The 57298-nt window shown below is 42.7% G+C and carries 59 protein-coding genes and 2 riboswitches (2 of these 61 cut by a window edge); of the genes, 21 read left to right on the top strand and 38 right to left on the bottom strand.

Features of this window, described 5'->3' with window-relative positions:
• Positions 1-63 carry the 3' end of a type I methionyl aminopeptidase gene (gene map, locus ACXAEA_RS05585; RefSeq protein ID WP_475094950.1) on the top strand. The gene continues 681 nt to the left of window position 1, outside the view, so 63 of the gene's 744 nt are visible here — the last part of the coding sequence; the start codon falls outside the window, past its left edge; the stop codon is at positions 61-63.
• Positions 64-173: 110 nt separating this feature from the next.
• Here the strand turns inward: map and ACXAEA_RS05580 are convergent, their stop codons facing one another.
• The 3 genes from ACXAEA_RS05580 to ACXAEA_RS05570 all read right to left on the bottom strand — a co-directional run bounded on the left by ACXAEA_RS05580 (position 174) and on the right by ACXAEA_RS05570 (position 1174).
• Positions 174-302, bottom strand: coding sequence for a hypothetical protein (locus tag ACXAEA_RS05580; RefSeq protein WP_475094949.1), 129 nt, complete (start codon positions 300-302; stop codon positions 174-176).
• Between the two features lie 191 nt (positions 303-493).
• Positions 494-736: a hypothetical protein gene (locus tag ACXAEA_RS05575; RefSeq protein ID WP_475094948.1), complete on the bottom strand. Its 243-nt coding sequence runs from the start codon at positions 734-736 to the stop codon at positions 494-496.
• Positions 737-1045: 309 nt separating this feature from the next.
• Positions 1046-1174, bottom strand: coding sequence for a hypothetical protein (locus tag ACXAEA_RS05570; RefSeq protein WP_475094947.1), 129 nt, complete (start codon positions 1172-1174; stop codon positions 1046-1048).
• Between the two features lie 148 nt (positions 1175-1322).
• Between ACXAEA_RS05570 and ACXAEA_RS05565 the strand changes: the two genes are divergently transcribed.
• Positions 1323-1646 (top strand): BC1872 family protein, encoded by a 324-nt coding sequence (locus ACXAEA_RS05565; RefSeq protein WP_475094946.1) that lies wholly within the window; start codon positions 1323-1325, stop codon positions 1644-1646.
• A 501-nt stretch (positions 1647-2147) separates the two neighbouring features.
• Here the strand turns inward: ACXAEA_RS05565 and cydS are convergent.
• The 4 genes from cydS to ACXAEA_RS05545 form a co-directional block, all read right to left on the bottom strand.
• Entirely contained in the window at positions 2148-2246 is a 99-nt protein-coding gene (cydS, locus tag ACXAEA_RS05560; protein ID WP_475094945.1) for a cytochrome bd oxidase small subunit CydS family protein, read from the bottom strand.
• 11 nt (positions 2247-2257) lie between these two features.
• A complete protein-coding gene (locus ACXAEA_RS05555; protein WP_475094944.1) occupies positions 2258-3283 on the bottom strand; it encodes a cytochrome d ubiquinol oxidase subunit II in 1026 nt (341 codons plus the stop codon).
• Positions 3280-4626 (bottom strand): cytochrome ubiquinol oxidase subunit I, encoded by a 1347-nt coding sequence (locus tag ACXAEA_RS05550; protein WP_475094943.1) that lies wholly within the window; start codon positions 4624-4626, stop codon positions 3280-3282. The genes ACXAEA_RS05555 and ACXAEA_RS05550 overlap by 4 nt, the downstream gene beginning before the upstream one ends.
• A 337-nt stretch (positions 4627-4963) precedes the next feature.
• A complete protein-coding gene (locus ACXAEA_RS05545) occupies positions 4964-5644 on the bottom strand; it encodes a phosphatase PAP2 family protein (protein WP_475094942.1) in 681 nt (226 codons plus the stop codon).
• A gap of 554 nt (positions 5645-6198) precedes the next feature.
• Here ACXAEA_RS05545 and ACXAEA_RS05540 point away from each other — a divergent pair.
• Complete coding sequence (locus ACXAEA_RS05540) at positions 6199-6999, top strand: hypothetical protein (RefSeq protein WP_475094941.1); 801 nt, start codon at positions 6199-6201, stop codon at positions 6997-6999.
• A gap of 144 nt (positions 7000-7143) precedes the next feature.
• A complete protein-coding gene (locus ACXAEA_RS05535; protein WP_475094940.1) occupies positions 7144-7524 on the top strand; it encodes an SET domain-containing protein in 381 nt (126 codons plus the stop codon).
• 35 nt (positions 7525-7559) lie between these two features.
• Here ACXAEA_RS05535 and ACXAEA_RS05530 read toward each other — a convergent pair whose 3' ends face one another.
• Together ACXAEA_RS05530 and hemY are read right to left on the bottom strand one after the other, a co-directional pair.
• Complete coding sequence (locus ACXAEA_RS05530; RefSeq protein ID WP_475094939.1) at positions 7560-9038, bottom strand: PAS domain-containing sensor histidine kinase; 1479 nt, start codon at positions 9036-9038, stop codon at positions 7560-7562.
• Between the two features lie 137 nt (positions 9039-9175).
• Complete coding sequence (hemY, locus tag ACXAEA_RS05525; protein ID WP_475094938.1) at positions 9176-10582, bottom strand: protoporphyrinogen oxidase; 1407 nt, start codon at positions 10580-10582, stop codon at positions 9176-9178.
• Positions 10583-10774: 192 nt separating this feature from the next.
• Here hemY and ACXAEA_RS05520 point away from each other — a divergent pair, with 192 nt between their 5' ends.
• From ACXAEA_RS05520 to ACXAEA_RS05510, 3 genes are all read left to right on the top strand, one after another.
• Positions 10775-12253 (top strand): spore germination protein, encoded by a 1479-nt coding sequence (locus ACXAEA_RS05520; RefSeq protein WP_475094937.1) that lies wholly within the window; start codon positions 10775-10777, stop codon positions 12251-12253.
• A 10-nt stretch (positions 12254-12263) separates the two neighbouring features.
• Positions 12264-13451: a Ger(x)C family spore germination protein gene (locus ACXAEA_RS05515; RefSeq protein ID WP_475094936.1), complete on the top strand. Its 1188-nt coding sequence runs from the start codon at positions 12264-12266 to the stop codon at positions 13449-13451.
• Positions 13452-13694: 243 nt separating this feature from the next.
• Positions 13695-14789, top strand: coding sequence for a GerAB/ArcD/ProY family transporter (locus ACXAEA_RS05510; RefSeq protein ID WP_475094935.1), 1095 nt, complete (start codon positions 13695-13697; stop codon positions 14787-14789).
• A gap of 111 nt (positions 14790-14900) precedes the next feature.
• Here the strand turns inward: ACXAEA_RS05510 and ACXAEA_RS05505 are convergent, their stop codons facing one another.
• The 8 genes from ACXAEA_RS05505 to ACXAEA_RS05470 all read right to left on the bottom strand — a co-directional run bounded on the left by ACXAEA_RS05505 (position 14901) and on the right by ACXAEA_RS05470 (position 22853).
• Complete coding sequence (locus tag ACXAEA_RS05505; RefSeq protein ID WP_475094934.1) at positions 14901-15698, bottom strand: ABC transporter permease subunit; 798 nt, start codon at positions 15696-15698, stop codon at positions 14901-14903.
• 15 nt (positions 15699-15713) lie between these two features.
• Positions 15714-16511 carry an ABC transporter permease subunit gene (locus ACXAEA_RS05500; RefSeq protein ID WP_475094933.1) on the bottom strand — a complete coding sequence of 266 codons (798 nt, stop codon included), beginning with the start codon at positions 16509-16511 and terminating at the stop codon, positions 15714-15716.
• A 3-nt stretch (positions 16512-16514) separates the two neighbouring features.
• The gene (locus ACXAEA_RS05495) at positions 16515-17399 is read right to left on the bottom strand and encodes an ABC transporter ATP-binding protein (RefSeq protein ID WP_475094932.1); all 885 of its coding nucleotides are present in this window, start codon (positions 17397-17399) and stop codon (positions 16515-16517) included.
• A gap of 342 nt (positions 17400-17741) precedes the next feature.
• Positions 17742-18371, bottom strand: coding sequence for a TetR/AcrR family transcriptional regulator (locus ACXAEA_RS05490; protein WP_475094931.1), 630 nt, complete (start codon positions 18369-18371; stop codon positions 17742-17744).
• Positions 18372-18512: 141 nt separating this feature from the next.
• On the bottom strand, positions 18513-19136 hold the full coding sequence (gene kynB, locus ACXAEA_RS05485; RefSeq protein ID WP_475094930.1) for an arylformamidase: 624 nt from the start codon (positions 19134-19136) through the stop codon (positions 18513-18515).
• Positions 19137-19155: 19 nt separating this feature from the next.
• Positions 19156-19989, bottom strand: a complete 834-nt coding sequence (gene kynA, locus ACXAEA_RS05480) for a tryptophan 2,3-dioxygenase (protein WP_475094929.1) — start codon at positions 19987-19989, stop codon at positions 19156-19158.
• Between the two features lie 16 nt (positions 19990-20005).
• A complete protein-coding gene (gene kynU, locus ACXAEA_RS05475; RefSeq protein WP_475094928.1) occupies positions 20006-21292 on the bottom strand; it encodes a kynureninase in 1287 nt (428 codons plus the stop codon).
• A 565-nt stretch (positions 21293-21857) separates the two neighbouring features.
• Complete coding sequence (locus tag ACXAEA_RS05470; protein ID WP_475094927.1) at positions 21858-22853, bottom strand: hypothetical protein; 996 nt, start codon at positions 22851-22853, stop codon at positions 21858-21860.
• Positions 22854-23074: 221 nt separating this feature from the next.
• Here ACXAEA_RS05470 and ACXAEA_RS05465 point away from each other — a divergent pair, with 221 nt between their 5' ends.
• Positions 23075-24211, top strand: a complete 1137-nt coding sequence (locus ACXAEA_RS05465; protein WP_475094926.1) for a CAP domain-containing protein — start codon at positions 23075-23077, stop codon at positions 24209-24211.
• A 106-nt stretch (positions 24212-24317) separates the two neighbouring features.
• On the opposite strand, the gene ACXAEA_RS05460 is transcribed toward ACXAEA_RS05465, so the two are convergent.
• The 10 genes from ACXAEA_RS05460 to ACXAEA_RS05415 form a co-directional block, all read right to left on the bottom strand.
• Positions 24318-25559: a S8 family peptidase gene (locus ACXAEA_RS05460; protein WP_475094925.1), complete on the bottom strand. Its 1242-nt coding sequence runs from the start codon at positions 25557-25559 to the stop codon at positions 24318-24320.
• A gap of 285 nt (positions 25560-25844) precedes the next feature.
• On the bottom strand, positions 25845-26654 hold the full coding sequence (gene zupT, locus ACXAEA_RS05455) for a zinc transporter ZupT (protein ID WP_475094924.1): 810 nt from the start codon (positions 26652-26654) through the stop codon (positions 25845-25847).
• Positions 26655-26990: 336 nt separating this feature from the next.
• Positions 26991-27869 carry a peptidylprolyl isomerase gene (locus tag ACXAEA_RS05450; RefSeq protein WP_475094923.1) on the bottom strand — a complete coding sequence of 293 codons (879 nt, stop codon included), beginning with the start codon at positions 27867-27869 and terminating at the stop codon, positions 26991-26993.
• Between the two features lie 12 nt (positions 27870-27881).
• Positions 27882-29087 (bottom strand): S1C family serine protease, encoded by a 1206-nt coding sequence (locus ACXAEA_RS05445; protein ID WP_475094922.1) that lies wholly within the window; start codon positions 29085-29087, stop codon positions 27882-27884.
• A 355-nt stretch (positions 29088-29442) separates the two neighbouring features.
• On the bottom strand, positions 29443-29913 hold the full coding sequence (ribH, locus tag ACXAEA_RS05440) for a 6,7-dimethyl-8-ribityllumazine synthase (RefSeq protein ID WP_475094921.1): 471 nt from the start codon (positions 29911-29913) through the stop codon (positions 29443-29445).
• A 16-nt stretch (positions 29914-29929) separates the two neighbouring features.
• Positions 29930-31123 carry a bifunctional 3,4-dihydroxy-2-butanone-4-phosphate synthase/GTP cyclohydrolase II gene (locus ACXAEA_RS05435; protein WP_475094920.1) on the bottom strand — a complete coding sequence of 398 codons (1194 nt, stop codon included), beginning with the start codon at positions 31121-31123 and terminating at the stop codon, positions 29930-29932.
• Between the two features lie 11 nt (positions 31124-31134).
• On the bottom strand, positions 31135-31791 hold the full coding sequence (gene ribE / locus ACXAEA_RS05430) for a riboflavin synthase (RefSeq protein ID WP_475094919.1): 657 nt from the start codon (positions 31789-31791) through the stop codon (positions 31135-31137).
• 12 nt (positions 31792-31803) lie between these two features.
• Positions 31804-32886, bottom strand: coding sequence for a bifunctional diaminohydroxyphosphoribosylaminopyrimidine deaminase/5-amino-6-(5-phosphoribosylamino)uracil reductase RibD (gene ribD, locus ACXAEA_RS05425; protein ID WP_475094918.1), 1083 nt, complete (start codon positions 32884-32886; stop codon positions 31804-31806).
• Positions 32887-33014: 128 nt separating this feature from the next.
• A riboswitch (FMN riboswitch) is annotated at positions 33015-33158 on the bottom strand.
• A 57-nt stretch (positions 33159-33215) separates the two neighbouring features.
• Positions 33216-33551, bottom strand: coding sequence for a metal-sensitive transcriptional regulator (locus tag ACXAEA_RS05420; RefSeq protein ID WP_475098060.1), 336 nt, complete (start codon positions 33549-33551; stop codon positions 33216-33218).
• 122 nt (positions 33552-33673) lie between these two features.
• Entirely contained in the window at positions 33674-33874 is a 201-nt protein-coding gene (locus ACXAEA_RS05415; RefSeq protein WP_475094917.1) for a hypothetical protein, read from the bottom strand.
• A 114-nt stretch (positions 33875-33988) separates the two neighbouring features.
• On the opposite strand from ACXAEA_RS05415, the gene dacB reads away from it, so the two are divergent.
• Positions 33989-35473 carry a D-alanyl-D-alanine carboxypeptidase/D-alanyl-D-alanine endopeptidase gene (dacB, locus tag ACXAEA_RS05410; protein WP_475094916.1) on the top strand — a complete coding sequence of 495 codons (1485 nt, stop codon included), beginning with the start codon at positions 33989-33991 and terminating at the stop codon, positions 35471-35473.
• A gap of 537 nt (positions 35474-36010) precedes the next feature.
• Positions 36011-36559 carry an MEDS domain-containing protein gene (locus ACXAEA_RS05405; RefSeq protein ID WP_475098059.1) on the top strand — a complete coding sequence of 183 codons (549 nt, stop codon included), beginning with the start codon at positions 36011-36013 and terminating at the stop codon, positions 36557-36559.
• 293 nt (positions 36560-36852) lie between these two features.
• Here ACXAEA_RS05405 and ACXAEA_RS05400 read toward each other — a convergent pair whose 3' ends face one another.
• Both ACXAEA_RS05400 and ACXAEA_RS05395 read right to left on the bottom strand, forming a co-directional pair.
• Positions 36853-38295: a spore germination protein gene (locus ACXAEA_RS05400; protein ID WP_475094915.1), complete on the bottom strand. Its 1443-nt coding sequence runs from the start codon at positions 38293-38295 to the stop codon at positions 36853-36855.
• A 197-nt stretch (positions 38296-38492) separates the two neighbouring features.
• Entirely contained in the window at positions 38493-39080 is a 588-nt protein-coding gene (locus ACXAEA_RS05395; protein ID WP_475098058.1) for a cell wall hydrolase, read from the bottom strand.
• A gap of 565 nt (positions 39081-39645) precedes the next feature.
• Between ACXAEA_RS05395 and katA the strand changes: the two genes are divergently transcribed.
• Positions 39646-41106: a catalase KatA gene (gene katA, locus ACXAEA_RS05390; RefSeq protein ID WP_475094913.1), complete on the top strand. Its 1461-nt coding sequence runs from the start codon at positions 39646-39648 to the stop codon at positions 41104-41106.
• Here katA and ACXAEA_RS05385 read toward each other — a convergent pair.
• The 4 genes from ACXAEA_RS05385 to ACXAEA_RS05370 form a co-directional block, all read right to left on the bottom strand.
• Entirely contained in the window at positions 41094-41420 is a 327-nt protein-coding gene (locus tag ACXAEA_RS05385) for a hypothetical protein (RefSeq protein ID WP_475094912.1), read from the bottom strand. The two genes, katA and ACXAEA_RS05385, sit on opposite strands and share 13 nt — an antisense overlap.
• A gap of 363 nt (positions 41421-41783) precedes the next feature.
• A complete protein-coding gene (locus ACXAEA_RS05380) occupies positions 41784-42419 on the bottom strand; it encodes an FMN-dependent NADH-azoreductase (RefSeq protein WP_475094911.1) in 636 nt (211 codons plus the stop codon).
• A gap of 177 nt (positions 42420-42596) precedes the next feature.
• Positions 42597-43466 (bottom strand): VOC family protein, encoded by an 870-nt coding sequence (locus ACXAEA_RS05375; RefSeq protein WP_475094910.1) that lies wholly within the window; start codon positions 43464-43466, stop codon positions 42597-42599.
• Between the two features lie 25 nt (positions 43467-43491).
• The gene (locus tag ACXAEA_RS05370) at positions 43492-43899 is read right to left on the bottom strand and encodes a DoxX family protein (RefSeq protein WP_475094909.1); all 408 of its coding nucleotides are present in this window, start codon (positions 43897-43899) and stop codon (positions 43492-43494) included.
• A gap of 184 nt (positions 43900-44083) precedes the next feature.
• On the opposite strand from ACXAEA_RS05370, the gene ACXAEA_RS05365 reads away from it, so the two are divergent.
• A complete protein-coding gene (locus ACXAEA_RS05365; protein WP_475094908.1) occupies positions 44084-44392 on the top strand; it encodes a winged helix-turn-helix transcriptional regulator in 309 nt (102 codons plus the stop codon).
• 307 nt (positions 44393-44699) lie between these two features.
• Positions 44700-44912: a methionine aminopeptidase gene (locus tag ACXAEA_RS05360; protein ID WP_475094907.1), complete on the top strand. Its 213-nt coding sequence runs from the start codon at positions 44700-44702 to the stop codon at positions 44910-44912.
• 90 nt (positions 44913-45002) lie between these two features.
• Here the strand turns inward: ACXAEA_RS05360 and ACXAEA_RS05355 are convergent, their stop codons facing one another.
• Together ACXAEA_RS05355 and ACXAEA_RS05350 are read right to left on the bottom strand one after the other, a co-directional pair.
• A complete protein-coding gene (locus ACXAEA_RS05355; RefSeq protein WP_475094906.1) occupies positions 45003-45398 on the bottom strand; it encodes an HIT family protein in 396 nt (131 codons plus the stop codon).
• 333 nt (positions 45399-45731) lie between these two features.
• A complete protein-coding gene (locus ACXAEA_RS05350; protein ID WP_475094905.1) occupies positions 45732-46184 on the bottom strand; it encodes a DinB family protein in 453 nt (150 codons plus the stop codon).
• 260 nt (positions 46185-46444) lie between these two features.
• Here ACXAEA_RS05350 and ACXAEA_RS05345 point away from each other — a divergent pair, with 260 nt between their 5' ends.
• Positions 46445-46960 carry a DoxX family protein gene (locus ACXAEA_RS05345; RefSeq protein WP_475094904.1) on the top strand — a complete coding sequence of 172 codons (516 nt, stop codon included), beginning with the start codon at positions 46445-46447 and terminating at the stop codon, positions 46958-46960.
• Between the two features lie 105 nt (positions 46961-47065).
• Here the strand turns inward: ACXAEA_RS05345 and ACXAEA_RS05340 are convergent, their stop codons facing one another.
• Complete coding sequence (locus ACXAEA_RS05340) at positions 47066-47395, bottom strand: phosphoribosyl-ATP pyrophosphohydrolase (protein WP_475094903.1); 330 nt, start codon at positions 47393-47395, stop codon at positions 47066-47068.
• Between the two features lie 206 nt (positions 47396-47601).
• Here ACXAEA_RS05340 and ACXAEA_RS05335 point away from each other — a divergent pair, with 206 nt between their 5' ends.
• The 5 genes from ACXAEA_RS05335 to ACXAEA_RS05315 all read left to right on the top strand — a co-directional run bounded on the left by ACXAEA_RS05335 (position 47602) and on the right by ACXAEA_RS05315 (position 53744).
• The gene (locus tag ACXAEA_RS05335) at positions 47602-48483 is read left to right on the top strand and encodes a LysR substrate-binding domain-containing protein (protein WP_475094902.1); all 882 of its coding nucleotides are present in this window, start codon (positions 47602-47604) and stop codon (positions 48481-48483) included.
• A 162-nt stretch (positions 48484-48645) separates the two neighbouring features.
• Positions 48646-49371, top strand: a complete 726-nt coding sequence (locus tag ACXAEA_RS05330) for a beta-ketoacyl-ACP reductase (protein WP_475094901.1) — start codon at positions 48646-48648, stop codon at positions 49369-49371.
• 45 nt (positions 49372-49416) lie between these two features.
• Positions 49417-51012, top strand: a complete 1596-nt coding sequence (locus ACXAEA_RS05325) for an acyl CoA:acetate/3-ketoacid CoA transferase (protein ID WP_475094900.1) — start codon at positions 49417-49419, stop codon at positions 51010-51012.
• A gap of 38 nt (positions 51013-51050) precedes the next feature.
• Positions 51051-52493, top strand: a complete 1443-nt coding sequence (locus tag ACXAEA_RS05320; RefSeq protein WP_475094899.1) for a GntP family permease — start codon at positions 51051-51053, stop codon at positions 52491-52493.
• A gap of 66 nt (positions 52494-52559) precedes the next feature.
• A complete protein-coding gene (locus ACXAEA_RS05315; RefSeq protein WP_475094898.1) occupies positions 52560-53744 on the top strand; it encodes an acetyl-CoA C-acetyltransferase in 1185 nt (394 codons plus the stop codon).
• Between the two features lie 53 nt (positions 53745-53797).
• Here the strand turns inward: ACXAEA_RS05315 and ACXAEA_RS05310 are convergent, their stop codons facing one another.
• Positions 53798-54022, bottom strand: coding sequence for a hypothetical protein (locus ACXAEA_RS05310; protein WP_475094897.1), 225 nt, complete (start codon positions 54020-54022; stop codon positions 53798-53800).
• Positions 54023-54304: 282 nt separating this feature from the next.
• Positions 54305-54388, bottom strand: a riboswitch (cyclic di-GMP riboswitch).
• A gap of 238 nt (positions 54389-54626) precedes the next feature.
• On the opposite strand from ACXAEA_RS05310, the gene ACXAEA_RS05305 reads away from it, so the two are divergent.
• On the top strand, positions 54627-54971 hold the full coding sequence (locus ACXAEA_RS05305; protein WP_475094896.1) for a hypothetical protein: 345 nt from the start codon (positions 54627-54629) through the stop codon (positions 54969-54971).
• 67 nt (positions 54972-55038) lie between these two features.
• Here ACXAEA_RS05305 and nadE read toward each other — a convergent pair whose 3' ends face one another.
• The gene (nadE, locus tag ACXAEA_RS05300; RefSeq protein WP_475094894.1) at positions 55039-55860 is read right to left on the bottom strand and encodes an ammonia-dependent NAD(+) synthetase; all 822 of its coding nucleotides are present in this window, start codon (positions 55858-55860) and stop codon (positions 55039-55041) included.
• A 422-nt stretch (positions 55861-56282) separates the two neighbouring features.
• Here nadE and ACXAEA_RS05295 point away from each other — a divergent pair, with 422 nt between their 5' ends.
• Positions 56283-57298, top strand: the 5' portion of a protein-coding gene (locus ACXAEA_RS05295) for a lactonase family protein (RefSeq protein WP_475094893.1). It continues 46 nt past the right edge of the window; the window shows 1016 of its 1062 coding nt (coding positions 1-1016); the start codon lies at positions 56283-56285; the stop codon falls past the right edge of the window.

The raw sequence follows: 57298 nt of genomic DNA, 5'->3' as shown, positions 1-57298 counted from the left end.
GTAGCTCAATGTGAGCATACCATCATCCTTACGAAAAACGGACCGATTGTGATTACTATATAAATTGAACATCCTTGAAAGCTGCCAGCCTTGGCAGCTTTTGTTGTCGCCAACCTTGAAAGTTCATTGCCTAAAATAGCGTTTCTGCAATATGACAGAAACGCCTTTTGACATTATTTATTCTGCTTTTTCTGGGCTTTTAATGCTACTTTTTCCAACCCATTTCCTCTTTCTTCCGCAAATTCCACATCTGCTTTTGGCAGCGCATTATTATGCTTTGCCTGGTTCTTATTCTTCGCCACAATTTCACCCCCATCTCTGATTGAATTTTCTCCAGGAGGCTAAACGATGACATCAACCAACTTACATCCCGGAGTTTTTAGTTTGCTTTTCTTTTTAATGGCCTATTCGATGGGTGTCTTATTATTTCCTGGCCATTTCGCCGCTAAAAAACCTTAGATCCAATAATGGTCTAAGGTTTTCCCGTAATTTGTTAATCTTCCACAGACTCCTCAACTTCCTGCTTTTCTTTCTCGGTTAAATTATCGTCATCCTCGGTTGTGCCCTCGGTTGGTTCGCCAGGGTCTTCAGTCGTGCCATCAGGTGCTGGAGGTGCTTGTTCATCTTGTTCCATCATTGGGTCTTCTTCCGGCGGCGGCTCTTCTGTGTTACCGCATCCAGCAAGTAATATTCCAGTCCCCAAAGTGAGTGAAAGCATTAAGTTTCGTTTCTTCATGTTGCCACTCCTTTCTGGTTAGAATCTACTTTATATATTTCCTATGTATCTTCTTGTAAACTTTTTCCCTTTAAAATATAGCATTTCAATAAAATGGAGCCCTTAAGTAGAAAAGCTGCAAAACTCAGGTTTTGCAGCTTTCAGATGACTATCTGAGCCTCAGATTCATCCCTTTATTTCTTCCTATCCTTCTTCGTCATTTCACTTCGAATTGTACCGCCATTCATTCCAGCCTGGTCTTTATTATTCGGATATTTATTTTTGCGTTCTCGATTATCATTACGATTAGTCATAAATGATCCCTCTTTCTTATTTTTTTCGGCTCTTGCCTGTATTAATGTCCTGGTCGTTGCCCAGTTCACCGTTTATGCGGCCTTTTTCTTTTGCGATTTTTCCGCCTAATTTTACGTTTGGCTGACTTACTTCTTTCCCACTCATATTTGTCACCCCTAGTTTTAAGATGTGCAATTTCACAAATAAAATTTCATCGAGTTTTTATCATTGCGCCTTAAATCTGTTATGTAATATAATCTAATAAACAACACTGTTATATAACAATGAATTCTTGACGAGAGAGGGAGAAGAAATGTCAAAAACGGATGCAATTGCACGGAGGATTTTAGGCTGGAAGCTGAACAGATGGGATCGTTGGTATGATTATGAACGAGGTGTCTTTATTAATGATTCTGAGTTCCAGCCGGAGAAGAACCTTTTACACGCAATGCTGATTGTAGAAAGATTAGAGAAGTTTGGCTACACATTTACATCGAACGGCGTATCAGAAGCTTCATTCAACCATTTCAAAGGAACAGGTGAGCACCTGGCTGAAGCCATTACAAACGCTGCCTATTCGATCATTGAAAATGATTCAGTTGTTACCAGCACTAGCCTGTGGCGGAAGCTTTCATGAAGCCATAATAATAGAGCTGCCAAAATAGCAGCTCTTTCTTGTGGATTTGCACAAGCTTTTTTTATGGCTACTGGAAAAAATCACGGTTTTTTTCCAGTTCGCGGAATTAATGCGGGTTTCCGCGGGGGGAGTTTCGCGGAATTCCGGTTTAGTATCGCGGAATCCAATACCATTTTTTCAATTTCCAGTCCATTTCCTCATCATCCCACTCCAACTTTGCAGAATCCAATCACATATTCACTTAATCCTCTAAACATGAAAAAACCAGCTGGCATCCTGCCTTCCGGTTTTCCCATTTTTATATCCTTTTGTGCCAAATTAGTGCTTGGTTGCAGAATAAATCCTCGCTAAAAAAGCATATGCAAACTATTACGATGTTCGGCAATGTGACACGGGTACACTGCAGGACAATAATGAATAATTCCCCGAAACTGACAGGGATTTTCGAACCTAACTGCAATCCGCCTACTTCAGACATACCAATCAGTTCTATTCCTTTACTTATTCTATCCTTCCATCCTTTCCAGCCAGCCAGAATGCCGCAAAAATTGATCCGATGATCACAATGAAAGGTGCGTAAAACATCATAAACTCACTCATTTGATAACCTCCTAGGCATGATCGTTCCTTTTTCCCTGTACATAATCTTTGTTGAATAAGAACAATCTGAGCAGCAGATACAGAGATGGCAGCAGCAGCCCCAAACCGGCGATGAACGCAATGATAAGAGCAATGGCCATCGCTTCATTTGTAAAGCTGTCATAAATGGTGAGATACGGATAAAGCAGGTATGGATAATGAGAAACGCCATAGGCAAAGAAAGCAACGAGAAACTGCCCCGTTAAAAGACCGAATGCGACTCCATATGCTTTCCGCTTTCCAATCAGATATACCGTACCTGCAAACATGATAAAGGATATGGCGAACAGCCACCATAAATCCACCAACCGGCTGTAATGCTCTGGATTATGGTCCTTGAGCTCAACAATGATGCCAGTTGCCGTCACGATAGCAGGAACTGACCAGATCAAAGCGTATTTCCGAAGCAGTTCTGTAGCAGGTTCATCCTGTGCTTTATTTGCATACCATGTCAAAAATACCGCCGAAATATACAGTACAGCCGCCAGACTGAGCACGACAATGCTCCATGTCAGTGGGCTGGTAAATAGAGCCCAGTAATCCAATTCCAATCCGTTCGGCTTTTCCTCCACAAACCCGCCTTCTGAAATCGTCAGCACGATCGATAAAGAAGCTGGGATGAACAAGCCCGAAAGTCCGTACAAATAGGTGTATCTCTTGTGCTTCAATCCCCCATAAGTAGTGAAAGCGTAATAAGCTCCACGGATCGCGAGCAAAACAACTCCGATGCTGGCAGGGACAAGCAGTATTGTTCCATAATAATAAGCAGTCTTAGGGAAGAATCCGACGATCCCGACGAAGAAGAAGACAAGGAAAACATTTGTCACTTCCCAAACCGGCGACAAATATCGCTGGATAATCCGTGTCAGGATATGCTGCTTTCCCCTGAACAGGCTGTAAGCATTGAAAAAACCGGCACCGAAATCAATGGATGCGACGATGACATATCCAAAAAGGAAGAGCCATAGAACTGAAATCCCTAAAACCTCAAGCGTCATCGCATCTCACCTTCCTTCTCCAATTCCCGGTCTTCCAGTTCTTGTTCGACAGTGTTCTTGCGGAACATCCTCGTTAAAACAACTATGCTTCCGATCGCAAGGACGAGATATAATCCCGCAAACAAGAGCAGCATCAAATCTACCTGGCCGCTCGTCGTTGCTGCCTCATCTGTCCTCATGATGCCCCGCAGAATCCATGGCTGACGGCCAACCTCCGCGAACCACCAGCCAAGCTCAATCGCAATCATCGACAGCGGTCCACCCAATACAATTAACCAGCGAAACCATTTAGTTTTAATAAAGCTCAGCTTCATCCAGACCCCAAGTACATACAACAGGGATAAAAGTGTCAGCCACATTCCAATGGTCACCATACTATCGAATAAATAATGAATGTACAATGGTGGAATTTCATCTTCAGCAAATTCGTTAAGACCAATGACTTCAGATTTCGGATCGCCATGTGCCAAAATACTAAGAGCATAAGGTATTTTAATCGCATATTTCACTTCGCCGTCATCAAGCACTCCGTACAACATCAAAGGTGCTCCTTCATGTGTCTCGAAATGCCATTCAGCAGCAGCCAGCTTTTCAGGCTGATATTCTGCCAGGTATTTTCCAGAGAAATCCCCAATAACCGCAGCTGCGATCGAAAAGACCAAACCAATCTTCATTGTTAAAAATACCGCTTTTTTATGGTAAACATGGTCTGATCCTTTTAGGAGGCGATATGCCCCGATCGAAGCCAGAATAAAGGCAGAAGTCATATAAGCTGTCGCCAGAACATGGGCAACTTTCGTCGGCATAGCTGGGTTGAACATCGCCAGCACTGGATTGATATTCACCAGCTGCCCATTGACCAGGTCGAAGCCTTGCGGCGCATTCATGAAGGCATTGACGATCGTGATGAATACCGCTGAAAATGAGGCGCCGATCGCTACCGGGATCAATAAAAGCAAGTGCTTTTTCTGATTTTCAAACCGGTCCCAAGTATATAAATAAATGCCCAGAAAAATCGCTTCAAAGAAAAACGCAAAGGTCTCCATGAACAGAGGAAGAGCAATGACATTTCCTGCAAGCTCCATAAAATTTGGCCAGAGCAGAGAGAGCTGCAGCCCAATCGCTGTCCCCGTCACGACCCCGACTGCCACCGTGATCACAAAACCGCGCGTCCATCTCCTGGCCAGCAAAATATAATGTTCATCCTGCTTTTTGATCCCCAGCCACTGAGCAATCATGATCATGAGCGGGATTCCCACTCCTATCGTTGCGTAAATAATGTGGAAGGATAATGTCAGCTCCGTTAAGACACGGCTGAAAAAAACTGATTCTTCATTTCCCATTTTCATTCTCCTTTTCTATCCGGCAAATATTCGGCCGATAAAAGACAATCCCATAATGGCAGCTACGATAAAAGCCAGCCACATCAGCATTCTTTCCTGTTTTTTGTACATATGCTCCCCCTTTGAGAGTTTGTTCACCAAATCACAATATTTTATAAAAAATAGCAAGCTCATCACTTTTATAACAGATGATTGTGAGAAAAGTATGATATGTAATCCTTTCTTGTCTATTTCAGCTTTTTCCCATTCTCATGACAGTTAAACCCGAAACAGCAACTAAAGAATTACACATATAATAATTGCTGGTTTCGCATTTTACAAAAAAGCCAATTGCCAATCAGTATGATCGGCTCGGGATTCTATGTCTCTCCTTATATCTTTGAAAAAACCATATGACGGTCGCTACCCAAAAACCGCTGGCAAGAAATCCTCCGATAATGTCGCTCGGATAATGGACGCCCAAGAAAATTCTGCTCGTTCCAATCGCCAGAATCATAAAACTGCTGACGAGGATAACAGCCATTCTGCCAAGGCGGGTCGGAACATGACGCCAAAGCAAAAAAGCCAGAATGCTGTAAAAGGAGAAAGCGTTCATCGCATGTCCGCTCGGAAAACTATAGCCGCCTATCTCGATCAGGCGGTAGAAATCCGGTCGCGCCCGATGAAAGTATAATTTCAAAAGTCGATTGAGGATTGGCGTGCAGAAAACAACACTCAGGAAAATGAGTATTTCCAGCCTGTGCTTTAACCCAAAGAACAGAAAAATGAAAATCAGAATAGTTAGGATTGCTATAAAACGGATAGTCCCAATATAAGTAAAGAATTTCATGGCAGAAGTAAGCCAGTCCATTTCCAAGCCCTGAACAAAAGAGATCACGATGCGGTCGAACGCCGCCAAATGGTCAGCCTGTACCAGGAAAGACACGGCGATAAATCCGAACAATGAACCAAAAAAGGCGATTAAAAGATACAGATTAAACTTCAATGAATACAGTCCTCCCCATTTTTCATCTACCACTTACTATTCCCCTGTAAAAAAGGGATATATGTCCTTTCTTGAAAAACGGGACGATAGACCTGAGGCATATGCAGAAGTGAAGATGAGTAATTCCTGATTTGGCTCATTTTGTTTTTCAGTCTAAACCCGATGACATACAGTATTTCCTCGTTTCGCCCGGTTTGTGTCCGTCATGAACCCGATGACGGACAGTATTTCCTCCTTTCGCTCAGGTTTGTGTCCGTCATAAACCCGATGACGGACAGTATTTCCTCCTTTCGCTCGGATTGTGTCCGTCATAAACCCGATGACGGACAGTATTTCCTCGTTTCGCTCGGTTTGTGTCCGTCATAAACCCGATGACGGACAGTATTTCCTCGTTTGCCTCGGTTTGTGTCCGTCGTGAACCCGATGACAGACAGTATTTCCTCGTTTGGCTCGGTTTGTGTCCGTCATAAACCCGATGACGGACAGTATTTCATCGTTTGGCTCGGTTTGTGTCCGTCATAACCAATGGCTCAAGCTTTTTTTCTTTGTTCGGGGAAGGTAAAATAGAGATGAAAGGAAGTGGGCACATGGCAAATTCAGTTGTAGGCTCTAATCAAACTCATTTAACTCAATATATCCCACCAAAAGGCATGTTCGAATCATTTGAAGATGAAGCTCATTATCTCGAAAAGGTCAAAGAATGGGGACTGAGCACGAAAAAGGAATTTTGGTACAAAGACAGATACCAGCATTGTCTTGTTACGATAAAAGGTTATGAGGTTTTTGGTGAAACCGCAGAATATAATACTCTGGTTATTGAATTCTCGGATGGCAAGCTGACTTGCATCCATCCTGCTTACCTGAAGGAAATGCAGTCTTCCAGCTTCGGAAAGGACATCATCGTTCAGGCACCCGGCGAAGAGATCGCAGCGGTGGCGCCGATTACTGAAACAGAGACCACTGAGAACCTCCAGCCAGCCGCACCTGTGCCAACGGAAATAAAAGCAGAGAAACCTCCGAAAAAGGAAAAGGTGAAAAAAGAGAAGGCTCCAAAACTGGTACTTCCGGAGGAAAAGGTTCATTTTACTGCGACAGTGAAACAGTTTGCATTGAGCTGGAACCATTTTAATGAGGATAATGACGAAGTGGTAGTTTTCGAGAACGTGCGGATTGAGCAGGAAGAGCCAATCGAGATTGGTCTTGCTTGGGGATCGCATAGCAAAACGCTGAAAAAGCACGAACTTGAGCCAGGCCAGCTGCTTGAATTCGACGGCAAGATTGTCAAAAAGAGCCTTCCTAAAGGCAAGGATGTGGAAGATGAATCGATGCTGCTCGATGTGCCTGTCGCTTACAAAATCAATAACCCTTCTAAAATCGTCAAAAAATAGTGAAATGGACTGGCTGTAAGTAAACACATTTCAGTTACATGTTTATCCTTACAGATTTTTAAAGAAATTTGCAATTCCCTTTAAGAACAGTCATGCTAGTAAGAGAAAACTGACATCAAGCCGGAAAGGACGAGCATATAAAAAGTGATTGAAATTAAAACTTCTTTAATAAGCAATGGGGAATTTAATAGAGGGGTTTTCGCGACCCGGGACATAGAAAAAGGCGAACTGATTCATGAAGCACCGGTTCTGTCCTATCCAAATGATCAGCATGTTCATATAGAGAAAACAGCATTGGCGGATTATGCCTTTGAATATGGTATCAACCATTCTGCCATCCTCCTCGGCTATGGCATGCTGTTCAACCATTCGTATGAGCCAAATGCAATTTATGAAATCAATTTCGACAACCACACCTTTGACTTTTTTGCCTACCGCGATATCAAAGCCGGTGAAGAAATCGTCATCAACTATAATGGCGAAGTTGATAATAACGACCCTCTTTGGTTCAATGAGGAGAAATAATAAAAATGCGGCTCCCTTATAAGGAAGCCGCATTTTTATTGACTATACCCGTCATTCTCCAAACATTCCAATTCGACAGTAACGGTTGTACCTTCTCCTATTTCACTTACAATCTTCATCGTGCCATTATGCTCCTGGATGATTTTATTGCTGACGGTCAAACCAAGCCCGATTCCTTTGTCCTTTGTTGTGTAAAAAGGGGTTCCGAGGTAACGAAGCCGGTCTGATTCGATTCCTGTCCCCTCGTCGGAAATGCTCACCAGAACTCTTCCAGGATTAACCACCTGTAAATCGATGATGATCTTCCCGCCATCTGGCATTGATTCGATTGCATTTTTCAGGAAGTTTAAAAATACTTGTTTCAGCTGGTGCGGATTGCACGACAGCCCGCAATCCGAGTTTGGGTAATGGGTGATGATCTGGACATTGTGCATCATTGCCTGTGGATGAATAATATTGATCGTGCTGTCCAGGATCGCCTTCAGTTCTTCTTTTACATATTGGACTGCCTGAGGCTTTGCAAGCGACATGAACTCGTTGACAATCATATCGATCCTGTCGAGCTCGTTCATGATGATCGCCAGGTAATCCTCCTGTTTCGCTTTATCCAAACACGTCTGCAATAACTTTGAAAAGCCCTTCAATGCTGTCAGCGGATTGCGGATTTCATGGGCTACCCCGGCAGCCAGCTGGCCGGTGATCGACAGCCTGTCCAGGTTCCGGATGGTTGCGTCGTTCTTTACCCGGTCCGTGATATTCCTGCCGACACTGACAAATGATTCTATCTCTTTTTTTTCGTTATAAATGGGTGAAAAATTGTATTCTGTGTAAACAGATGTTTGGTCACAGGTCGTAAATTTCTTTCGTAATAGCTTTGGTTCACCCGTCTCCGCAATTTCCAGCAATTTTTTATCAAGGATTGCATCTTCATCGGGAGACAAAAATTCGCTTAAGTTTTTCCCAACGATTTTCTCTGGTGAAAGCCCGATGACTTTTTCATGAGAGGGCGAAGCATAGACAATTGATTTATCTTTGTTAATCACTTTGATCATGTCAGTGGTGTTTTCGGTGATCAGTTCATACAATTCTCGTGTCCTATGCAGTTCATGCTCCATGTTGACAATTTTGGTAATGTCGCGATAGATTGCTATGATAGCGATGATTTCCCCTTTTTTATTACGGAAAGGAGAATAGGATACTGCAATATCCAGCACTGACCCATCTTTATGGAACCGCTTGGTTATCATATTGGTGAATGCTTTTCCATTCATGACTTCATGAATGATTCCCGGTACAAAATCGGGATTTGAGAATTCGTAAAAAGTTCTCCCGATCAGGTCTTCCTCTGTATAGCCGAAAATAGTCGTATACATATGGTTGATCCTGACAAAACGATTCTCCATATCGACAATAGCAAACCCGTCAGCCGTACAATTCAAAAATAAATCCAGCAGCTCATCAGGATTATAAATCGTTTCGTCATCTGTCCCAAACAGGGGGAAACTATTTCGCATAGAGATCTCTCCAAACTTTTCATTGTCCTTTCTTCCTATTTTACAGAAGGTTTTGATTTTTCTAAAGAAGTATTTTTGTTATCGAAGAAAGAATAATGGCCACTGTCTCTTTTCAGGGCAGTGGCCATAACTCGTATTTAATTCAAATATGCTAATACTTTGTCCACGACAGCTTCAGCCTGGTCGATGCAGCCTGGGATACCGACACCTTCGAACGAACCGCCGGCAAGGTAGACTCCTGGAAGGTCCCTGGCAAGATGCTTCTTTACCTCCGCGATTTTTTCCAGGTGGCCAACCGTATATTGTGGCATTGCATTTTTCCAGCGTGTGACGATATGGAATTCCGGCTTTGCGGTAATGTTCATCGTCTTGTTCAGGTCTCTTAAAACAAGCTCGACGATTTCTTCATCAGATAACTCGACAGCTTGCTGGTCATCAGGTTTGCCAACATAGCAGCGAAGCAATGCCTTATCCTCTGGGGATGTGCCAGGCCACTTTTTATGCGTCCATGTACAGGCAGTGATTCTGAAATCGCTGTTCCTTGATACTAGGAAGCCTGTTCCATCAATATCATTTTCAATCGCCGATTTAGGGAATGCCATCGCGACATTCGCGACAGAATTGGCCGGCATTTGTTTGAACGGTTCCATGAATGCATAATCGGACAGCATCCGCTGGGCATGGAAGTGGTCCGTTGTGATGACGACGCTGTCTGCGTGCACTGCCTCTCCAGTAGAGAGCCTGACTTTATAGCCGTTGTCCGTATTCACCACTTTTTCAACAGCCGTACACTTCATGACGGTTTCGTCCTCAAGGCGGCTTTCAACCCGGTGGATCAACTCCTCCAAACCGGTCGACAGCGAGATAAACATCCCCTTCTTGCCCGCTGGCTTCTTAACCTTATTTGACGGCTTTGGCATCGATTTATTCAGGCCGATGACGAGGCTGCGGTGCTTCTGTTCAATTTCATAGAAGTTCGGGAACAATGCCATCAGGCTCAACTCGTCAATATCTCCTGCATATATCCCTGACAGCAGCGGGTCGATCAGGTTTTCCACCACCTCATCCCCAAGCCGGCGGCGGAAGAAGGCACCCAAAGACTGGTCTTTCTTCGCTTCTCCTTTTGGTAAAATAAAATCCCCAGCCGCCCGCAATTTGCCAAGTGGTGAAAATAGACCCGATAACGCAAAAGGCGTCACCTTCGTCGGGATCCCCATAAAAGAACCTTCCGGCATCGTATGCAATTTTCCCCGCGCGTAAATATATGATTTACCAGCAGTGTTTGAAATGATTTTATTCTGAAGGCCAACCTCCTCAATCAATCTCAACGCACTCTTTTTTCTCGCAATGATAGAGTCAGGCCCCCTCTCGATGATGAAACCATCTCGCTTCTCGGTGCTGATCACACCCCCAAGCCGGTCACTTGCTTCAATCAATTTCACTTTTATCTGCAGGTTATTTTCCCTTGCTTCTTTTTGGAGATAATAAACTGTCGCCAGCCCGGTGATCCCGCCTCCGACAACAATGACTTTTTTTTCATCCATAACGCTCACCTATTCTTTAGTATAAATTTAAGTAGGTATGTGAATTGTTTAACATATTAAGAGTATAGCATTCACATCTTAAAGTCAGAAAACGAGTTTTCAAACAAAATGTGAACTTTCAATCCCTCCGCATGAATATACCGAAACATAGAAGTACAAGTTAAAACTAACAACATAAACTGCAGGTGAGGCATGAAAAAAATAATTTCAAACGATTTATCCTATTCTTTAACTGAAAACATTTCAAAGATCTTAGACAAGCTGGGTCATAGTCAGGATGTTCAAATCAGAGAAATTAAAAGCGATGATCATGAAATGGAAGCTTGTTGTGTATTTATTGATGGTATCAGCAATTCCGACACGATTGAGGAACATGTAATAAAACCGCTAAAAAAGTACCTTCATGCAGCAGCACAAAAAGGGAGCATTCATGCTTTATCAGATCAGATCAATACAAAAACTATAAAAACAACAAGTGATATGGCTGAAATCATAGATGAGTTAATAATCGGCAATACCATCACACTTGTAAATGGGTTCAAGAATTCGATCGTATCCAATACAACAAAATGGCCTGAACGCAGTTTGGAGTCACCAACTGCTCAAAGAACCCCTACCGGCCCCAATATTGGATTTAATGAATCATTATCACAAAATTTAGCTCTTATTCGAAAAATCTTAAGAAATCCGGCTTTACGAGTTGAAAACAATGTATGTAACCCAAAGGTAAAGACGGATGTATCTCTTCTGTACATAGAAGGCAAAATCCAAAATGAAATATTGAATGAAATTAAAGAGAAGTTATCAGAAGTGGATACAGAAGTGTTAATGGATTCCAGTTACATAGAAGAGATGATAACAGGCGAAATTTTCACTTCTTTTCCTCTGACGTTGTCATCTGATCGACCTGATGTTGTCTGCAGTGAATTATTAGAAGGCAAGGCTGCTATTATCGTTGAAGGCAGTCCTTCTGTTGTCACTCTTCCGACGGTTCTAACTCAATTTTTCCAATCACCGGAAGATTATTACACTTTATTCAAAGGACTTAATCTTAAAAGACTTTATCGTGTATTCTTTTTTAGCCTGGCCACCTTGTTGCCTGGGCTTTACATCGCATTCACGGTCCATCATCCAGGATTGGTACCAACAAACTTGCTTGTCAGCATGGTAGCTCAACGTGAAATTGTTCCGTTTCCTACTGTATTAGAAGTAATAATATTCTACTTTCTCATTCTTGTTATCACAGAAAGTTCACTAAGACTACCTCAGTCAGTCATTTTGACTGTATCAGTATTTGGAGCAATTATCCTTGGCCAATCATCTGTAGAAGCACAATTAGTACAGCCAATTACCTTATTTGTCATGAGTGCAAGTTACATACTGGGTAGTGTAGTTCCTGTATATACCTTACGACCAGTCGCCAACAGAATAAGTTTGAGATTTATCATCCTTGCCGGCTTCTTAGGTCTGTATGGATTGATGTTAGGTGTATTATTGACCATTCTACATTTGTGTTCACTTAGATCTTTTAGAGTACCCTATTTATCTCCAATTGCCCCATTTAATTCGAAGGATCAGAAAGATAATTTAGTTAGGGCAGATTTGGACAATATCATGGGAGGGAACAAAAAATTCACAATAGAAGATGCATCAAAAAAAGATAAAAGATAAGTGGTGTACAATGAAACATAGCAAATTGGTGTTAATCATCAGCATTTTCTCTATTATTTCATATATAATAGTCGGCAAAAATGTCGAGACTAGAGTAGTTAGCAATCTCGCTGTTGTCTCTGCGCTAGGAGTTGATTGGGAGGATGGTCAGTATGCTCTAACAGTGCAAGTTATCAACCCATCTTCAAGCCCAAAGAACCCTTCTGACCAATTAGGAGTGATTACATACAAGCATAAGGGCAAAACCATCACCCAAGCCTTACAAAATTTAAATAATACGGTATCGAGAACACTTAGCTTAGATGACATCAAGGTCATTGCAATACAGGATAAGGTTTTGGAGGATAAAGGAGTAAACGCGATATTGGATTATTTCATGGTTAATCCAACCATTTCGTCAAATATTCTTATGGTTGTTTGCAAAGATCAATCCGCTAATACTGTATTAAGAATCATGACTCCTTTACAAAGAGTACCAGCTAAAAGGATTGTAGAACTTCTTAATACCAATGAAATGAATCTTGGACACGTTTTTAAGGTCTATCCTTCATCTGTTAAGAACGATTTGTTAAATGGAATAAAAGAAATTGCCATCCCCTATCTAACCATAAGCGGAAACATCGATGAAGGAATGAAAAAGGAAAACATTGAAGAGTTTAGTCCTCAGTCTCAAATATATATCTACGGTATGGCTATTTTTAAAGAAGACAAATTAATTGATTTCCTGGATGAAAATGAAAGCAAAATCTACTCCATGACTCAAAACAAAATGAACCAATCATTTTTTATTGGAGATTGTCCTAGTAGTGATAAAGAATTCTTTACCGTTAGTATCAAGGATTCAAAAGTCAATTTCGAGCACGTAAAAAGAGGAGAAATTGTTGATTTTAACGTCAAGGTTAAAGTGAAAGGAGAACTAGTAGAAAGCCATTGTTCAACCCCATTTGATTATAAAAATTTGTATAAGTTTGAGGAAATCATCGCAAAGGAAATACAGAATAACTTTGATACATTAATTAAGACAAGCAAGGAAAACAACAGTGATTTTATTGGATTTGGAAAATCCATTTTTATTTCGGATTACCCTGCCTGGAAAAATATAAAGAAAAACTGGAAACAAACCTACAAAGAATCGAATGTTAGGGTAAAAGTGGATACACTCATTTATTTGACAGGTGATACAATGTCAAATAAGTAATAAGGAACACTGGATTAAAAGGTATGCAACTGATTTATGACTGTTTTCGCTTTGATTGTTGCTTTTCGTATTGAGCTTTAAAACCGAATATGGCTTCGGAGCTTTTTTCGAGAAATTACTGAATTATGGTGTAGTAGGAATCGTATAAATCCAGAAGCCGATTTTTACTTTTTGCTGTGAAAGCAACAAAGTTTACGAAAAGAGCTTATTAAAAAACATCCCAGTAAAAAAGGTGGCTTATCAATGAGAAAGCAGCACATTACTCCTTTTCAACTTAATGCTTTGATAACCTTATTTTTATTGGGCAGTACCACAGTAGTGGGTTTAGGACTTGAAATAGAAGAAGAAGCATGGGTGGTAACCTTATTATCTTCGTTATTTGGTTTAATGATATTTTACTTCTATATCTTCCTTATTACTAAATATGAACAAAATTTCGCAAAACTGCTTATGATAGGTTTCGGCAAAACAATTGGTACATTATTCATTGTTTTATATAGCATCTATTTTATTTATATTGCGAGCAGAGTCGTAAAAGATTTTTCTTACTTTATCTCTCAAACAATTTTTTACCATATAGATTTCTGGGTCATCACTGTTACATTTATTGGGATTTCCGTGTATGCCTGTAACCTTGGCATTGAGGCCATTTCCCGCACATCAGAAATCCTTTTCTTCCTTTCACTAGTGATGATATTAATATTAATACTGTTTGGCATCATGTCAGAACATTTTGTTACAACCAACCTGCTGCCTTTATTTTCGAATAACTGGAAGGATATTTTCAGTGCTATTTTCCCGGAAAAGATTACTTTTCCTTTTGGGGAGCTAATCGTTTTTACGCTAATTTTCCCATTGGTAAACAACAAAAAGTACCTGGTCAAAAGAGCATGGCTGGCCATTCCTGTCACTGCAATGATCATTATCCTATTGACTGAAGTTACGATTGGGATCCTTGGAGCCAAAGTAGCTGCACTATATAATTTCCCTTTAGTAAAAGCCATCGAGATGATTGATGTTTGGGATGTTGTACAGCATTTAGAAATTTTGTCGGTTTTCACGTTTTTCTTTGTTGGCTTTGTAAAAGTTACTCTTTTCATTCAAGCCGCTTTCTATAGTGTAGAAACGATCGTGAAGTGGGAAAGGCGAAAAATTTTAATCTTGCTGACTCCCATCCTTTTTTTAATGGCTATATTTAATTCTACAAGTTATCCACAGCATATTTATTACGGTTTGAAAATTGTTCCTATGTACCTGCATTTACCCTTTCAATTTGGAATCCCTATACTTTTATTGTTTCTTCTAATGGTAAAACAACGATTCTTCAAACGAAGTTAACGCTCTATATTAAAGGGACAACTTACCTTATTTTGAAGTTCAAAGTAATTAATTTATGGTGTTAAATGTTTTATCATAAATGAAAAAAAACCCAGTTACCTGGGACGAATCTTAAATATTCATATCTCTTTTTTTATAAAATACGAATGTTACGATTGCTAGCAAAAGAATCAGGGCTGCCGACAATCCAAGATACAATGGCTCAAACCCGCCTTCCTTCAAAACAAGCTTCGCATCGTAATATTTGAACGGCGTCAGATACTTCAGCCCATCAAGCTTATCATTCATATCGATTGCGACTGATAAGATGAATAGGATAAGCAATAGACCCGTTGCCAGCGAGGTTGCTTTTTTTGCATTTTTATAAAAAGAAGCGATAGCGGTTCCAATGGTAAGGAAAATCAGCTGGAGAATGAACAATCCGATCATCAGCAACGTTATATCGCCTGTTACGTCCTCACCATCAGCATATTTCTGGACCATTCCCACAGAGGAAGCAAAGGTCACAAGATTGAAAACCAGAACGTTTACCAGTGCGGCAGCAAACTTGGATGTAATGACCCTTGTTCTCGAAACTGGTTTTACGAGCAAAAACTCAACCGTCTTGTCTCTCTCTTCCTTTGAAATGATAGTTGAACCAAGCATCGAAGCATGGATTGCGGCCATGACAGCCAGATACAAAAATAAGACGCCATAATATCCAATTGGAGATGACAGATCGAGCGAGCCAGTTCCCATGATGGCCTGAAGCGATTTAGGCATATCGGCCATCAGTGCATTCATGGATTGCCCAGTCCCTTCCATACTCGAATACTTCCCCATCCCCGACGCGACCATGAAGATAACGCCGATGCTCCAAATGATCAGCGACTTCCTGTTTGCTTTCATTTCCCTCTTAAAAATATTCATGACTTCCCCTCCCTCCTAAACAGAATGGACATCCTTTTTTGCGTACAAATAATAGCTTGCAGTGACTGCAGCGATGATAAAAATCGCTCCAGTTGCCAGGAAAGAAGTTTCATAGCCAGAATGTTCGGCGATATACGTTGAGTCAAAATAATTGAACGGTGTTAAATACCGAAGTGCTTTGTCATCAGTGGTTGAACTGATCATCCCGAGCATGAAAAAGGCGAATACGGTACCAAGCGAAACGGTAATCACCGATTTAATGCCTGGAAAAATAACGGAAACGATAATCCCGAGCGCAAGGAACATAACCTGGATCCATAACAGGGAAAGGGCTATTAAGAACAACGTTTCCTTGTTAAAATCATCCCCTGCTACCGCTGCAGCCATCAAGAATGTCGCTGTGATAAAAATTAGATTGGTAATGATCAAGGATACGAGGGCAGCCATTAGTTTGGCTGTAACTACCTGCGTCCTTTTCACTGGTTTCGTCAGCAGGAAGTCGGCCGTTTTCTCCCTTGTTTCTTTCGATAGTATCGAGGTTCCAAGATTCATAGCCTGAATGGCACCGGCAAGCTTCAGGTACAGGAATGCATAAGAGAAAAAGCCAATCAATGTTGCGATGCTATCCACAGACAGGCCAATCGCTTTCCTCAGCTCGACTGGAAACCCTTCGAGAAGCTTTTTGAACTCTTCTGCATCCTTAGCAAATGACGGGAACATTGATAGAAACAGCACAACCAGCGCCACTAACGACAGACTCCAAATGAATGTCGATTTTCGGTATGCTTTCAGTTCATGGAGGAACATATTCATTGCCTATTCCTCCTTTTCGTAATAATGCATGAAGATCTCTTCCAGGTCCGGTTCTTCGACCCAGATGTTCACAATCTCAATTTCTGCGATTTTTTTCATGATCGAGTTGATATTTCCCCTGAATAAAAAGCTGATTGTGCTGCCTTCTTGCTCCAGCTGGTTCACACCGTCAATTTGGAAGAAATCTTTTCCTACACCTGAATTCGTTTCGATTTTAAATTTCTTGTACGTGTTTTCTTTTAGCGTGCTGATTTTTTCAACAGTGATAATCCGTCCTTCTTTTATGATGGCAACCCTGTCGCACAGTCTTTGCACCTCGCTCAAAATATGAGAAGAGAAAAGGATTGTCGCACCTTTCTTGTTCTCTTTTTCTAGCAGTTCAAAGAACTTCTGCTGCATAAGAGGATCGAGGCCGCTGGTCGGTTCATCAAGAATGATCAGCTTCGGTTCGTGCAGCAGCCCCTGGACGATTCCCACCTTCTTCTTGTTACCAAGCGACAGGTCATCGATTTTCCTGGAAAGGTCCAGCTCCATAATCTCAGCCAGCTCCTTGATCCGGTTCGTGCAATCCTTTTTGTAAAAGCTCGCCGAGTACTTGAGGAGGTCAATCACCTTCATATTGTCATAGTAAAAAACTTCCGACGGCAAGTATCCGATATCCTTCTTGATTTCCGGCGCTGCCGTGATGATATCCTTCCCAAAGATTGTCGCACTGCCGCTGGTCGGATAAATCAATGAAAGCAGCGTTCTGATCGTCGTCGATTTCCCCGCGCCATTCGGGCCGATGAACCCGAAAATCTCCCCTTCTTCTACATTGAAGCTGACATTTTCAATTCCCCTGGACTTGCCGTACATTTTTGTCAGATTATTAATCTCAATCACGTTCATGCCAGACCCTCCCAGATACTTTTTCATTCTATTTCTTTAATTTCAGTTCTAAAATACTTGAATTGATCCCAGTTGAATCCCTTTTATTGCAGTTGAAATCGGTTTAATACGAGTTGGATTCGATTTACAGTTTGGGTGATTTTAATCCTACTTTGGGTCATTTTAATCCTAGTTTGGGTCATTTTAATCCTAGTTTGGGTCATTTTAATCCCAGTGGGTTCGGATTTTAATTTTATTAACGGTTAGGGCGATTTAATTAACGGTAGAACTGCTTTTATTAACGGTAGTAGCATTTTTTTAACGGTTGGGCTACTTTTATTACCGGTTGAGTTTATATTTCGGTTACTGGCTCTTATAGAAGGACTTTTTCAGCATATCAATATACACTTCGGCTTCTTTAAATGCTTCATCGAAGTCGTTTAATCCCTTGTTCAGTTTTTTCGCTTTCTCTAACTCCTGGTTGCTGAAGCCTTGTAATGTCCACATGATGATATTGATAGTCCTTTGGATGTCAGTACCTTCACGGAACTTCGAAAGGTCTATATTCTCGAATAGTCTGCTGTAGCTTGTGCGCATCATTTCTGTATTCGTGCTGCCCAATATTTCTTTTACTTCTTCCGAGCTTTCCATGGAGGCTGACATCATGAAGTCGAATACCTCTGGATGCCTGACCATCAGCCTGCTTTTAAGGATCATCAGGCTTTTCAGCCGTTCGAAAATGTCGCGTTCGCTGAAATCAAGCTCGTTGAAAAACTCTTCCCTTAACACCTCGACAAAGTGGTTATATAAGAACAGGTAGAGTTCTTTTTTGTTTTTAAAATAGTGAAAAAGAAGTCCTTTTGAAATTTCTGCTGATTTTACAATTTCATTTGTGGATGCATTTTCGTAACCCTTCTGTGCAAACTCCTTCAGAGCAGCGTTCAGGATCCTTTCCTGCTTTTCGGGATTCAAACTTAAAAACTTCGAAGTCATCATGCCCTCCTTAAATCATATTGACCACTTCGGTCAACCTCAGTTTACTCTTCATTGACCACACCGGTCAACTAAATTTATATAAAAACTTTCGACAAAAAAGGCTGCCCGATCGCATCGATCAAGCAGCCTCAAATCTTACTATAATTTTCGAATCACGGCCCGTACCGGACTTCCATCAGCCTGTTCCAGCGGAAGCGGCAGGGCTGCGAGCTCGTATTCTCCTGGTTCTATTTTATCAAGCACCAGTCCTTCAAGAATATGAATTCCCTGGCGGTTCAGTTCATGATGGGCATTCAGTTCCTTGCTGTCCAGCGGATCGACTGATGGCAAGTCGAGCCCGAGTAGTTGGACCCCCTGCCCAGCAAGATAGGCAGCCAATTCTGGTTCGATATGCGGAATCGATTCCGGGAACACCGATTTATCCTGCCATCCGTCAGTACGAATCAATAGGCGCTTGACTCCCCGCAAATCAATGCCATCCAGTTCATTAAGTCCGATACTTGCTGGCTTCTCCAGATGAATCATCAATGCAGGTCCAATATAAAGATTGAAATCGAGGTCAATGACCTTTTTACCATCGCTTTCGAAATGATACGGCGCATCAATATGCGTTCCTGTATGAGTGCTCATTGTCACCTGCCCGACATTCACTGAGCCGCTCTCTTCCATTCCCCAGCTGACTTTATATTGAAACGGCGTATCGCCAGGCCAAACAGGAATTTTGTCATTCAGCACTTGCGAAATATCAATCCAAGATCCCATACAGTCCCCTTCTTTCTTTTTATAGCTTCGTCCTCAGATTCCATAGCTCAGGGAAAAATCTGTGGTCCACAACCTTCTTCAAGTAGGAAACTCCTGCAGATCCCCCTGTGCCAGGCTTGTGCCCAATGATCCGCTCGACTGTGCTCATATGATTGAAACGCCAGAGCTGCTGCTGGCTGCCGATATCGACCAGCTTTTCTGCGAGCTCATACAGGTCCCAATACTGATCGACGTTCCGGTACACCGTCAACCAGGCCTCTTCGACACTGGCATTCGGTTCATACGGCACAGACCAGTCGCGGTTAAGAGCTGCATCATCAACCGGCAGGCCGCGCATCGAAAGCGCACTGATGGCAGCATCATAGATCGAGCGTTCATGCAGAGCGCCTTCCATCTGCTTATACAGTTCAGCATCATGCTTATAAACGGACAATACATGGGCGTTCTTTTGGCCAAGCGCAAATTCAATCAAGCGGTTCTGATACGATTGAAACCCGGATGAATGCCCGAGCTTGTCGCGGAACTCCATATATTCTGCCGGAGTCAGCGTCGACAATACACTCCACGACTGGATCAGCTGCTGCTGGATTCTCGACACCCTCGACAGCATCTTGAATGATGGTTCCAGGTCATTTTTGCGGATGCATTCTATCGCCGCGCTTACTTCATGTAAGATTAGTTTCATCCACAGCTCGCTTGCTTGATGGATGATGATGAAAAGCATTTCGTCGTGGTGGTCAGACAGACGCTGCTGGCTGGACAAGATTTTATCTAATTGTAAGTAGCTCCCATAAGACAGCTCTTTTGAAAAATCGGTATGAATTTCGTGCGTTGCTTTTTGTTCTTCCTTCATGGCCAGACTCCTCCCTTTACGCTACGACTCCGCGCTCATTGCTGAATTTCTCGTATGTTTTATAGTCCATAATCTCTTTTAAGATCTGGACGGCATTCCACACATCTGTGTAAGAAGTGTATAGCGCCACAGGTGCCAGGCGGACGATATTCGGAGCGCGGAAATCAGGTATGATTCCTTTCTCCTTCAAAGCCTTGCAGATTCTCGCAGCTTCTTTGTGTTCGAGACTGACATGGCCGCCGCGTCTAAAATCTTCTGTTGGGCTGCCGATTTCAAAGCCGGCATCGGCTAGTTCATGCTCAATTAGATCGACTAAATAACGATTGATTTTCAATGATTTTCCGCGGATGTTCTCGATTCCTGCTTCTGCAAACATCTCCAATGAGCCAAGCAAAGGTGCCAAACTCAAGACATGCGGCGTGCCAATTTGATAGGCACCTGCATTTTCTGCGGGGGTAAGGACATGCTCCATATCAAACTGTTTGTCTTTTCTTGACCCGAACCAGCCGGCAAGTCCCGGCTTCGTACCGAAATGCTTCGAATTCACATAAAGTCCAGCAACAGCACCTGGCCCGCCATTGAGATGCTTATAATTGCACCAGTAGGCAAAATCGACACCCCAATCCGAGAAGGAGTGCGGAATTGCCCCAATCGAATGGCAGCCATCGAAACCAATCAATATTCCGCGGTCATGCGCGACTCTTGTCAGACGCTCCATATCAAGAATCTGACCGCTGCGGTACAGAACAGTTGGCAGCACGACAAGCGCAATTTCTTCTGTCATCGCCTCGATGATATCATCCTCATCAAGGAATCTTCCATCCCTGCTTTTCACCCTGATGAGATGCGTATCCGGATCATAGCCATGAATCCTTAGCTGGCTTTGCAAAGCATAAATATCAGAAGGGAAATTCAACTCATCAGCAAGAATCTTCGTTCTTTTTCCCTCAGGTTTATAAAAAGTAGCAACCAGCTGGTGCAGGTTTACTGTTGTGGATCCGCTTACAATTACTTCCTCTTGCAAAGCACCAACAAGCGGAGCAGATAATTCTCCTAGTTTTTCAGATAAATAGAACCACGGATGCTTCCCATCCATCCAGCCATCGATGCCAAGCTCGCGCCAGTCTGCCAATGATTCCAGCAAAGCTTTCTCCGCACGCTTTGAAAGAAGCCCAAGAGAGTTGCCGTCAAGATAGATTGAATCGGGTTTCAGGTAAAATTCATCCCGGAAGCGGGCAAGGCGGTCCTCACGGTCAAGCTGCGCCGCAAAATCTGCAGCAGGTTCAAAAGAATATGGCTTCATCATCATCTCTCCCATCCAATTTGCAACTAGAGAAATCGTAACAAAGAAATGAAGCAAGCGTCAATCAATGGTCTGATAATTCTATAAAAAGAAGCATTGTTCTTTCACCTTGAATACATTCTCTAACAAACCAACAATTTTAATCTCAGTCACTGATACTAACTCAATAGCTGGAACTCACCACAAGGTGACTATTTTGAAGATGGCTATGACGGACATTAATCCGAGCTGAATACAAAATTTTGTCCGTCATCAGGGCTATAACGGACACTTTTCCGTTCTGAGGAAATAAATTTGTCCGTCATCAAGGCCATAACGGACACTTTTCCGTTCTGAGGAAATAAATTTGTCCGTCATCAAGGCCATGACGGACTCTTTTCAGAGCTGAAGACAAAAAATTGTCCGTCATCAAGTCTATCACGGACATTTCTCGAGCTGAATACAAAATTCTGTCCGGTATCAAAGCTATGACGGACACTTTTCCGAACTGAAGAAAAAATTTTGTCCGTCATCAAAGCGATGACGGACAAATAGCCAAGCTGATTCTGATTATTTCCATCATCGCTTAAGCAAATCGATAATAAATCAACACAAAAGTGGATAGGACAAAAATGAAGTTCAAGAAAATAAAGATGAATTGATCCACTTTTGTCTTGTGCATTTTGATTGGCGGATTATAGAAGGAAACGCCTTCGATGATGAAGATAATCAGGACGATATGAATCATGAAATGGCCGATGACTTCTGTAAATCCGAATAACATTGTAGTTAGAATAAAAATCGTTGTTACCACGAATCCCAATACACGATTCAGGATTCCCACTACCAATAGATACCCTACTACGAATTCGACAAAGGCTGCCATAACAATGAAGGCTGCAGGCTCAAAGCCAAAAGTAGGCACCTGATGGTTGGCAACGATATCAAGCGACATGGATGGGTATACCCATTTTTCTACAGCAACCCAGCACAATGAGAGTCCGGTGCCTAAATATAAAAACGGGAATCCAACATTTTCAAGCTTTGTATTGCCTACGAGCAATACACCTATGATTGCTACATAAAAACCGTAGTCCAGCATATAGAAGATTCCATGATCAGCAGTAACCATGAAGAATAATATAAGTAAAACAGATGCTCCCAGCTTTGTTGCGATATGATGCGGAATAAGGAGCAGGCCAATTGTCACCCACGCTAAAATGGTCATCACTGTGCTATCAATATGGAATTCTGGTGCGAATAAGGTGCCATTTGTGACCTGGATGATCAATGCTATCGCGGTGCCGTATTTTAATAAGTACCTTGAATACTTCCTGAAGCCTGAAAGGAAGTCGTCCCACTTTTTGATCAACGGCCATTCTGCCATTTTTGGAATAATTATAGTCAAAGAAGCGAGGACAACAGCCGCCAAGAATGCAAGACCCATAAATAACGGTGACAGGATGTTTTCGATCGTTTCTTTCTTTGGTGCGACCTGGGTAAACCATTTAACATGAGCATTTGTATAAAAAGGCGTCAGAATAAGTCCTAACCCGATGATGATTTGTATTAGTTTTTTCATGTGAATTCCTCCTGGTAATATAAACACTATCGATATAGTAATAATACAATCGAATCATAAAATTTTATCATCACAGTTATGAACATTATGTGAAATAATTCACAATAACTGCATTCAGATAGTCTTCAGTTAAGTTTGTCCTTTCACCATGACACTATGCTTTTTTATTTTTCTATTAATGGGTATATTGTGGATAAGGAATAAAGGAAGGTGACTAAACCTTGAGACGCTTATTTTCATTCTTACTATTAGGGGCTTTGCTCTATTTTGCCTGGCCTTTTTTATCGCCTGAAAAAGACAATCAGAAACTAGACAACATTCAGTCTGAGATAAATTCATTAAAAGATAATCCGGAGCTTGCTGCCGCACTGGAAGCCGTCAATCAGGGAATTCACCAGCTGATTGGGAAGCTTAATGAGAAGAAAGAGGAATTGACTGAGGGTGGACAGGATGTTTTGCCTAAAGTGGCTAAACCAGAGCTGAAAACACCTTCTGAAAGAATTTTTACCGTCCATAATATCGGAATCGGCGATGCGAAAACAGATGTGGAAAAACAGCTTGGTGCGCCAAAACGCGTTTCCCTAAACGAATACGGGACAGAATGGCATGCCTATCATGAAAACTTCCAGAACTTCTTAATGGTTTCATATGGAAAAGATGAAAAAGTGAGTGGAATATACTCAAACCAGGATTTGATTGCTTCAAAAAACGGAATTAAGTATGGAATCGCAAAAGAAACTGTGCAGCAGACACTTGGAGAACCACTGGGCGAAATTAGAAAAGGACTTGTCTATTACCAGTTCCAGAAGGATCAGGACTATGACGTATATGAGCTGGATGGAAATTATGTAACGATTTTTTATGACAAACACAAAAACAATACTGTGACGGCAATCCAGATAATCAGTGAAAAATTGGAACAAAGCAAGGCGGGTTTTTACACGGAGGCGAGTGAGCCTTTGAAGGAGGGCTTCGAGTATCAGCTGTTCGATCTTACAAATGCTTCGAGGGTCGTTCACGGATTAGGGATTCTTACCTGGGACGATCAGGTAAGGGTAACTGCCCGCAAGCACAGTGCCGATATGGCGGAAAACTCGTATTTCAGCCACACGAATCCCGAGGGACAGTCACCTTTTGACAGGATGGCTGAGGACGATATTGCGTTTTCCGTCGCCGGGGAGAATCTTGCATACGGCCAATTCAGCAGCATTTTTGCACATGAAGGGCTGATGAATTCACTCGGACACCGTGAAAATATCCTGAAACCAGACTTTAGGCTGCTAGGCGTCGGCGTCGCGTTCGGTCCAAAACACGAACCTTATTTCACCGAAAATTTTTATACGAAACGAAAGTTGTAAACCGAGGCTATTGGAAAACAAATCAATGATTTTTCACGCTTGAGGACTCCATCACAGCAAAAAGCCGCTTGATTCACCAAAAAATCAAGCGGCTATTTCTATATGCTTATTTTACACGCGGAAAACCGAATCCTGATGCATAGTCATCACCTGCTGCAGCACCCGATCCTCCAAGGATGTCGTTAGCTTTTGCACGATTCTGAAGCTCTGCACGAAGCTGTGTATGGCTCATGCCTGGGTTTGCTGCCCAAATCTTCGCTGCGAGTCCTGAAACGTGAGGAGTCGCCATTGAAGTGCCGCTGATTGTATTATACGTTCCATCAAACCAGGTTGACTCGATTGCCCTTCCTGGAGCTGACACTTCAACATCGCGCTCCTGGATGACATAGTCACCATCTGTAGCCGGATTTCCGCGGGATGAGAAGTCAGCGACACGGTATGTACCGTTTTCCTGGACATCTTCCAGCGCTGCGACTGCAACTGCATTAACAAGGGCACCTGGATATCCGATTGTATTGCTGCCAGGTCCGCTGTTTCCAGCTGCGGCAACGACAAGAACGCCTTTTCCATAAGCATAGTCAACAGCATCAGCAATCAGCGAACTTTTGCTGCTTGATCCAAGTGACATAGAAATGACCACTTTTGAATTTGTACTCACCGCTTGATCTGCAGCATGCTGAATCGCTCCTGCAATATCATCTGAATAGCCTGATCCCTGGTCATTCAGTACTTTGTAAGCCCAAAGGTCAGCCTCAGGCGCAACCCCGTAAATTCCCTGGCCAGATCCCCCGTGCGCCAGGACTGTTCCGGCGACATGGGTGCCATGCCCGTTCTTATCCGTACATGAACCATTTACAAGGGGTGTTCTGCGGTTAGTGAAATCTTTACACTGTTCTGAGCTTCCAGCTAAATCGTTATGGTTAATGTTAACTCCAGTGTCCAGCACAGCCACATTGATCCCGTTCCCGCCAGATGTTGCCTGGAGGCTGCTGTCATTATAGATCGCTTCCATTCCCCATGGGGTGCGGTCAGATGGCCCTGCTTGTGCGCCAGAACCTGGTTTGGCTTCCAGCTGGACTGTGGACACTGTCTCAACTTTTAAATTTTTGTTCTTCAATAAAGCCTGGTATTGCTTTGCGTTAACTGTTGTTGTAAAACCCTTTGTTCCGAAATCCCATCTGGCTCCGTATTGATCCTTTGCCTTCGATTTTTCCGCTGCAGGCCCCTGAACCAATACCCGGTACGAATCCTGTGATTCTGGCGCCTGGCCAAATACTCCAGCTGTGAACATAGATAAACCCATTGTCATGCTTAATAGTGCGGTTCCTAGTACTTTCCTCTTTTTCATTCAACCACTCCTCTGCATTGTATGGTGTTACTGGTTTTACAAAGTCTATTATATTTTCAATATTCAGATATTAACAATATGCTAAACTGTTCATTTTTAAGTCTTTAGAATCAGGCTGATACTCCCTTTTCCGCATAAGTCACATGCCCTTGTGCCTGAATTCAAATTTTCCCAATATCCAAAGAACCAAAAAGAGCAACCTTTTTTATAGGCTGCTCTTATTTTTTATAAATTTAATAGACTTTATGTTTTACATCTTAAAATGACAGAATCCCGAGTCATGTTTTAAATAAACAGCAGCAAACTCAACGCCATAACTGCCATTCCGGCGATCAATCCATAGATGGCGAGATGTGATTCATCGTAACGTTTGGCGGCAGGAAGCAGTTCATCAAGTGAGATAAAGACCATGATCCCGGCTACTGCTGCGAAAATGACGCCAAACATGATATCGTTTAGGAATGGCATCAGGAACAGGTATGCTGCCAAAGCACCAATCGGCTCGGATAGACCTGACAGGAATGATAGTTTGAATGCTTTCTTCTTGTCACCAGTCGCAAAATAGACGGGTACCGACACGGCAATCCCTTCTGGAACGTTGTGGATTGCGATTGCAATAGCGATTGCCACACCTAATGCCGGGTCCTGGATGGCGGAAGTGAAGGTTGCGATTCCTTCCGGAAAGTTGTGTATTCCGATGGCAAGTGCCGTAAATGTCCCCATTTTTAATAATGCGGCATCGGTTGAAGGTTTCGAAGGCTGGCTCATGTCTTCGACCGTTTTGAGTTCATGAGGGTTGCTTTGTTTTGGAATGAATTTATCTATTAAAGCAATTAGAAGGATCCCCCCAAAAAAACCTCCGACTGTCGCCCAGTTCCCCAGCTTATCACCCATTGCGTCAACAAGGGCTACCTTTGCTTTGACAAATATCTCGATCATCGATACATAAATCATGACTCCTGCTGAAAAGCCAAGTGCGATGGAAAGGAACTTGGTATTTGTCCTTGAAGTGAAAAAGGCAAGAATACTGCCAATACCAGTAGCAAGACCTGCAAACAATGTTAATCCGAATGCAAATAATATTTCTTCTGTCATTTTTTATTCTCCTTTATCTTTTTTATAAGGGCTTCTTCGTAAAATTAACCTACTCGGAAAATGTTGGATTAAGCAAACTTTTGGGTATCATAATCCACAAAATATGCATCAGCAACAAAAAGTTTCCTTTCTTATCGTTTTACAATATAAGTTAGATGATTCCTAAAAAGTTGCCTTAAGTAAACTTTTAGTGTGCATTTTGCCCACTTAGTTAAACAATATATGCATGTGCATCAAAAAGTTTCCTTTGGTAAACATTTTATCGCAAAGGAAACTTGGCCTGCAACAAAAAAGTTCAAAAAAACCTCTGCAGAATTGCAGAGGCTTTAAAACGTTCTATAGATAACTCTTAATTTCATATTCTGCTTTCTTCTCGTCCAGCCAGTTTGGGTATTCTGCCTGAATTTTTTCATCAAATAACTGTTCCTTTATCTCTTCCTTATGGTCCTCGAACAGCGCTGCTTTTGCTGCTTTTTTATCGGTTACCTTGATGATATGGTAGCCAAACTCGGTTTTTACTGGCTCGCTTACAGCATTGACATCTAAAGCAAACGCCGCTTGTTCGAATTCCTCTGCCATTTCGCCTTCTCCAAAATATCCGAGATCCCCGCCGTCAGCTGCATTGCTTGTGTCTGTGGAATACTCCTTTGCCAGTTCTGCGAAGTCTTTTCCATTACCCAACTCTTCCTTAACCTTCTTGGCAGTGGCCTCATCTTCTACTAAAATATGGCTTGCCTGCACCTGCTCTTTTTGGTCAAAAGATTCTTTGTTTTCCTCGAAATACGTCTTAAGTTCTTCATCTGTAACATCGATATCAGGCTGGATCATTTTTTCAGCCATAAGATAGATTTCGATGTCTTCCCTGATCCGGTCTATAGATACATTATTTTGCTCCAGTGCTGACGCGAATGCCTCTTCGCCTCCATATGATTCCTGCAATTTAGTCAGTTCTTCATCAATCTCATTGCCGGTCACCTTCACTTTTTCTTTCTCAGCTTCCATCTCGATCACTTTATTGGTAATAAGTGACTCCAAAGTGTCAGCGCCATATAACTCAGTCAACTTTGTGTTCAACTCTTCCTTGCTGATTTTCTCCCCTCCAATGCTGGCTGCAGTATCTTTTTTGGAAAAAGCCATGGTAAAAATCAGAAGGAGTCCCAGGACAATCACGGCAAATATGATCATCAATTTATTGTTTCTCATATAATTAAGCATCATTTTCCTCCATTATTCTGCACTGGCAGCAGTAAGGGTAACCTGCAATTTTGTCTGCTTGCCGTCGCGGTAAATTGTCATTTCGGCACTGTCGCCTGTTTTAAGTTCAGTATACATATATCTTCTTAGTTCGCTCGCATTCTCCACTTCTTCACCGTTAATGCCAACGATTACATCCTGTTCCAGGAGTCCTGCTTCAGAGGCGGCGGAGTCAGGTGCAACATAGGTGACCATCGTGCCTGTTTGTACATTTTCAGGCAGGTTGTCCCGATACATTTCCGGGATCTGCGACAAATCTGCAAGGCTGACACCCAGATATGGACGCTCCACTTTCCCTTTTTCGATCAGCTGGTTAACGATCGGAAGCACATCCTTGCTCGGGATGGCAAAGCCAAGTCCTTCTACGCCGTTTTGTGAGATTTTCAGGCTGTTGATGCCGATTACTTTTCCATCATTATTGATTAATGCCCCGCCGCTGTTCCCTGGATTAATGGCCGCATCGGTCTGGATGACATTCATCTCCCATTCACCTGCAGAGGTTGATACCGCAATAGAACGATCGACAGCACTTACGATTCCCTGGGTGACTGTACGGGATAAATCAAGTCCGAGCGGGTTGCCGATTGCCAGCACCTGGTCTCCGGCTCTTAAAACAGAAGAATCACCGAATTCAATGACATCCCCCGCTTTTTCAGCATCGATTTTAATCACTGCCAAATCCGTCAATGCGTCAGCGCCGACAACTTCCGCTTCCACTTTCTCACCATTGTATAATGACACCTCGACGTTTGATGCACCTTCAATGACATGATTGTTCGTCACGATGTATGCACTGTTTCCTTCCTTCTTAAAAATCACGCCGGACCCCGTGCCGCTTTCAACACTTCCCTGGCTTCGGGAAAATGGATTGTTTTCCTGCTGCAGATTTGTGATGCCGACAATGGATTTGGAAGAAGCTTCAATGATATCCGCGATCGAACCTGAATTTTTATTTGAAGTTTGAGTAGCGACGATATTCGAGCTGCTGCTTTCTGCTGCCGTTTCTGTTTGGGGCTGGGCCTGATTTCTTGGATCAGCATCTGTATAATTCACTGCCGCAAGCGTGATCGCTGATCCAACTACTCCTGCCATGACTGTGGATAAAATGCTTTTCAATCTATTTGTCTTCTGCACCGGCTCGATTTCCTGATACCGAGTTTGCTGCTCATGTTCATTCATGGTAACTCCTCCTCATTTCTTCCTGTTAACTTGTCTTCATCTTAACCAGTAATTATGAACAAATTATTAACAAACTGAGGCGAGGATTTTAAAAAATGAAGAACATTTTAATTTAAATAAAGGCTCTGTTAAAGCTGAATGTTGATATTAAACCCTGTTGATTGTAGTGGAAGGCGCGAAGAATCCTGCGGGCGCAGCTGGTCAGGTGAGACCCCGCAGGAGCAAAGCGACGAGGAGGCTCAGCGCCAGCCCCGCGGAAAGCGAAGCGCCTGGAACGAAAATCAACAGCCGTATTTAACAGAGCCTAAATAAAAAAACTGCAGACAAAATTGCCTGCAGCTTTGAAAACATTCTATTAAATTTCAATATTATTGATTAAGTTAGCCATTTCAATCGCTGAAACTGCGGCCTCCCAGCCTTTGTTGCCAGCTTTTGTTCCTGCGCGTTCGATTGCCTGCTCAATGGTGTCTGTTGTCAGTACGCCAAAAATGACTGGAACTCCTGTATTCAATGCGGTGGAAGATACGCCTTTGGCTGCTTCATTGCAAACATAATCAAAGTGCGGGGTGGATCCACGGATCACTGTTCCCAATGTGATGACCGCATCGTATTTTTTACTTGTCGCCAATTTTTGCGCAATCAATGGAATTTCAAATGCCCCTGGCACCCAGGCGACATCAATATTGCCTTCTTCTACTCCGTGTCTTTTTAAAGCGTCTTGCGCTCCTCCCAAGAGCTTGCTTGTGATAAATTCATTGAAACGTCCAACGACGATTCCAATTTTAAGTCCTGTTCCTACTAAATTACCTTCGAATGTTCTGCTCATCTCTAATTCCTCCACATTAAAAGTTAAGTAAATGGCCGAGCTTGCTGTGCTTTGTTTTTAAATAATTTTCATTTTCTTCCCTTGCCGGCATCTGGATTGGCACGCGGTCTACAACCTCAAGGTCATATCCCTTGAGACCCTTGATTTTCCTTGGGTTATTTGTCAGCAGTTTAATTTGCTTGATTCCAAGGTCTTTTAAAATCTGGGCACCGATCCCGTATTCTCGCAAATCCGCCCCAAAACCGAGCTTTTCATTGGCCTCAACTGTATCATAGCCTTCTTCCTGAAGCTTATATGCCCGAAGCTTGTTCATGAGGCCGATGCCTCTTCCCTCCTGGCGCATGTAAAGAAGGACTCCTCGTCCCTCTTTATTGATCTGGCTTAATGCTGCATGAAGCTGGGGTCCGCAGTCACAGCGGTAAGAGCCGAATACATCCCCAGTCAGACATTCAGAGTGGACTCTGATAAGTACTGGCTCTTCTGCGTCGATTTCCCCTTTTACAAGGGCAATATGCTCTTTATCATCCACTACGTTTGAATAGCCGACAGCCTTGAACATACCGAATTCGGTTGGAAGATTGATTTCAACCTCTCTTTTAATCAACTGATCCTTTCGGTTTCGATATTGAATGAGGTCTTTAATCGTGATCATTTTCAGCTCGAATTGGTCGGCAATCTTGCGCAGCTCCGGAACTCGTGCCATCGTGCCGTCTTCATTCATAATTTCACAGATGACCCCGGCAGGTTTTGCACCGCATAATATAGCAAGATCCACTGCTGCCTCCGTATGGCCAGCCCTTCTTAACACTCCGCCTTTCTTGGCAACAAGCGGAAAAATATGGCCAGGCCTTTTGAAATCAGCAGCCTTTGATTCAGGATCAAGCATGCTAAGTACAGTTGCCGAGCGTTCAAAAGCAGAAATCCCGGTTGTCGAATACTTATGGTCTATACTCACGGTAAATGCTGTCCCATGGGGGTCAGTATTGCGAAAAACCATCGGCATTAAATCCAGCTTCTGAGCTAAATCTGTTTCGATTGGAACACAAATCAATCCTCGTCCATGCGTGGCCATAAAATTGATGACATCTGGTGTCGCCTTTTCCGCGAGTGCGATGAAATCTCCTTCATTCTCCCGGTCCTCATCGTCACAAACAATGACGGCCTTTCCCTGCATCAGTTCATAAATCGCTTCTTCAATCGGATCGAACATCGTTATCTCCCTCACATAAACCCATTATCCGCTAAAAACTGGGCTGTAATATTGTTGTCTCGTTTTGGTGCAGCAGGAACCTGATTGGTCAAAAAGTGACCTACAAACTTCCCGATCATGTCGCATTCGATGTTGACGATATCGCCTGTACCTTTGTAACCGAGAACCGTTTCGGAAAGAGTAAGTGGGATCAGCGATAAGGTTATACTGTCTTCGGATATTCCAAAAACAGTCAGGCTGGTCCCGTCAACAGCGACAGAACCTTTCATGATGACATATCTCAGCAAATCGGGCTCTACTTGTATTTCATAGTAAACAGCGTTTTCAATCTGCTTTTTTCCCTTGATGACTCCGATTCCATCCACATGGCCGGCGACAAAGTGGCCCCCGAACCTGCCTCCAGCAGCCATGGCTCTCTCCAAATTCACCTTCGAACCCCTCTTGACGGTTCTTAAACTAGTCGCTTTTACCGTTTCCGGCATAACATCCACCGTGAATCGATTTTTTATGAATGAAGTGACGGTCAGGCAAACTCCGTTAACAGCTATACTGTCCCCGAGATGGACATCTGTCAGGACTTTACTTGCTTCTATTGTAAGGACAAATGAATCGCCGCTATGCTGGACATTGGCGACTGACCCGATTTCTTCAATGATTCCTGTAAACATACGAACCTCCTTTTAGACGGGCTCAGCTATGATCCGGATATCCTCGCCAATCTGTTTTACCTCTTTAATCTTTAACGAAACGGTTTCCTCAAGCCGGGCGATCCCTTCTCCTCCATATGATGCAGGCGCATTCTTGCCGCCAAGCAGCTTTGGAGCGATATACGTAATCACCTGCTGAAAAGCCTTCTCCTTTAAAAAACTCCCATGCACCTCTGCACCGCCTTCAACATAGACAGAAGCAATGCCCCGGTCACCAAGTTTTTTCAGCATTTGAGATATTCCTATTTTGGGAGTCTCTATCTGTATGATTTCAACACCTCTATCAATAAATTGTTTTGCCGTTTGCGGATCTGCCTCGGCTCCGGTCACAATAATGGTTTTTGCAGCCTGATCAATAACAATTTCAGACCGCAGCGGTGTCCGAAGAGCAGTGTCCAGAATCACCCTGACAGGATTCTTCCCCCCAGCTTCAAGTCTAGTCGTCAGGCTTGGATTGTCTTTGATAACCGTATTAACTCCGACCAAGATCGCGTCATGTTTATGACGGAAATGATGGACGTCTTTCCTTGCCTCCATACCGGTAATCCACCGGCTCTCTCCGGTGACGGTGGCAATCTTGCCATCTAGACTAGTTGCAGACTTCAAAGTCACAAATGGCATTCCAGTGCTTATGTAATGGAAAAATACTTTATTAAGCCCTGTTGCTTCATCTTCCATCAAACCAACTTCAACCTCTATGCCCGCCTCACGCATCTTTTTGATTCCCGCACCGCCTACAAGAGGGTTCGGGTCGACCGAAGCGACAAAAACTTTCTTAACGCCAGATTCGATCACTAAATTCGAACAAGGGGGTGTTTTGCCAAAATGGCTGCATGGCTCAAGCGTTACATAAAGTGTGGCTCCATTAACTTTTTCCCCAGCCATCCGGATAGCGTGCACCTCAGCATGTGGTTCCCCTGCTTTTAGATGAGCACCCATTCCGATAATCTGTCCGTCTTTGACCACTACCGCACCGACATGGGGATTTGGCGATGTCTGTCCTTCAGTCGCTTTGGCGAGGCTGATGGCAAGAGCCATATAGTCCATATCGTTCACATGCAACCCTCCTTCTTTTAAAAATGAAAAAGACCCCGAAACAAAATCGCTTCGGGGTCCTAAAAAAGGCTATGCCAAATTAGAGGGTTAAAAAAGGGCATACTTCTCCCTGTATATTAATCCTCATTTTTTTCCTTCTCCCATCCAGACTATACTGTCGGCCCTGGAGTTTCACCAGATCCACCGTTTAACAAACGTTAACCGGGTCACGGACTAAGAAGCATCGCTTCATCACCGCCGGTTGGGAATTTCACCCGACCCCGAAGGAAATTATTCAGTTAGTGTCATTATACAGGACAGTTTGCTAGATACGAAACAATATGTCCCTTTTACTTTTTCATCAGCTTTTCAATCGTGATCAGCAGCTCATCCACTGCTTCATTATCACCTTCCTGGATCCGTTCGACAATGCATGATTTCATATGGCCTTCGAGCAATAATTTGGCAACACTGTTCAGTGCAGCCTGGGTAGCAGAGATTTGCGTGATCACATCGTCACAGTATGTGTCTTTTTCAATTAACCCCTTAATGCCGCGAATTTGGCCTTCTATACGGTTTAATCTCGTAACGAGATTCTTCTTTGTTTTTTCTGAGTGATGGCTCTTACGTTCTGATGAACAGCAACTGTCTGCACATTCAGATGGGTTCGTTCCGGGCTCTAAAATATCCAATCCAATCCCCCCTTATTCTTATGTTTCAATATTATCATACCCCCATACAGTACATCCCATAAAATCTCTATATACAGAAAAAAACACCCCATAAAGAGGTGTCCTGCATTTCATTCCTAAACCTGACTGTTCTCTTGTCCAGCCTGGGCATACAGTAGAATTTCCCTGAAGATGCCTGCAGCGAACAGGCAGCCTGCGAGAAGGGCCAATGATCCGTACAGCGGGTCAGTTACTTTAGAAAAAATTAGTTGGGCGTAGAAGTAAAATCCTGCTCCGATGGCTACAATGAGTAAGGCGTTCCACAAGTACCGGTACATTTTTTTCCCTCCTGAACCTTATATTAGTTTAAAGATTATCATAGACTCTAATAGTTGTTTATTGGGAAATTTCATGTCGAATCCATAGAGCGATGAAAGGAGTGAAGTAGAATTTTGAAACCAAAATCCACGGCAATTTTCATTTTTGTACTTGTCATCATCTTGGCCACAATTCCATATTTCCATACAGAGGAACCTCCTGCCCAGGCAATTCAGCCAAGCGGAGACCTGGCAGCAGAAATCAATGCTCTTTTAACAAATGAACCAGTACTAGAAGGGGCTTTGGCCGGAGTGAGCATCAGGTCTGCAGAGGATGGAACCGTGTTGTACGAGCATATCGGTGATACGCGCCTGCAGCCTGCCTCTGTTTTAAAGCTGTTCACTGCCGCAGCTGCGTTTTCCGTTTTAGGCGGGGATTACCGCTTTTCGACAGAGGTATTGACAGATGGAAAAATCAGCGGTGAATCCTTGTCAGGAAACTTGGTCTTAAAAGGGAAGGGTGACCCGACGCTGCTTCCAGCTGATTTTGACGAAATGGCCCGTGCAATCAAAGAAAAAGGGATAATGAAAATTGATGGTGATTTGGTCGCAGATGACAGCTGGTACGACGAGATCCGCTACTCTGAAGACCTGACCTGGAATGACGAACATCAATACTATGGTTCACAAATCTCAGCACTGACTGCTGCACCAAACATGGATTATGATGCCGGCACAGTCATCGTCAATATCCTCCCAGGAAAAAAAGGGAAAGCAGCTGCAATTTCAGTTGAGCCTGAAACCGGCTATGTAAAAATCATCAACGAAACGAAAACCGTCGATTCCAAAGGCAAATACGATATTAACATTGAGCGGGAGCATGGCACGAATACAGTCTATGTAAAAGGCACCATTCCAGAAGGTGCTGGTAACGCCCGCGAATGGGTGGCTGTATGGGAGCCTGCCCTTTACGCAGCCAGCCTTTTAAAGAATTCCCTTGAGGCGAAAGGGATAGAGGTTGTTGGGAAAATAAGAAAAGGCACTGTTTCCGAGAGGAAAACTGTACTCATTTCTCATAAATCGATGGCATTGTCGGATCTCATGATTCCTTTCATGAAGCTTAGCAATAATGGCCATGCCGAAGTGCTTGTAAAGGAAATGGGAAAGGTTGTCAAGGGCGAAGGAAGCTGGGAACAAGGGCTTGAAGTCATGAATGCTGAACTAACCAGGCTCGGTGTGAACACCAGCCAACTCGTTTTAAGGGACGGTTCAGGAATCTCTCATGCAAACCTCGTCCCAGCCAATGAAATCACAAGCCTGCTCTATCATGCCCAGAAGGAAAAATGGTTCCCGGATTTTCAGCATTCACTTCCAGTTGCCGGCGCCAGTGACAGGATGGTCGGGGGAACAATGCGAAACAGGCTGAAGGATGAACCACTGAAGGATCGGATCATCGCTAAAACAGGCTCGCTGACAGGGGTTAGCACGCTCGCAGGCTATGTAAAAACAAACAGCGGAGAGACTCTGATTTTTACAGTCTTACTGAATAACCTGCTGGATGATACAAAAGGCAGGAACATCGAAAATCACCTTGTTAAAATCCTGGCCAGACAGCCCTAATTGATAAAAATCCATTTCTACTGAGATTTCAAAAGGTTATTTATGCCGAAAAAACACTCGTTTGACTTCTTAATTGATAATAGAAAATAAAACTCGCCACGGCTAGCAGGTTTTGTTATCTGTCACACACTTTACTTTTGTAAGGCAAATAGACCATCGAAATGTAATAATATTTGATGGTCTATTTTTATTGCTATAAAGGCATTGGTTTTACTAAATTCGCTTAACGTCATCGTTAAGCGAATTTTGTTTTTGCAATACGTCCTCTTTATATAAGCGCCCGTTTATTTAAGTACATTTCTTCACAATCTTAACTATAAAAACTAGACGAAATTCTTTTTTAATACCATTCCTTTTTATGACAAAATTTTCACACATTTTTTACGAATTACTGTTATGCTGGATTAAGAGTCTAGTTGATGGGTGCTATGGAGGCCCTATTCCAATACTTCTTCATAAAATAACTGAGAGGAGTTTTTTCGCTGGTTTGATGAAGAAATACGTTGACATTAGATTGGGAGTGCTTTGTTGGAAAAAATGCATATAAAACCGGTCAACCACCTTAAAAACCTTACCGAGGGACATATATTATATATTTTCGAGAACATAGAAGAGTATGTAAAAAATGTAGTGGACTTTGTTGTTTGCGGTTTGGAACAGAATCAATATTCCATAATAATAGAAAATGATCGAATAAATCTACAGTTGAAAAAAAGTCTAGCGAAGATATTGACTAAAAGCCAATTAAATAATGTATTCATCATAAATAACTATGATTTTTATTATGCTAAGGGAGATTTCCAATGTAATTCAATCTTCGAATATCTCCCGAAATTAATTGACGGTTATTCAGAAGGGGGATTTTCTGTACGAAGCTGGGCTCACGTAGAATGGGGAGATGAGCGAGAAGTGCAGAATAAATTAACAACCTCTGAAAAAGAAGCAGAAGTAATTGTAAGTGAAAAAAGACTTCTCTCTGTTTGCGCCTACGATTCAGATAGGGTCAGTGATGATCTTGAAGGAAGGCTTATAAACCGCCACAACTTTTTTTTGAATAAACGAAAAAATAATCCAGCAACTACTTGATAGCAGGCTTTCAGAGAAGTGGAAAAAATGGAATACACAAAACCACTTAAAAAGATTGATTCACTTGACTCCTTAGATGAACAGACATCGAATAGTCTGTTGGGAGCGATCGCACACTCTCCTGCCATTTCGGTTCGATTCGACAAATACTCAAAGCGATTTAAGCCCAAGCCAAACATAAGCAATAAAAAAGCTCTAAGGAAACATTCCTTGGAGCTTTCAGATTGTAGAGAAACCTCTCTTCGAACTTTTTTGATGGTTGTCTTTTTGCAACATGAAGTTATTTTTCACAGTTAATCTTGATCTTCGGAATAAGTATGTTTGCTATCAATAAGTTTCTGCAAATCTTCTCTGTAAAATGTATCTTTCCATTCCTGCATTTTAAATGGAATTAAAGGTGAAAGATAAGGAACACCCACTGACTTTAGACTCACCATATAAATAATCAGAAGGGTTGTTCCAACGATCATACCGTTGAACCCCAAAAAATTAGCAATAATCAAAAAAAGTACTCTTAAAAGGGCATCCGCTTCCACAAGTCCTCTGTTAGCCCCTAAGAAACTAGACAGAGCTGTAATCCCTATAACGATCAGACTAACTGGGTGGATTAATTTTGCAGTAACCGCTGTTTCACCAATTACGATTGTTCCGATTAAAGAGACCAAGATTACCGCGCTTTTCGGAAGACGAAACGAAACATCTACTAGCATTCTTATCAAAAATAAGAGAATCGCAATTTCCCAAAAGGTCGGCAATAGCTCTTCCTTCGAAATGAGCGCTTTTGAAATCTTATTTGGCAGGTCATCTTTATGGAAATTTGCAATCGCGATATAAACGCCAGGCAAATATACTCCCAATATAAAGGCGATCAATCGTATTAATCGGCTTGTTAACCTGCCCATCGATATGTGATAGTCATCAGGGGCCTGAAGGAAATCAATAAATAACGCAGGGGCGATGATGGCGAAAGGGTACCCATCAACAATAACTGCCACCCTTCCTTCAAATAAGGATGAAACTACCCCGTCAATTCGTTCTGAATGTCTTACACGCGAAAAAAAAGACTTTGGTTTTCCTTCTAATACATCCTCTATTACTCTTTCACTAAGGACATACTTAATGGTAAGGCTTTTTAGCCTCTTTTTAACTTCTTTTAAAATTCCTTTATCAACAATGCCTTCTATATATAATATCGAAACAGATGTTGGCGAAAAATAGCCAAATTCCACTGTTTCTACACAAAAATCAGGAGTTTTCAATGAACTTCTTATCAAATTAATATTGGTTTTCATTTTTTCTGTCAAACCAATTTGCGGTCCTCTTACAGACCGTTCTCCTATTGATGATTCGATGCTTCTTTCCACCCACTTAGGAGATGGCACAATAATTCCTTTTCGATACCCGTTAATCAGTAACACGGTACTTCCTTGTACGATGGCATCGGTCAATTCCTTATACTGAGTGGTCGTTTTCACATCCGCCGACTCAATAATTCTTTCAATCATTTGATCAATTTGTGATTCCTTAAAACCTACAGTCCTGAATGGTTCTAATAAAGGCTTAACCACATTTTCCTGAATAAGATCCAAATCAATAATTCCATCCAGATAGACAACATTTATTTCAAAAGAATCTTTAAAGCCCACCTTAATCTTTCTAACAATAAGGTCAGAAGTATCGTGAAAAGTATTCCTTATATTCATGATATTTTCTTTAAGGCTTTTTTGAATTTCCATGTTCGGCATCCTTCTTCCTCCCGTAATGTTAGTATTAGGAAATGGCAAAATACTATACTTATTCACGGAAACTGTGAAGGATGAAAAGGAAAAAGGCTGCTTTTTTGCAATTACAATTTAAAATGCGCACATAAAAAAATGACGTATGAAAATTCATACATCATTTCTTGTGTCCTTTTTATCTATATAGATTGCAATTATTTCGCAAATCTGTGGCTGCCGATCGTCACTGTTACTTCTCTTGAGAATACCCATTTGCTTACTGCCGTTTTCGGGTTAAAGAAGAATAGTGAACCTTTTCCTTGTCCTCTGAATGCGAGGGCTTCTTTTACAGCCTTCTTAGACTCTGCATCCGCCGGCTTATTGATTGCGCCGTTTTTCACCGGTGTAAATGCATAATAGCCATTCGATTTTTCATAGATGACGCCCTTGACCGTATTAGGGAAATCAGGGCTTGCTACTCTATTCAAGACAACAGTCGCTACTGCAACTTTCCCTGCATATGGCTCGCCTTTTGCTTCAGCGTGGACCAGACGCGCAAGAAGATCCTGATCTGCTGCAGATACCGTCGCAGCCGGGATTGTCAACTTTTGTCCTGGATATAGTAGATTGCTAGTTCTATTATTCGCTTTTTTCAATTCTGTCAATGGCACACCATATTTGCTGGCCACTCCCCAGAGTGTGTCCCCGCTTTTCACCTGGTATGTTGCCGCTTCTGCAGCTGCTCCCATTGAAAATAAAGATAAGGATGCTACAGCTGTCAGCGCTGCCAATGTCTTTTTCATTTTCTTCATTTTTCATTCCTCCCAGTAGAGTTGCTCTCTTTCTCTACTGATAAGGCTAGCAGTTGTAACACAGTGATTCATCGTCCAATATGTGGCATCTGGGAGCGCCCACTTCCAGCTATTGATATAGCTTGGTTTGTATTAAACGCGGTAGTTTATTCCAATCCAGGTTTGTTTCCTTGTCTAACCAGCACTGTCATTATTCGGTTCAATTTTTACATAGCGTTACAGATTTGTAACTTCGCTATTATTTCACTTTGATTTATTGGCAAAAACAAAGTATTTCGACCAATTTATGCAATATTTCAGCGAATTCTTCAACAACTAATTTAATGTTAAATCGCCCACTTTTCACAATATCTCGACCAACCTATACGAAACTTGCGCGAATTCCATAAAAGGAAAATACCCTTCAAATTCGGATAGCGCCATACATTTGATTATAGAGGTTTTATCAAATTATACTAATTTCTAATTTGTAATAATTATAATTTAGTATTGATTTTTAATTGAAAGTTGTTATCATTTAGTTATAACTAAAATACATGATAAAGGCGGGTTGAAAATGAGCAATAGTCAAAAGAAACATCTTACTACAAGCTGGGGAGCGCCGGTTGGGGACAACCAGAACTCCATGACGGCAGGACAAAGAGGTCCGACTTTAATTCAAGACGTACACCTTTTAGAAAAATTGGCGCACTTTAACCGTGAGCGTGTGCCAGAGCGTGTTGTGCATGCAAAAGGTGCCGGAGCTCATGGCTATTTTGAAGTGACAAATGATGTTACTGAATTCACGAAGGCTGCATTCCTTTCAGAGGTTGGCAAGAGGACACCACTTTTCATTCGTTTCTCGACAGTTGCGGGAGAGCTTGGATCAGCTGACACTGTTCGTGATCCGCGTGGATTCGCTGTGAAGTTTTATACAGAGGAAGGAAACTATGATATCGTCGGGAACAATACTCCAGTATTCTTTATCCGCGACGCAATCAAGTTCCCTGATTTCATCCATACACAAAAAAGAAATCCTCAGACACACTTGAAGGATCCAAATGCAGTTTGGGATTTCTGGTCATTATCACCTGAATCGCTTCACCAGGTCACTATTTTAATGTCTGATAGAGGCATTCCTGCTACATTACGCCATATGCATGGCTTTGGCAGCCACACGTTCAAATGGACAAATGCTGAAGGAGACGGTGTCTGGATCAAGTACCACTTCAAGACAGAGCAAGGAGTGAAAAACCTTACATCTGAAGCAGCTGCAAAAATCGCAGGAGAAAATCCTGACTACCATACAGAAGATCTATTCAATGCAATCGAAGCTGGCGACTTCCCTGCCTGGAAGCTTTATGTGCAGATCATGCCTCTAGAGGATGCGAATACTTACCGCATCGATCCATTTGATGTTACAAAGGTATGGTCACAGAAAGACTATCCATTGATTGAAGTTGGCCGCATGGTATTGGACCACAATCCGGAAAACTACTTCGCGGAAGTTGAACAGGCTACATTCTCTCCTGGAAACCTTGTGCCTGGCGTCGATGTATCACCTGATAAAATGCTTCAGGGCCGCCTGTTCGCATACTCGGATGCACATCGGTACCGTGTGGGAGCGAACCACAATCACCTGCCAATCAACAGGGCGAGATCGGAAGTGAACTCCTACCAGCGTGACGGCCAGATGCGTTTTGACGGCAATGGCGGTAAAAGCGTAAATTACGAGCCTAATAGTTTCGGTGGCCCAACTGAAGTGAACGAGCACAAGCAGGCGTCCTTCCCTGTCAGTGGCGTTGCCGAAAACGTTGGCTACGACCACTACGACCATTACACCCAAGCCGGTGACCTGTACCGTTTGATGAACAAAGAAGAACGCGAGCGCCTTGTTGCAAACATCGTAGCAGCAATGAAGCCTGTGGAGCGCGCCGACATCAAACTCCGCCAGATCGGCCACTTCTACAAGGCAGATCCTGAATACGGAACACTTATCGCTAAAGGTCTCGGCCTGCAGGTGCCTCAGGAAGTTTGATAGATGAAACGGATGTCCTTTAAGGGCATCCGTTTTTTCCTGCCTGCTTTTATAATGCAATCGCGATAGCGTTGATGACTGAAACTTTTCTGTGATTTATACCCCTGACAGGTCCCATACCGCTTCTTTATGTGACCGGTTTCTCCATTCCTTCCCTTGACCGGGCACATATCCAAGGTTTTCGGTCCTTCATCAACTCTATGACGGACACTTTTCTCCACTTCCCATGGGTTTTGTCCTTCATCAACTCTATGACGGACATTTTTCTCCACTTCCCATGGATTTCTGTCCTTCATCAACTCTATGACGGACACTTTTCTCCACTTCCCATGGGTTTCTGTCCTTCATCAACTCTATGACGGACATTTTTCTCCACTTCCCATGGATTTCTGTCCTTCATCAACTCTATGACGGACATTTTTCAGCGCTTGCCATGGATTTCTGTCCTTCATCACTCCGATGACGGACATTTTTCTGCGCTTGCCATGGATTTCTGTCCTTCATCACTCCGATGACGGACATTTTTCTGCACTGCCCATGGGTTTCTGTCCTTCATCACCCCGATGACGGACACTTTTCTCTAGGTTCCAATGAATTCTGTCCTTAAGAAAAAAAGAAGCTGTCAAAAGCTCTAAAAATGAGCTTTCGGACAGCTTCTAACTTCGGCTACTAGTTTTTTAGAATGTATGTGCCAAATCCTTAGCACGGGCGATTCCGTTTTCTTTGATTTCCTGTGCTTTTTCAGGGTTCGCATTTTGCCCTTCTAGATACAGGCATTCAGTAGAAGGTACACCGAAGAAATTCATGATTGTTTCGATGTAGCGGTGTCCCATTTCCATGCTTGCTGCTGGTCCTTCTGAGTAGTAACCTCCGCGAGCCTGGATGTGAAGGGCTTTTTTATCTGTCATTAAGCCCACTGGGCCTTCCTGTGTATATCTGAATGTTTTGCCTGCCACTGCGACAGCATCAAGGTATGCTTTCATCACAGGTGGGAATGAGAAATTCCATAGTGGTGTGACAAAAACAAATTTGTCTGCTGCTGTGAACTGGTCAACGAGTTCAGCAAGACGGCCGATCTTTGCCTGCTCTTCTGTTGAAAGCGCTGAGAATTCCGTACCTTTCTGCAGCTTTCCCCAGCCGCCCAATACGTCTGCATCGATATACGGAATGTGTTCTTTAAATAAGTCCAGATGAATAACTTCATCGTTCTGGTTCTGAGATTTGTATGTTTCGATGAATGCTTTTCCTGCAGCCAAACTGAAGGACTGTTCTTCAGTCAGCGGATGTGCTGTGATGTATAAAACCTTTGCCATGATGCAATTCCACCTATCTAGTTTAAAATTTCGCAACTATTTCGATATAAATAAATCTTGAAATTAAAATAGTTTACTTCGAGATAATACTCCGGTTTGAACGTTAGGTCAATTTAAATGCTTACTGGAAAATCCTTCTAAGATCCGTGGCCAATCAAGCGGATTTTTTCAAAGCACTTATCCTTCCCTGCTGCCTGCTGATACCAGATTGATACGGTTTCCTGAAGGATCAGAAGTAATATACACACCATTTTCACTTGTAACAGTTGCCCCTATTTCTTCTAGCCGGACAATCGTTTCATTTACTGCATGTACGTTTGGCAGTATCAATGTAAATGATTGCAGCCCGACACTATTGATTGACGGTACAGGTGCTCCAACCCCATTCCATGTATTCAGTCCAATATGGTGATGATAGTGGCCGGAAGAAATGAATAGAGCCTGTGATCCATAACGGCAAACCACTTCAAATCCAAGACCTTTCGTGTAAAAGTCCTCTGTATTGGCTAAATCAGAAACATGCAAATGGATGTGACCCATGACTGTGTCTTCTGGCAGGCCATTCCACAATCCATCCACTCCCTCTGCAAGCAGATTTTCTGCATCCAGAGCTTGGGTAGCCATCACCACTTCGTTATTATTCCAATCCCATTTTGATGCTGGGCGATCTGTATAGATTTCAATCCCATTGCCATCAGGATCCGCTAAATAAAGGGCTTCACTTACCAGGTGGTCGGATGCCCCCTGAAGAGGATAGCCTACCTTTACAAAGTGCCTTACTATATTTGCTAAATCAGAACGCTGGGGCAATAAAAGCGCAAAATGGTATAGTCCCGAGGTTCTTGCCTGTTTTGGTATGACGTCTGCTGGCTGTTCAATCGAAAGCAATACTTTCTCTCCGTCAGCAGTCAGCTTTGCTGAACTTTCAGTTTGCTCATATACTTTAAATCCAATTACTTCCTTATAAAAGGCAAGTGCGCGCTCTAAATTTTGGACCTTAAGATTGACCTGTCCTACGAAAGTAACTGGTGGCTGATGAAAATTCATATATGATTCCTCCTTTTGATATTGCTTAAGCTTTTTTAGATTGAAAAAGAACATTATCCAAAGCGAAAAGCGACTTATTTGTCATTGCAAGATAAATAGAGATTGCCAATAAAGCTAAGTCCAATTCATATCCAACCATCTGGCCGTTTCCAAGGAATCCTCCAGCCAGCTTTACTTTTACAATAGCAACAGCTAGAACGACCGCAAATAGGATTGAAATAATTCTTGTCCCCACTCCCAACACCATTGCCAAGCCGCCAACTAATTCGATGAGCGCTACCAGATACGCTGTGAAACCTGGCAATCCAAGGCTGTCAAAGAAACCAACTGTGTTTTCAATTCCTCCCTGGAACTTTGCTGCACCATGAATTAGAAATGTGATACCCAATATTACCCTTAAAATCGTTGCGCCTGCTTCATTATTTTTTATCATTGCCTTTTCCTCCAAATTAATTTTTTCGAGTATATTAACTGCAGTTGAATATATAATTCGTTAGTTACTTACTTTATGTAAGTTATTATATTTTTTGTTATAAGGTTTCGTCAAGTAATTATTTTATAAAAAGTAATTTATTTTTTCTTTCGTATGTTTATAATATAAGTAAGGAGTGATGGAGATGGATAAGTCGATTTGTCCCAGATTTGAAAAAGCCATGACCATCCTGAGCCAGCGTTGGACTGGATTGATCATATATCAGCTGCTTTCAGGGCCACAGCGGTTCTGCACAATTGAATCTTCCATTGGAGTCAGTGGTAAAGTTCTTTCCGATCGGCTGAAAGATTTAGAGAATGAAGGAATTATTAACAGAGAAGTCTATGCAGAAACGCCCGTCAGGATCGAATACTCACTAACTGAAAAAGGGAAGGCTCTCGAACCTCTTATGAGGGATATTGAAAAATGGTCCCAGAGCTGGCTGGAAGCGTGAATATATTTTCAAAAGGGAATTAAAAGAAGCACTCGATCATCGTCGAGTGCTTTTTTGCGTAGAAAAAGACACATGAAAATTCATGCGTCTTTTCAAATATCTTCTATCTATCTTCCTAAAAATGAATTCAACATCCAAATATGCTTTTCTAAGCTTGGGATTAGATAGCAGCAAATCATGCCTCCTTTAAATTTTCCAGACAAGTTCTGTGCTAGTACCGGCGCAAAATGCAAAATTCTCCATAAACTATACATAAAAACAAATAAATTTCTCCAAACTATATGAATAGAACTGGAGGTGAACGCACATGGGATTGTTCAATGCGATTAACCAGTGGAGAAATACTAGATATGAGAACCATGTTACGAATATGAAGGATCAGAATAAATGCCCTGACTGCCATGGAAGAGGGTATTATGCCTTTTCTGCCAATGAGTTTGTCTATTATGCCGCTCCATACGAATGCCCTGGCTGCAATGGAAGTGGTTTGTATGCAGACTGGAACAATAGTTCAAATTAAACAATGGCCCCTGCTTTCGGCAGAGGCCATTCTTCTTTGTTCAATAGACTGTTTTTTTACCAGAGATTCAAACATTCTCCAGCAGAGGAATCATTTTCGTTTATTCTCTTCCTGCTTGATCCAATACCTGATGCCCTTCCCGGCAAAAGGCTCGTCCCTGAACCGTGGAATGACATGCAAATGAGCATGGAAGATTGATTGCCCACCAGCCTTCCCTGTATTCCAGCCCACACTGTATCCATCGGGAGAAAATTTCTCATCAAGAATCTCCTTGGCACCCAGCAGCAATTCTCTTGAATCATTCCACTCCTGCTCTGATAACTCAAATACATCCTGTTTATGCAGTTTCGGAATAATCAGCCCGCTCCCTTGAAGGACTTTCTGCTCTGATTCCTTCTGGATGAAGTAACAACTCTCATTCTCGAGGACAATCTCCTGCTCTTCATCTGTAAGTACGCTGCAATATGGACAATCATTTATGTACATCTGCCTGCCTCCTAAGAAAAGCGCAAGCGCCTTGTTCAGCCCCGACAAGCGCTGGAGGGCCGACCGGTGAAGTCGCTCTTTGACTTCATTGGCCGGACCGAAATCGAAATGTGTAGGCGACTGCCCAACTCCGAAAAGCGCTGGAGGTCCTGACAGTGAAGTCGCTCTTTGACTTCATTGGCAGGACCGAAGCGTCTCGAGGAGTTAGGAGCCGCAAAAAGACAAGCGTCTCGAGGGGCTAGGCGCTGGAGCTCGACAATTCTCAAAGTGAATTTAATACTTTCTTATCTCCTAAAAAAACAGTGCCTCAGGACACTGCTTCTGTAAAATCTATTACTTTACCAATTTCTTCATCGCATGAATCTGGCCAAGATGATAGGATTCATGAAACAACGCCATGTTGGCAAGTTCCCCGAATGTTTCCAGTCCGAGAAAAGGCTTTTTCAACTTTTCATCAAGCATCTCTGCCGGAACTTCTTTAAGCCAGCCCAGCTGTGCTTTCAATTGTTCGGTTAATACAGCAACAGAAGGGATGTCCCCGCTCCACTCAGATGGCCTTGTCCCATTGCCGAAAAGCTGTACATAATTCTCCGGGAGATAAGTTGACTTTTTCGGGTACCCCATCATGAATTGTTCGGTAACCGTGAGAACATGCCCGATGTTCCAGTGGATATTGTTATTAAAGCCATCTGGCTGAACACTTGCCTGTTGTGGAGTGACTCCTTCAATTTCCCTTAGAAAAAAACCCCTCGTCATTTCAAAATGCTTAAATAATAGTTCGCTCATAGTATTACTCCCTCCTGCTTGTACTTCATATTATCTTTATTCTAAATTTACCCAGTGTATGCTGCAAGGATTAAGAACGGCCTTTCAACCAATACCTTAATAGGTATTTTTTTAGCGCAAAAGGAAATTCTCTGACAAATTTTGTTCAAAACATTATGGCTGATATGTGACTTCACATTATTTTCACAGATTTATTAAATTCCATTTGATATTTTAAAAATGTAATAATCATTCATTATTTTTGAAGGGAAGCGATTTAGATGTTCGCGAAATGGTTAAGGGAAAACAATGTTGCTGCTGGCCTGTTGACTGTGATTCGTGTATGGCTTGGATACAACTGGATGACTGCTGGATGGGGCAAGCTGACTGGGGAAGGGTTTAATGCCACAGGATATTTGAAAAATGCTGTCGCCAACCCGGTAAAAGGTCCGGATGGAAACATGGTGTACGGCTGGTATGTGAACTTCCTTGAAAGCTTTGCGATCCCGAACGTGGAACTCTTTAACTTTATCGTCCCACTTGGTGAATTCCTCGTCGGCCTCGGATTGATCCTTGGTACGTTGACAACTGCCGCCATGTTCTTCGGCCTAGTGATGAACTTCAGTTTCTTTCTTGCAGGAACAGTATCCCATAACCCGACTGACATCTTCTTCGGCTTCATCATCCTGTTCGCAGGTTACAATGCTGGAAAATATGGATTGGATCGCTGGGTCATTCCTTTCATCTCCAGGACTGTTTTCAAAAAAACACCCGAGGCAGCGTATAAAGCTGCTTAATAAAAGAAGCTGTAGTGTTTGTGCATGATCCGGAATTACTTTAATAAGATATTCGCAAAAAATCCCCTCCGCTGAAAATTAGCGGAGGGGATTTTATATGCTTGTTTAATTTCCAGACAAGCTTTTCAGAAGAATTTTTTTCCTAAAGCCTCCGCTGCGGTTCTTTTTCAGCTGGCGCATGAATTCCACTTCAGACTCCGTGATGCCGCGATGCTCTGCAATCGCATAGACTACTTCAAGCAGGTCGACGATTTCACCAAGCAGCCTGTCCGTTCCGGCAGAGCGGAATTTTTCAACTTCCTCATTGAATTTTTCCATAAGTTTCTCACTATACTGACTGCTATCCAATACTTCAAAGTCCACTTCTCTACCCTTTTCCTTCATTAATTCGGGAAAATAATCTCTTACAAGTTTGTTATATTCCTTTTTCTCCATGTCAAGTCTCCTTTTGCTGTCCTATTGATAAACATATCCCTAAATTTATGTATTCAAACGCAATTCAGTAGATTCCCATTTATCACGGAAATATTGGTAAAAAAAGATTCCACCATTTGTTCAGATGTTTAACCCCATGCATTATTTTTCAAAGTCATGTTTGTGTTACAATATTCACACTGATGGACAGATGACGGAGGATTGACATGGATACACGACAATTGGCGTATTTTGTTCAGGTTGCGAAAGACAATAGTTTTACGATTGCAGCAAGGAATCTCCACCTATCCCAGCCTGCTTTAAGCAAAATGATCAAAAAACTGGAAGAGGATCTTGGTGTCCAGCTCTTCGACCGGTCTGAACACAAGATGGCTTTGACAGATGCTGGAGAAAGGCTGTTTGACGAAGGACAAAGGCTGCTGCTGGAAATGGATTCGATTACAGAATCGATCCAGGATACGAAGAATCTAAGAACAGGGAATGTCAGTGTTGGAATTCCCCCTGTCATTGGGACAAGCTATTTCCCTCCGCTGATTGCCAATTTCCGGCAAGAATACCCTGGAATCAATCTGTCGATCATTGAAAATGGAGCAGTCACCGTTTATGAAATGGTTGAAAAAGGGTTTGTTGACCTCGGGCTTGTCATTTTGCCAGAGCTTTCTGACCGGATCGAATATATTCCCGTGACGGAGGATCAAGCCGTACTGATTGTTCATAATGACCACCCGCTGGCAAGCAGGGACAAGGTTGTCTTTGAGGATTTAAAGAATGAATCCTTCGCTCTTCTCGATGAGACTTTCCTGCTCCACCACCATGTTATCAAAGCCTGCAAGGAAGCTGGATACGAACCCAATATTTACTTCAAGAGCTCACAATGGGATTTCCTTACTGAGCTGGTTTGCCTCAATCAGGGCATTACGATTCTGCCCCGGCCGATACTTGCAAGGTTCAACAGCAAGAGCATCAAGCAAATCCCGATTGATCATCCCGCTATGAAATGGCGCATCGCGATCATTCTCAAAAAGAATAAGTATATCTCATTTGCGGCAAAGAAATTTATTGAATTTGTAAAAGAACATATAAAATAGAATCCTAAACAGGAGTGCAAGGGGTATACCTTGCACTCTTGTATTTTTCGTACCATAACCAAAAGTTATCACAGATATGATTAATATGTATTTTCATTTATTCCTGCTAACGCTTACATTAAAAAGAGTACTAATTATAGATCATGTAGGGGGCTTACATTTATGAATAGAATGGAAGGCAAAGTTGCTATTGTTACTGGAGGAGCACGAGGTATTGGACGCCAAATTGTGGAAACGCTTGCACAAGAAGGCGCGAAGCTAGTTTATTCTTTAGATATGGGTACTGGTGAATATGAATTACCAAATGTGCGCCACGTGCAGCTCAATGTAACGAAGCGTGACCAAGTTGCGAAATTTGTCGAAGAGGTAAAAAATGAGTTTGGAACAATTGATGTGTTAGTAAACAATGCAGGAATCACTCGTGATGCCTTGATTCAGAAAATGACTGAAGATATGTGGGATGCAGTTATTGATGTTAACTTGAAAGGTGTTTTCAACCTTACACAGGCTGTTGCGCCAATCATGATGGAAAACGGAAAAGGTTCCATTGTCAGCATCTCATCTGTTGTTGGAGTATACGGAAATGTCGGCCAGACGAACTATGCAGCAACTAAAGCCGGTGTAATCGGCATGACTTATACATGGGCGAAGGAGTTCACGCGTAAAGGAGCAGCGGTCCGCTCAAATGCAATCGCTCCAGGCTATGTAGAAACAGAAATGATGGCAACCGTACCTGATAAGGTGCTACAGCCAATCAGGGAAAAAACACCGCTTGGCCGCCTTGGAAAGCCTCAGGAAATCGCAAACGCAGTGCTGTTCCTTGCAAGCGATGAATCCAGCTATGTCAATGGCCACGTCCTTGAGGTAACTGGCGGATTAAGATTATAACCTAACCTTGGACAAAACAAGAATACAGACCATGAGGTGTTAACCATGTCTACTGTAAAAATCATTACATCAAAAGAAGCAGCAAACCTGATCACCGACAATGCCGTTCTCGGCCTGGGCGGATTTATCGGGGTAGGCGTTGCCGAAGAAGTCTATATAGAAGTAGAAAATAGATTCCTTGAAAACCAGTCTCCAAAAAATTTAACCCTGGTTTATGCAGCAGGAAATGGTGATGGTGTGGATCGCGGCATGAATCACTACGCTCACGAAGGGCTTGTAAAAAGAATCATCGGCGGGCATATGGGACTTGCCCCAAAGTTCCAGCCTCTTGTTGTTAATAACATAATTGAAGCGTATAACCTTCCACAGGGTGTCATTTCACAAATGTTCCGTGATGGAGCAGCAGGCAAACCGAGAACGATTACCCATGTCGGACTTGGAACCTTTGTTGATCCTGACCTGGATGGCGGGAAACTGAATGAAGTAACAAAAGAGGAAATCGTTGAAAAAATAAAGTTCGATGACAAATCTTATCTTGCCTATAAAACTCAGAAACTGGATTTTGCTCTATTGAAAGGTTCTGTCGCTGATGAAAACGGTAATATTAGCTTTGAAAAGGAACCGCTCACACTCGAGATTCTTTCAATCGCCATGAACGCCCGCAACAGAGGAGGAAAAGTAATTGTACAGGTAGAAAAACTCGTAAAAAGCGGATCAATCGATCCAAAGCTGGTTGCCATTCCGGGGATTCTTGTTGATTATGTTGTCATTGCCGAAAATGCGGAAAATCACATGCAAACGTTTGGTACCCAGCATAACGAGGATTTTTACCGTGGCGATGTCATTCACAAGCAATCAGATCAAACTTATCCGCTAAACGAGCGCAAGGTTATTGCCCGCCGTGCAGCAATGTTATTGAATGAAGATATAAAAGTACTAAACTATGGAATCGGAGTGCCAGAAATTATTGCGAAAGTCCTTCAGGAAGAAGGTATGAGCGATCAGTTCACGCCAACATTAGAACCTGGTGCAATTGGCGGTACCGCAGCAGGCGGACTGGATTTTGGCTGCTCAATCGGCCCGCAGGCAATCATCGATCAGCCATATATGTTTGATTTTTACGATGGCGGAGGAATTGATGCAGCATTTCTGGGACTGGCTCAATGTGATGCTAAAGGAAATATTAACGTTTCGAAGTTCGGTCCTAAAATTGCTGGATGCGGTGGATTCATCAATATTACCCAAAACGCGAGCCAAATTGCATTTTGTGGAACCTTCACTGCCGGAGGGTTAAAGGTGCAGGCAGCTAACGGAAAGCTTGAAATCCTCCAGGAAGGCAAAGCAAAAAAATTCGTTGAAGACGTTGAACAGATTACCTTCAGCGGCGATGTGGCCAGAGAAAACAAGAAAAAGGTTATTTATATAACTGAACGCGCAGTATTCGAACTCTTGCCAGAAGGATTAACTCTTACAGAAATCGCTCCTGGCGTAAATCTTGAAAAGGAAATATTGTCCCAAATGAATTTCAGGCCTTTGATTGCCAAAGACTTAAAATTAATGGACAGCAGGATTTTCACAAACGAGCCGATGGGTTTAAAAGATTTGAAACCTTCGAGCTTCCGAAAAATAGCAGCAATCTAATCAATCATAACTTTTGTTTTTAGAGAGGAGTTCCCTATATGGAGCTATTCATTATACTTTTAGCGCTTGGATTATTGATGTTCACAGCCTATAAAGGATATTCAGTCATCCTTTTTGCACCAATCGCAGCCCTGCTTGCAGTGCTTCTGACTGACCCAAGCCATGTGCTTCCTTTTTTCAGCAACATCTTCATGGAGAAGATGGTCGGATTCATTAAGAACTACTTCCCTGTATTCTTGCTGGGTGCGATCTTCGGTAAGGTCGTCGAAATGTCCGGGATTGCCGAATCAATCGCCAAATCGATCATAAAATTGGTCGGCGGCACACGCGCAATCCTTGCCATCGTTTTGATGGGCGCTATTTTAACATACAGCGGTGTGAGCTTGTTCGTAGTCGTATTTGCCGTCTATCCTTTTGCTAAAAACTTATTCAGGCAGGCCAACATCCCTAAAAGGCTTATTCCGGGAACAATTGCACTTGGAGCGTTCACTTTCACAATGGATGCACTTCCTGGAACACCACAGATCCAGAACGTTATTCCAACCAGTTTTTTTGGTACAGATATTTACGCGGCACCAGTACTCGGAATCATTGGTGCAATCCTTGTTTTCTCATTAGGTATGCTATATCTTGAAACGCTCAGAAAGAAAGCTGCAAAGCGCGGCGAAGGCTTCTATGGTTTTGATAATGCTGAATCAGCCGCAGCAGCTGAAGCTGATGCTCTTGAGGAAGGCGTTAACAGCATTGATATGACTGCTAAAACCAGCACATTAAGAGCTGTAATGGCTTTTGTACCTTTGGTGCTTGTAGGAGTAGCCAACAAATTCTTCACGGTGAACCTGCCAAAATGGTATCCGAATGGCTTTGATTTTTCTGAAATCGGCCTGGATTCATACGGTACAGTCCAGATGTCCGGAGTTGTCGGAATCTGGTCCGTTGAACTGGCGCTGATCCTTGGTATTCTGGCAACGCTTCTATATGACTGGAAGAAAGTTACCGGCGGCTTCAAAGTTGGCGTCAACACAGCGATTGGCGGTGCTTTGCTTGCATCAATGAACACAGGAGCAGAATACGGTTTCGGCGGAGTCATCTCTTCTCTTCCAGGCTTCTCTGTTGTAAGTAAAGGAATCTCCAGCACATTCACGGATCCGCTTGTCAACGGAGCTGTCACAACGACTACGCTTGCCGGTGTGACCGGTTCGGCTTCAGGCGGAATGGGAATCGCCCTCAGCGCAATGGCTGATACGTATATGAAGGCAATCACTGAATTTAATATCCCGCCAGAAGTTATGCACCGCGTAATCTCAATGGCATCTGGCGGCATGGATACACTCCCTCACAACGGAGCAGTCATCACATTGCTTGCTGTTACCGGGTTGACTCATAAACAATCATATAAAGATATTTTTGCAATCACAATCATTAAAACATTGGCTGTATTCTTCATTATTGCAGTCTACAAGCTAACTGGACTAGTATAATAATAACAACAGCAAAGGGGGAGAATATCCCCCTTTCTTATCTTGATTTCGAAAGGGGCAGTAAAAATGGAAAATACAATTGTTATTGCAAGCGCAGTGAGGACCGCTACTGGAGCATTTGGCGGAGCTTTTTCAAATGTATCAGCAGTGGACTTAGGTGCAGCGGCTATTAAAGCAGCACTGGAAAAAGCGAATGTAAGCTCTGAGGTTGTCGATGAAGTCATCATGGGAAATGTCCTTCAGGCTGGCCTGGGCCAAAACCCGGCACGTCAGGCTGCTATGAGAGCAGGTCTCCCTGAGACATGTCCATCCATGACGATCAACAAGCTATGCGGTTCAGGCTTGAAAGCTGTTCACCTGGCTTATCAGGCAATCGCTGCAGGCGAAGCCGAGATCGTTGTCGCTGGCGGAATGGAAAACATGAGCCAGGCTCCTTACGTTCTTAAAGGTGCCCGTGATGGCTTCAAGATGGGTGACCAAAAGCTTGTTGATACATTGCTTGGCGATGGCCTTGTGTGTGCATTTAATGACTACCATATGGGTATTACCGCTGAAAATCTTGCCGAAAAATATGAAATTTCCCGCAATGAACAGGATGTTTTCGCAGTAAAGAGCCAGAACAGAGCAGAAGCAGCGATTACTTCAGGCCGCTTCAAAGATGAAATCGTCCCTGTCGAAGTGAAGCAGCGAAAAGGAGATCCAATCATTGTCGATCAGGATGAGCATCCTAAATTCGGCAGCACTCTTGAGAAAGCAGGAAAGTTAAGACCTGCATTCAAAAAAGACGGAACGGTTACAGCAGCGAATGCTTCCGGAATCAATGACGGTGCAGCTGCAGTTGTTGTGATGAGCGGCAAAAAAGCAAAAGAACTTGGAGTCACTCCACTTGTAACCATCAAGGCTAATGCTTCAGCAGGGGTTGACCCGTCCATCATGGGAATCGGTCCGGTTGATGCTGTTAAAAAGGCACTGAAAAAAGCAGATATGGAACTAACGGACATCGATTTAGTAGAAGCAAATGAGGCTTTTGCAGCGCAGGCTCTTTCTGTCATGAAGGAACTTGGCATGAGCGAGGAGAACGTCAATGTCAATGGTGGAGCAATTGCGCTTGGCCACCCGATTGGCGCGAGCGGTGCAAGAGTTCTTGTCACGCTGATCCATGAACTGAAGAAGCGTGAACAGAAATACGGCTTGGCAACCCTCTGTATCGGCGGCGGAATGGGTGTAGCAACGATCATCGAAAACGTTTAATTAATAGAGAAAGCCTGTGGTCCGCACCACAGGCTTTCGTATTTTAGCAGATTTCAAATTACATAGTCATCCGTTAGTTTGCTGCAGGCATTTGAAAGATTCTGCAGGCATTCCATCCTTAATCTCTCATCGCAGATAAAATCATTCAGGAGCTCCTCTTCCAGCTTCATCTGTATTTGATGAATTTCTTCCTGGAACCTCTCCCTTTTTTCAACATCTGCCAAATGAAACTCAATTTCCCGCTCAAAATACTCTACCGTCCCAAATAAAACAGTCAATGATTCCTCCACCTTTCGTAATTAGTCCCCAGTATAAAATAGAACAAACCTGCCAAAAGGATTGTTTTTATCTGTTAAGTCAAGTTCCTTAAGTTTTATTTAACCTCACAAAGGCTCTGCAAACGTCAAATCCATTATTTGTTGCAATATTTTGATTTTAGCGCATAAAAGGAATTGACCTCTGACTCAACAATAAAAAAATCCTCCCAAAAGATGGCGGATTTTTTCAGCAAGCGGCAAAAACCAAACCATTTGCCTATCTATTATGGTCATCCGATCTTTTTTGGCAACCCGACGATCATAGCTAAACGCCTTAGACTCGTGGCTTTGCGTCCTTACCTTTCGATAAGTTTGCCTTTTTCAGTTCTAATTAAAATATAAATCTTTGGTCCCTTCTATTCAACAAAATTCGCCATTTTCCAACATAAATGAGTATATTTTCCTATATCCTTATGATTAAGTAATATACAAATACATGAAATAATCATTTTCCAAAGACAGGGAATGTTTCCACAATGTAATATAGCAGCAATCTGAATGTAAAACTCACTTGCTAGAATAGATAGAAGAAGCTTTATTACAGGCGAATGGCAGGAGGATCCGTATGGAACAGCATGTTAAGATATCGCTAGATGACTGGAAAGCAGAAATAGAAGAAGTTCTTAAAGAGATTGATGCGGAATATGAAGAAGTGAAAAATGAGCTGAAGGTCTATACATATAAATTCAACATCACGAAGCAGGTCGTCCAATCGACTGTAAATCCTGATTTAAACAGGAAAATCCGCGAATTGTACCATCAGCCTTTTGAACAGAAATTCAATGAATTAAAAGAGTACATCAAGGAACTGGAAGAGAAAAAACGAGTCTTCCAGATGTTCACCGATAAAATTGATAAAATCACGGAAAAAGAAGAAACACCTACGCTTGCAGTTGCACAACCGGAGTGAATGAACAAAGCCTGTCTGAATCGAAATCAGACAGGCTTTGTTCATTTTTAAAAGCAAGATTTTGATATTATTTTTTCCACCATGAATCAAACATGGATGCAGGTACATGGCGTTTGTGTTCTGACGTTACATATCTGCCTTCAATTTTTGCTGCATCTGCCTCGGCAATTTGCTTTCCTTCCAAGTAATCATCGATGGCTTCATAGCTCACACCAAGTTCGGTCTCGTCTGCCTGGAGCGGTTTATTGTCAAGAAGATCTGCTGTCGGCTCCTTAAGATATAATCTGGCTTCAGCGTTCAGAGCCTTGAGCAGCTCCCTGCCCTGTCTCTTATTCAGGCCGGTCAGCGGAAGCAAGTCGGCTCCCCCATCACCATATTTCGTGAAGAACCCTGTTACTGCTTCTGCAGCATGGTCTGTACCAATTACAAGCAAGCCTTCCTGGCCGGCGATCGCATACTGTGTGATCATCCTCATTCTGGCCTTTGCATTGCCTTTATTAAAATCAGTCATCGCCTCGCCAATCGCATCTTCAAATTGTGTATTGAAGGTGTCGACTGCGGGCTGGATATTAAAGGTGATTGTTTTGTCGGGCTGTATGAATTCAAGTGCAAGCTGTGCGTCCTCTTCATCCTTTTGTACAGCATATGGAAGTCTTACAGCGACGAATTTTGCCTCTTTCCCTTCGGAACGCAGTTCTTCCGCCGCCAGCTGTGCAAGCCTTCCGGCAAGTGTAGAATCCTGGCCGCCGCTGATGCCAAGAACGAAACCTTTCGCTCTTGATGTATGGAAGTATTCTTTCAGAAAGTCGATCCGCTTTCGGATTTCCTCTTGAGGATCAATTTCCGGGCGCACGTTCAGCGCTTCAATTATCTGTTTTTGCAAGCTCATAATAAACCTCCTAAATCTTTAAAAACTATTTATTACGCTGAGTTAAATTAGACTGTTGATTTCCGTTCCAGGCGCTTCGCTTTCCGCGTGGCTGGCGCTGAGCCTCCTCGTCGCAAGCTCCTGCGGGGTCTCACCTGTCCAGCTGATCCCGCAGGAGTCTGCGCGCCTTCCACTCCAATCAACAGGGTTTAAGAAACTATGTTTAAGTCTTAACACAGCCATTTATAAAAGAGCATATCCCTTCCATAGAGTAAAGTCCAGATTTTCGTCAGGAAATCTGACATGCTTGCTATATTGGAAAAACAAATCATTTATTCTTTATTTTTACCCATAAGCCGCTCATTCTTAACATTTTGTCCGCTTCGATTTTTTTGCTAGACTATTACTAGTAATACAAGGAATGCTATATCATATTGGAGGCTTTGCAAATGACAACTCATGAGAAATACTCAGGCTACTTTGGTACATATACTAAGGGCGACAGCGAAGGCATCTATTCCTTTACCCTTGATGCTAAGAACGGTAAAATCATCGACGTTCAGGCAGCTGCCTCGCTCGAAAATCCAACCTATCTGACGATCAGTGAAGATAACCGCTTGCTGTATGCTGTGGCAAAGGAAGGAAGTTCTGGCGGCGTGGCGGGGTTCAGGATTTCTGAATCAGGTGAGCTGTCTCCCATCAATACACAGCTTTCGGAAGGTGCATCACCATGCCATGTCAGCGTGAACAAGGATAACACCTTGCTTTTGTCAGCTAACTATCACAAAGGCTCAGCAGATTCTTATTTGCTTGACCGGGAAAACGGTATGATTGAGGCTGGGCTGTCAAGCGTGGCCCATGAAGGTTCAGGTCCGGATGAACGCCAGGAAAAAGCGCATGCACACTATGCCGGATTCACTCCCGATGAGAAATATGCAGCAGTCATCGACCTCGGCATCGACCAGCTGCTTACCTATTCATTGGATAATGGCCAATTAATAGAGAAGAGTGTGCTGCATATTGCGCCAGGAAGCGGTCCAAGGCATCTCGTTTTCCATCCAAATAACAAAATCGCCTATTTAATGACTGAATTCAGTTCAGAGGTTCTCGTCTTGAAATACCAATCAGATGATGGCCGCTTTGAACAGATTCAGGCGATTTCCACTCTGCCTGAATCCTTCAAGGAAAACAACCAGGGAAGTGCAATCCATATCTCTTCTGATGGAAATTTCGTCTACGCAGCCAATCGCGGACATGACAGCATCGTTATTTTCAAGGTGGATCCTGAAAGCTTTAAGCTGTCATTTGTCGAACACACTTCAACAGAGGGCAACTGGCCAAGGGATTTCGTGCTGGATCCAAGTGAAAAGTTCCTGATTGCCACAAACCAAAATTCCAGCAACGCAGCGCTTTATTCACGTGACACAGAAACAGGCAAATTGACGCTGCTTCAATCAGA

Source organism: Mesobacillus sp. ABV4_180 (assembly GCF_056158485.1).
The sequence above is the reverse complement of the archived record's forward strand: the minus strand, read 5'-3'. Positions and strand labels throughout refer to the sequence as shown.

Bases quoted from the DNA above. Each gene is read 5' to 3' on its own strand.
- ACXAEA_RS05375 (WP_475094910.1), bottom strand. From the start codon at position 43,466: ATGAATTTTCATCAGCCACCAGTTACTTTCGTAGGACAGGTCAATCTT.
- ACXAEA_RS05355 (WP_475094906.1), bottom strand. From the start codon at position 45,398: ATGTACATAAATGATTGTCCATATTGCAGCGTACTTACAGATGAAGAG.
- nadE (WP_475094894.1), bottom strand. From the start codon at position 55,860: ATGAGCTTGCAAAAACAGATAATTGAAGCGCTGAACGTGCGCCCGGAA.
- ACXAEA_RS05315 (WP_475094898.1), top strand. From the start codon at position 52,560: ATGGAAAATACAATTGTTATTGCAAGCGCAGTGAGGACCGCTACTGGA.
- ACXAEA_RS05365 (WP_475094908.1), top strand. From the start codon at position 44,084: ATGGATAAGTCGATTTGTCCCAGATTTGAAAAAGCCATGACCATCCTG.
- ACXAEA_RS05370 (WP_475094909.1), bottom strand. From the start codon at position 43,899: ATGATAAAAAATAATGAAGCAGGCGCAACGATTTTAAGGGTAATATTG.
- ACXAEA_RS05380 (WP_475094911.1), bottom strand. From the start codon at position 42,419: ATGGCAAAGGTTTTATACATCACAGCACATCCGCTGACTGAAGAACAG.
- ACXAEA_RS05405 (WP_475098059.1), top strand. From the start codon at position 36,011: ATGCATATAAAACCGGTCAACCACCTTAAAAACCTTACCGAGGGACAT.
- ACXAEA_RS05460 (WP_475094925.1), bottom strand. From the start codon at position 25,559: ATGAAAAAGAGGAAAGTACTAGGAACCGCACTATTAAGCATGACAATG.
- ACXAEA_RS05540 (WP_475094941.1), top strand. From the start codon at position 6,199: ATGGCAAATTCAGTTGTAGGCTCTAATCAAACTCATTTAACTCAATAT.
- ACXAEA_RS05550 (WP_475094943.1), bottom strand. From the start codon at position 4,626: ATGGGAAATGAAGAATCAGTTTTTTTCAGCCGTGTCTTAACGGAGCTG.
- ACXAEA_RS05505 (WP_475094934.1), bottom strand. From the start codon at position 15,698: ATGAATATTTTTAAGAGGGAAATGAAAGCAAACAGGAAGTCGCTGATC.
- ACXAEA_RS05325 (WP_475094900.1), top strand. From the start codon at position 49,417: ATGTCTACTGTAAAAATCATTACATCAAAAGAAGCAGCAAACCTGATC.
- ACXAEA_RS05450 (WP_475094923.1), bottom strand. From the start codon at position 27,869: ATGCTTAATTATATGAGAAACAATAAATTGATGATCATATTTGCCGTG.
- katA (WP_475094913.1), top strand. From the start codon at position 39,646: ATGAGCAATAGTCAAAAGAAACATCTTACTACAAGCTGGGGAGCGCCG.
- ACXAEA_RS05345 (WP_475094904.1), top strand. From the start codon at position 46,445: ATGTTCGCGAAATGGTTAAGGGAAAACAATGTTGCTGCTGGCCTGTTG.
- ACXAEA_RS05445 (WP_475094922.1), bottom strand. From the start codon at position 29,087: ATGAATGAACATGAGCAGCAAACTCGGTATCAGGAAATCGAGCCGGTG.
- ACXAEA_RS05565 (WP_475094946.1), top strand. From the start codon at position 1,323: ATGTCAAAAACGGATGCAATTGCACGGAGGATTTTAGGCTGGAAGCTG.
- ACXAEA_RS05495 (WP_475094932.1), bottom strand. From the start codon at position 17,399: ATGAACGTGATTGAGATTAATAATCTGACAAAAATGTACGGCAAGTCC.
- ACXAEA_RS05435 (WP_475094920.1), bottom strand. From the start codon at position 31,123: ATGTTCGATCCGATTGAAGAAGCGATTTATGAACTGATGCAGGGAAAG.
- ACXAEA_RS05350 (WP_475094905.1), bottom strand. From the start codon at position 46,184: ATGAGCGAACTATTATTTAAGCATTTTGAAATGACGAGGGGTTTTTTT.
- ACXAEA_RS05360 (WP_475094907.1), top strand. From the start codon at position 44,700: ATGGGATTGTTCAATGCGATTAACCAGTGGAGAAATACTAGATATGAG.
- ACXAEA_RS05575 (WP_475094948.1), bottom strand. From the start codon at position 736: ATGAAGAAACGAAACTTAATGCTTTCACTCACTTTGGGGACTGGAATA.
- ACXAEA_RS05415 (WP_475094917.1), bottom strand. From the start codon at position 33,874: ATGTACCGGTACTTGTGGAACGCCTTACTCATTGTAGCCATCGGAGCA.
- kynB (WP_475094930.1), bottom strand. From the start codon at position 19,136: ATGGGATCTTGGATTGATATTTCGCAAGTGCTGAATGACAAAATTCCT.
- ACXAEA_RS05330 (WP_475094901.1), top strand. From the start codon at position 48,646: ATGAATAGAATGGAAGGCAAAGTTGCTATTGTTACTGGAGGAGCACGA.
- ACXAEA_RS05500 (WP_475094933.1), bottom strand. From the start codon at position 16,511: ATGAATATGTTCCTCCATGAACTGAAAGCATACCGAAAATCGACATTC.
- ACXAEA_RS05570 (WP_475094947.1), bottom strand. From the start codon at position 1,174: ATGAGTGGGAAAGAAGTAAGTCAGCCAAACGTAAAATTAGGCGGAAAA.
- ACXAEA_RS05530 (WP_475094939.1), bottom strand. From the start codon at position 9,038: ATGCGAAATAGTTTCCCCCTGTTTGGGACAGATGACGAAACGATTTAT.
- ACXAEA_RS05555 (WP_475094944.1), bottom strand. From the start codon at position 3,283: ATGACGCTTGAGGTTTTAGGGATTTCAGTTCTATGGCTCTTCCTTTTT.
- ACXAEA_RS05400 (WP_475094915.1), bottom strand. From the start codon at position 38,295: ATGGAAATTCAAAAAAGCCTTAAAGAAAATATCATGAATATAAGGAAT.
- kynA (WP_475094929.1), bottom strand. From the start codon at position 19,989: ATGAAGGAAGAACAAAAAGCAACGCACGAAATTCATACCGATTTTTCA.
- cydS (WP_475094945.1), bottom strand. From the start codon at position 2,246: ATGAGTGAGTTTATGATGTTTTACGCACCTTTCATTGTGATCATCGGA.
- ACXAEA_RS05510 (WP_475094935.1), top strand. From the start codon at position 13,695: ATGAGAAAGCAGCACATTACTCCTTTTCAACTTAATGCTTTGATAACC.
- ribH (WP_475094921.1), bottom strand. From the start codon at position 29,913: ATGAGCAGAACATTCGAAGGTAATTTAGTAGGAACAGGACTTAAAATT.
- ACXAEA_RS05395 (WP_475098058.1), bottom strand. From the start codon at position 39,080: ATGAAAAAGACATTGGCAGCGCTGACAGCTGTAGCATCCTTATCTTTA.
- ACXAEA_RS05490 (WP_475094931.1), bottom strand. From the start codon at position 18,371: ATGACTTCGAAGTTTTTAAGTTTGAATCCCGAAAAGCAGGAAAGGATC.
- ACXAEA_RS05335 (WP_475094902.1), top strand. From the start codon at position 47,602: ATGGATACACGACAATTGGCGTATTTTGTTCAGGTTGCGAAAGACAAT.
- ACXAEA_RS05515 (WP_475094936.1), top strand. From the start codon at position 12,264: ATGAAACATAGCAAATTGGTGTTAATCATCAGCATTTTCTCTATTATT.
- ACXAEA_RS05305 (WP_475094896.1), top strand. From the start codon at position 54,627: ATGGAACAGCATGTTAAGATATCGCTAGATGACTGGAAAGCAGAAATA.
- ACXAEA_RS05520 (WP_475094937.1), top strand. From the start codon at position 10,775: ATGAAAAAAATAATTTCAAACGATTTATCCTATTCTTTAACTGAAAAC.
- ACXAEA_RS05470 (WP_475094927.1), bottom strand. From the start codon at position 22,853: ATGAAAAAACTAATACAAATCATCATCGGGTTAGGACTTATTCTGACG.
- hemY (WP_475094938.1), bottom strand. From the start codon at position 10,582: ATGGATGAAAAAAAAGTCATTGTTGTCGGAGGCGGGATCACCGGGCTG.
- zupT (WP_475094924.1), bottom strand. From the start codon at position 26,654: ATGACAGAAGAAATATTATTTGCATTCGGATTAACATTGTTTGCAGGT.
- ACXAEA_RS05340 (WP_475094903.1), bottom strand. From the start codon at position 47,395: ATGGAGAAAAAGGAATATAACAAACTTGTAAGAGATTATTTTCCCGAA.
- ACXAEA_RS05320 (WP_475094899.1), top strand. From the start codon at position 51,051: ATGGAGCTATTCATTATACTTTTAGCGCTTGGATTATTGATGTTCACA.
- kynU (WP_475094928.1), bottom strand. From the start codon at position 21,292: ATGAAGCCATATTCTTTTGAACCTGCTGCAGATTTTGCGGCGCAGCTT.
- ribE (WP_475094919.1), bottom strand. From the start codon at position 31,791: ATGTTTACAGGAATCATTGAAGAAATCGGGTCAGTCGCCAATGTCCAG.